The following is a 56,617-nucleotide window of genomic DNA, read 5'->3' on the forward strand; positions in this document are numbered from 1 at the left end:
TTGTAGTAATCTTCATAGGTGGACCCGTCCTCTTTCTGATGAGTTTTAGCGACTACATCGTGGCCCATTGCGAGGCCGATTAAAAGTGGATGGGTCCATTCCATTATCCCTCTGGTGCAAGGGCTTATCGACGCCGCCAAGGCCAATGATCTTGAGGCGATTGCTAAGCGTGTGGCTTACCCACTTAAACGTGAATATCCGATCCCCGCGATTCAAAATACGCAGGAAATGATCGCACGTTTCGATCAGGTTTTTGATCCTAAGCTGCTTGAGCAGATCGCCCATTCTAAGATTGAAGCCGATTGGCAGACGATGGGCTGGCGCGGCATTATGCTCGGTAGCGGTGTTGTGTGGCTGGATTTTGATGGCAAGATCATCGCCATTAACTATCAAACACCGGTAGAGGCAAAACTGAAAGCAGAGCTTATTGCTAAGCAACAAACGGCATTACATCCGAGTGTGAGTGAGTTTGTCAGCCCAGCGTTATCTTGGGAGACCGCCAAGTTTACCATTCGTGTCGATGATATGGGGAACAGCCAATACCGCTATGCCGCATGGGCAAAGGGTAAGGCATTGAGTGAAAAGCCAGATTTAGTGCTGAATAAAGGCAAACTCGTTTTTGATGGCAGTGGAGGGAATCATTCATACCAATTTCGCAGCGGCCCATACCAGGTCACCGTCTTAGGCGGCAGCGATAGTCCTCTAGGCGAGCTAGTGGTGTTTAAGAATGACCAAGAAATACTGACACAAGCCGTTATTAAAGCAGACTAGTCTCGTTTCCCTATCCCTATGAGTGAGATTTAAAGCCGCGACCCTATGGTGATGGTCGCTGCTTTAATAATCCTAACGATTTCCTTTAGCTAGAAGCTATTGCCCCAAAGTGTGTTTCGTGGTTTGAATGCTTTAATCAAAATCAAAGTCGTGGGGCTTCACCCCACACCCGACCAAGGAGGACTGCTCGTCCTATCAAAAACGTCTATGTTAAATAGCCAGCTCGATATCCATATCTCGCGCTCAAAGCGGCCGTAGGCCTTCGCCCTTGGATGCTCCAATACGCCCCCAACGGAGTTGAAAGCTCCTTGTGCTCATTGGCAAATTTGCTATCGCTTCCGAAGGATGCGCTTTACATCCATGTAAATCCCTCCAGTTCGGCAGTCCCTGCCTCTCGCTCATAAGCGCGAAAATCACCGATTTTCATTCGCCCCAGCCCCTGCGAAAGCTAGTCGGTCATCCATGACCGAACTCACGCACTCTTTATTAAATCAAGAGCTCTATTCGCCCTGCGGCAACTCCGAGTGGAGGTGTATTCCTTGGAGTTTTGAGTCGTTAGATAGCGATTGATCAGCAAAAAATAAGCGCGAAAAATGAGAAAGCTAAAACGATATCAAGTGATTATCCATCAAACTGTATAAAAAACCGCTACCGCAAAAAAGCAAATTCCTATAGCATTATTTATACCCATTTACATGGATGTGGCAGTGGCCATATTTGAGATTTAGTCAACAAGCGATTGATGCCCTGCAAACAGCGCAGCGCATAAATACTAAGACGTTAACTGCTACCTAGAATTGAGATTATGCACATAAAACTAAAAAAGATAGCCGACAATTTGAGCGATGAAGAACATTCATCTATCGCGGATGAAATACGCCAAGGAAAAATCGATGGTATATCTCTATCATACTTAGGTGGTGCTTTGGGTCCTACATGGTCTGCGGGTAACGATTACAGTTTAGATTTCCTGAAACACTATTCGGGCATTAGAGCTTTAGAGATTTTTCTTCCTGCGCTAACAAGTATTGATGCTATTGCTGAGCATGTAAACGAAATAGAGTTTTTGAGTCTGGGAGAGCTTAATAAAAAAACTGTATCTTTAAGGCCTCTATCAGATCTGAATAAGTTAAATTCTCTGAGTTTGGTCAAAAATAAGAAAGATATCGATTCTATAGCTACGCTCACTAGCCTTAGAGACCTAACCCTTTCAGGGTATCAAGAAAAACAAATAGAGCATGTTGCTAGTCTGAGTAATTTAGAAAGTTTATATTTGGGTTTCGGCACATTTGAAGACCTAAATGCTATTAAAGGATTATCTAAGTTAACAAGCCTAGAAATACTTTGGGTAAAGAAATTACACGACCTAAGTGCCCTGGAAAACCTGACATCTCTTGAGATATTGCATTTAAGTACTCTAAAGCAAGTTACATCCATTCCAGATGTTTCCAATTTAAAGCACCTTAAGAGCTTGGTCATGGATACCATGAATGGACTTTCCTCTTTGTCAGGTATTAAAGGCAGCTCAATTAACGAATTGGCTGTAATTAATTCGAAGATAGATCCTGTATTGTTTTCTGAGCTAAATAATAGTTTGCCAGTGCTGCAGCGGCTTGTACTTGGTCTCGGAACTAAAGGGAAAACAAATGAAGCATCTAGTTTCTTTGATGGTTCCGTTATATGCGACACATTTAATGATTTAAAATACAGTACAGCCAGAGGCTATAGAATTGAGTTCTGCAGTTAACAAGGCGCTGCTGTCGGACAAATTTTCCGCTGCGCGGCGTTAGTCATACACAATGAGCCGTAGATACCTTAATCTTCAAGAAGCCGAGTCGGCGCTTAAGCGAGGGAAAGTAGTTGAGTGCTTTCTTGGTGGCTGTGAACGGGATGGCCGTGCTGGTATTCAGTGGCTAAGCGTTCGAGGTCCCAAATCCGAAATAGATGTTTCAGTTTACGAAACTGCTGATTTGGGTGATGAATCATTCCTTAATATTTATGAGTTTGGTCCACTAGATCCAGACCTAGAGCTAGAGGATGCCAATGAGGTCAAATCATTCACTTCATTTGGCCAAGCGATAGAGTTTATTGAGCAACGATTCGCAGGATCATCTGAAAGGTTATTGAACGAGTTTATGATTCAAGATGAATATGCCGACTATATTTCGAGGGGCCGGAAGTAGAAATGCCTAACAATCGCAGGCACAGCGACGGCCTTTTCGTTGCAGCTCCGCCTTCACTACAAAGCCGCGCGTGCTGCGGGCGTTAACTTTATGGAAGAACTATGCACCCTCAAGCACCGCTTAAATTTTGCTATCAGGCCCTTACAAAAAAGGCGGCAAGCTATTATCGCTGGTGGGTTATCGGCACTATGTTACTTGTTCTTGCTGCATTCGTTGGTGTTACAGCTTTTGAAATGGCTGAGTGGTTATTATTTTTAACCTTTGTCCTTGCAGGGATGGTAATGACTATCACAACGCTAAGGCTTTTCTTAGTGAAACTATTTGAAGAGAATGCTGATGCGATTAATCTGTTCTCTAGTTATTTTCCGTCTCTGCTAGGCACCCGTAGATTGGAGTTAGCTTGTAAGATAACAAATTCAGTTTATTACGGAGTGTTTTATCTTTGTTGTTATTTCTTGTTGGCAGCTATTTTTTTGTTCCCGCTGTCTTTAGTTGTAGAGTATGCAAAAAGTTAACAAGGCAAGTCAGCATCGCACCTTCGGTGCTGGACTCGCTAACGCTCGCCGCTTGCGGCGTTATGTTCTCAGGGAGAGGTTGTGAATTTGGAGCACTTTTTACGAGCCGTGTTTATTGCTATAGCAATATGTTTTGTTCCAATTATGCTGTTTTACTGGAGTAATGAATCTGACTTAATAACAATGGATTTTAAATACTTCTATGGATCAATACGTTTTGTTTTAGTGTTCTATTTTATATTCTCAATTATTGGATGGATGTTAATTGGCTTTCCTGTGCATTGGGTGGCAGTAAAGTTCTTTAATCAGAATAAATGGTGTTATTTTTTAGGGATTCTAGCTTTCGGTATTCTGATTTCACTACCTTCTATGAAAATTGAATTGTTTTTGTTTTATGCAGGTATTTCGGGATTACAAGCAATCTTATTTTTGTGGTGGTTAGCAAGAGAACATAATAAGTTGCTTAAACGGACGTAAAACAGTTGGCTTGCGTTTGTAAGGTGATAACCCATAGGAATTTTAATCCGAACTCCACGAATTAGAGTAAAAAAACTAGCTCACTTTTGTACAAATGTGAGTTATAACATTCTGTGGAAATGACTATTCATGTAACATTATTCAGTCGGTTTTAATTCGCGAAATAAAAAGAGCATTAAGGATGAACTTAATGCTCTTTTTTATGGATAAATGCCTGCTCAAACTGTATTGCGGTAATGGGTTTACCGTAGAGGTAGCCTTGGCCTAAGTCGCATTCCTCGTGGCGAATAAAGGCATCTTGTTCTAGGGTTTCTACGCCTTCGGCGATCACTTCCAAGTCCAGTTTCTTACCAATGGCAATAATTGCCTTTGTTAACTCTCTATTTTGTTCGTTTTCTTCGAGTTTACTAATAAAGCAGCGATCGATTTTTAAGGTGTCGAAAGAGTATTTTTGTAGATAACTTAAGGATGAGTAGCCTGTGCCAAAATCATCTAGGGAGATGCGGATACCGAGTTCTTGTAGTTTTTGGATGGCATTGTGGGCAATATGTTCATCCTGCATCAGCATGCCTTCGGTAATTTCAAGTTCTAAGGCGGTGGGTGGCAATTGATAGAGGGTGAGTAAGTCGGCTATGTGTTCGCTAAAGCGGGGATTGCGCATTTGCAAAGGGGAAATATTGATGGCGATTTTAAACTCTTGGCCTACCTCGCGACACCATTTTGCCGCCTGAGACAGCGCGGTATGCAATACAAAATTGCCAATATCAATAATCTGGCCATTACGTTCAGCTAAGGCGATGAATCTGTCTGGGGCGACATTGCCAAGGATGGGATTATGCCAGCGCAGCAGGGCTTCGGCACCAATCACTTGCTTCGTCTTTAAGTTAATAAAGGGTTGGTAATGCAGGCTTAACTCGTTCTTGTTCAGTGCATCGACCAAGTGGGATTCCAGTTGATAGCGTAGGTTTAAAGCGGCTTGCGTATCTTGATTAAAGAAGCTGTGAGTTGAGCCATCAGCCTTGCTGATCGTCATGGCCGCTCCGGCTTTTTGCAGCAGGATGGCGGCATCGATACCATCCATAGGCGCTTGTGCTATGCCCATGCTCGAGGGAATCGTGATTACAAAATCAGCCACACCAAAGGGCGTGTTACAGCAGTTAAGCACTTTATTGATGAGTTTATTGGTTTCGTTATTCGAAGGTTTGTGGGCTTGAATAATCACAAATTCGGCGCCAGCGATGCGGGCGATAAAGGTGTTTTCATCGGTATAGTGCTGTAAACGTTGGCTGAGAATAGTGAGAATTTTATCGCCAATCAGGTAACCATAACTGTCGTTGATGGATTTGAAATTGCGCAGCCCAAGATAGAGTACTGAAATCTTTTCTTTGCGATTCACTTTTTCGAGCATGATAGACAGACTATTAATCAAATTGATGCGATTGGGTAATCCCGTCAGTGGATCATAGCTTTTATGGTATTCCAGTGAGGTTTCGGTGGAGGTGCGGTTTTCGATTTCTTTGATGAGCTTGCCGCTAAGTTCGGCGAGTTCATGGGTGCGCTGTTGTACTTTTTGCTCTAGCTGCTGATTGTGCAGTTGTAGCTTAGCCTGTTGATAAAGGGTGACTAGGTTAGCTTCGATACCATTTTGAAACCGAGCGAGTAAGCTGCGAAAAGATTGGGGGTAATTATGCTCTTGGCTATCGAGCATGCAGATAGTGCCAAAGGCACTGCTATCTGGCCAACGTAAAGGTAAACCACAGTATGCGATCATGCCGAGTTTAATGTCAGGATTTTTGTCCCAGTTTTTATCCTTTAGGGCGTTAGGAATGTGGAGTTCCTTACCTTCTTTGATCACTGTTTCGCAGTAAAGCCCGTGGCCTAAACTGTCTTTATCATGTTTTTTATAGGGATTACCTTGGGTGCGGCTCGAGGTAAAGACCTCAATATCGGTTTGATGGACACGCATGATCAAAGCGGCGGGGGTGTCGACTAATTCAGAGAGCAAATCTAAGGTTTGTTGCCAGTTATCAACCATTTCTTGGGGAACAACGATTTTGTCTGTGTCGATAGCAATGTCGGCAAATAAACGATCTTTTTGAGACTGGTTAATGGCGAGGTTGTATGGCATGAATGCTCAGTCCTAGAGGCGCGATACTATTCATAAACTATAGTCTTTTTACTCATGATGTGAGTCTTTTCGGTAAATTTAGTTACTGCAAAATCTCGGTTCTATCTTAAATGCTGCGCTGTTAGATCTCTTAAGTGTTAGGTAAGAATTCAACGGTACTCTAACACTAAATGTTCTGATTTTTGGATTTATTAGTGAGTAACTATCTGAAAGATAAAGTTATGATGACATTTATGGATTTTGCTAAGGGGCATTTAATTACGCCGCTTTTAGTGTTTGCAGTGATCATAGTGGGGCTTGAATGGACTCACGCTGATATGAAAGTCGCGACTTTGTTATTTCATTGGCAAGGGGGTATCGACTCTTGGCCATTGAGAGGATATTGGTTGACCGAAGATTTACTGCATGTCACTGGGCGTAACTTTGTCATCTTGCTGGCGGTGAGTGTCGTAGTCGGCATTGCCTTTAGTTTTCGAAGTGACAGGGTAAAACCGTACCGTAAGGGCCTGATTTACCTATTTAGTAGCGTATTGGCGAGTGTGTTGCTGGTCCGAATAGGCAAGAGCGTTACTCACATGACCTGCCCGTGGGATGTGATTGAGTTTGGCGGCCAGATGATACATTCATCCTTGTTTTCTCGTTTACCTAAAAGTGCTGAGTTTGGTCAATGTTTCCCTGGTGGCCATGCCAGCGGCGGGTTTGCTTGGGTTGCCTTGTATTACGTGCTGCATGAGTATCGCCCGCATTTAGCTAAGTTTGGATTAATCTTTGGTTTGAGTTTAGGCCTAGTATTTGGCATTGGCCAAGAGTTACGCGGCGCCCACTTCTTGAGTCATGATTTATGGAGTTTAGCCATAGCATGGACGTCCGCTAGCCTACTTTACTATGTGTTTTTTCTGCGCTCGCCTGCGTTTAGAAAGTCTAAATTGGTCGCTTTGGGTCAAATGTTCAAGGTTACAAGTAGTGGAATACCGCAAAAATAACGAGCTGCGAAGCTAACGCCCTGAGTCCTTATTGGGTTCAGTATTTTTTTATGGCTTAAAATCTAAATTCGAAGCGCATATCAGGTCTGCGTAGGCGAGATCTTTCATCTAACAGTTGGTTTTTTTCGTTGAGTAGGCTGTTTTTCTGTTTCAATAAGTCAGCCTTGTCGGTGAGATTATTGATCTTGCCATCAAGACTGCTTATTTCTCTCTCTATGGTATTTAAGCGATCGGCAATCTCAGTTAAACGTTTGTTGGTCAGGTATTGTTGATGGCCTTGGTTATAGCGCTCAACAAACTGGTTATTACTGCAAACCCCATAATAACTTTCTCCCGCTAAGCCTACGCGGTAGCCATTTTCTGGCACGCAGTAACTGGCTAACCCTTGCTGGTATCCTTGTTTCCATTGCGCTGTATCGACACTGAGATTAAATTCACGACAATCTTTTTGATATTGATTTAATTGCCCAGAACTTGTCCCACGGTTGCCATCGGCAAGCCCAAGGGCAAACCAATCACTATTGGCGCATTCTTCAATCGATAAGCTGCTGCATTGAGTCAGGGATAGGACTGAAAGTGCGAGGAAAATGCTGGGATAGTGCATGGATAAGTTCTCTATATGTTGTGGCGTTTAGGATAAAGGCTCTTATGGGGGAGATCTAGCTATATATACCGCTATTTATACTGTAATAGATGCGTTTTGTTGGGCAAAATCCATCACAGTTTAGCGGATGAATGCATGATAACCAGCTGATATTGTGTTAGTTTGCGGTTAACACTTTAAATGTCTGCTTTGGTGCTCGCTATGATTTCACTTATTTCATCTGCGTATTCAGCTTCATTACCAGCAGTTAAGTCGGCTCATCAATCCCTTGATACCGCCGAGCCAAGCGGACTTAAATCCTTTACCTATGGTGCATTAGGGCTGGCGGCTCCCAAAGCTGAGGTCAGTTTTGATGGCAATGCAAGGAGTAAAATACCTGAGCCTAGTGCGGATGATGTAGATGACGTTAAGAGTTCAAACGACACTTATTACAGTGCAGGCCAAATATTGAAAGCGGCGGCGACCGTGGGCAGTGTGATTGCCTTGTTTGTTTGAGTTAAGTTCCTGCACCAATTTAGCTATGGGTATTATTTCAACTGGCTTGGATTGGCATATTCGGCGCGGAATATGGCTTGTCGTTTTGAGTCTGGTTTTACTGGGGTGAGCATAAAAGAATATTCTTTTAGTTAAAGCGGTATTTTCAGTCTCTTTCTTTGCCAACGCGCTGAGTAAATCTGGTATTGTGTTTAACACGCAAGTGCATTAGTTTTTACTTAAAATTCGTTTAATAATCCTAAACTATATTCATCAAACTTCCGCTGGAGACCGCTTTTGTATGAAGATTTGCCCGCAGTATTCCATATCATGCCTAAGTAAGGTATAAGGGCGCTATGAAAACTCCGAAACGAATCCAACCCCTGGTTGATGAAGGACTGGTCGATGAGGTCATTAGCCAGTTAATGAGCGGTAAAGAAGCGACTGTGTACGTTGTACGCAGTGGTGATGATATCCGCTGTGCCAAAGTCTATAAAGAAGCGGACAAGCGCAGTTTTAAGCAAGCTGTGTTATATCAAGAAGGCCGAAAAGTCCGTAACAGTCGTCGTGCGCGCGCGATGGAAAAAGGGTCTAAATTTGGCCGCGATCAGCAGGAAGAAGCTTGGCAAAATGCTGAAGTTGAAGCACTTTACCGTTTAGCGAATGCAGGTGTGCGGGTGCCAACACCTTACGGCTGTTTTGATGGCGTGTTGCTGATGGAGTTAGTGACGGATGCCGAGGGCAATGTCGCGCCGAGATTAAACGATGTCAGTATGTCGGCAGAAAAAGCCTTGAAGGATCATGCGTTGGTGATGACCTATGTTAAACGTATGCTCTGTGCGGGGTTAGTGCACGGTGACTTGTCTGAGTTTAATGTGTTAGTTGATAGTGAAGGGCCAGTGATTATCGACTTACCTCAGGCCGTCGATGCCGCGGCGAATAACCATGCTAAATGGATGTTAGCGCGTGATGTGAATAACATGACTCAATACTATGGTTTGTATGCTCCTGAGCTGCTAAAAACACAATACGCCAAAGAAATTTGGGCCTTGTTTGAAGCCGGTGAATTGAAGCCTGAAACGCCATTAACGGGTGAGTTTACCGAAGTGCTGGTTGAAGCCGATGTTAGTGCGGTCTTGGAAGAAATCCAAGCAGCCTTTGAAGAGGCACAAGAGCGTAAGCAGCGGATCCAAGAGGCAAACGAAGAAGACTATTAATCGTCAGTCGTTGTTTTTCACCCATAAAAAAGACGCTCAAAGTAGCGTCTTTTTTATGCTAAAAATTAAGTGAAATTATTATTTTTGTTATTGATTTTATTATTGTTATTTAATTTTTGGCGTTAGCCAATCCTTGGCTTAATCCCCGATGGAAGCTGGGGCCATCCTTGTTGCTACAAACAAGCTAGCAATCATCGAACAGTGTGATAAAAGGACAAGAGTTGAGAGAAATATGTTCATGACTTGGGGGAGCACAATTCACATATTTAATCTTTGGGGAAGATAACTCCCTCAATTCTTGCCGAAACCTTGGTCACTCTTCAGTCAATCTATGTAATACCAATCACGGCCTTCCTTGGCGCACTACACTCATTGCAGTGCTGGATCATCATTGATCCTGTGAATAAAATGACAAGGCCAGAGAGAGAAATATGTTCATGACTTGGGGGAGCACAATTCACATATTTGATCTTGGGGGAGATAACTCCCTCCCTAGTCTTGCCGAAACTTTTGCATTGTCCCTATCCGTTTGTTGCTGTTAATACTATTTCCCAATCTTCGCTGGGTTCATCAATTTGGACGACAAGGCCGGACTAAAAAGGGCGCTGTTATTATTGTTGTTAGCACATCTTTTACATCGTTAGCGTTATCAGCAGGGCGATATGCAATCTCGTCCGGCCTTGTCTATTCGGGCACGTTTAGCTTGTTGTACAGGCTAACCTATCGTGCGTAGCTCTTGATTGAGCTGTTTAATTTTTTTCTGTAGCTGGGCAATCTCACTCATTAATGCGCATTCTCTTTGCTGGGGTTGCAGATCGCTTTCTCGCACCCATTGGTAGACTGCCTTGGCAGATAAACCGTATTGACGTGCAACATCCGACAGTAAGCGACCTTGTACTTTAACCTCGGTGATAACATGTAGCTTGAGACTATTTTCTGCGATTCCCATGAGCGTTCCCTCTTTTACTGCCTTCTAACCAAAATATGACCGTTTGCGTTGCCTTTTATTGATGATAGTGACGCTGTTCTAAATCCCACTGGCTCAGACCTAGATGGCGCAGACAAATCCATTCGTGGCGACATAGTGCGATAAAGTTCATGACCGTTTTCATACTTCCTCCTTTATGACCCTAAATACTCGAGCCCATTTTCTGTCTCGATAGGTCCATTTAATTTGGATTAATCCAGTTGAAGTCGACTCTAGTTTTTCGGCGATGTTTACCGCGTCTGACTGTCTACTCACTTAGTAGTATGTAAAATTCGTGCCAATATTCTAATTTTCATTTTAACCTTTTAAATCATTGCATTGCGCCTTCGATTAAAACGGCGTTATTTTTTAGTGCTGCCAATAAAGGTGCAAGGTGCACTATTTCGGTGCCATAGACTTGATATGAAATTGGGCGGTACAAGCCATGATTGAAGCCCGAAATCTGTATCTTTGCTGACTAAAATCTGGATTAGCATAATTGAAGATGGATAAAGGATTGTCTCCAGCGCAATTGCTTATATACTGCCTGCTTTGTGGCAATTCCTAGGTCATTCGTATTACCTAATGGACGTGATATTTCTTGCCCTTTTGAGCGGTATTCACAGTCATCAATCATATAAAGAGGTTATAAATGATGAAGTGTTTTCAGGCAGTGCAATCTAAACCATCCCTGTTAGCCATAGTGGTATTGACGACCGCGCTAGTTGCATCGGGTTGTACAACAATCAATCCCTATTCAAACGAAGAACAAACCGCTAAAGCTACCAGTGGCGCATTGATTGGTGCCGTCGCGGGTGCCGCAATTGGGGTGGTATCTTCGAGCAAGAGCGACCGCGGTAAAGGTGCCTTAATTGGTGCTGCATCGGGCGCTGCAGTCGGTGGTGGTATTGGTTATTACATGGATGTGCAAGAGACCAAATTACGCCAACAATTAGCCTCAACGGGCGTGAGTGTGACCCGTAACGGCGATAACATCATTTTGAATATGCCTAATGAAGTGACCTTCGGCGTAGATCAAACCGAGTTAAGTGACGGTGCTAAACGCGTGCTGAATTCAGTGGCGGTTGTGGCCAAGGAATACAGCAAAACGCAGCTTAACGTATTAGGTTATACCGACAGCAGTGGTTCAGACTCTTATAATTTACGTCTGTCACAGGTCCGTGCTAGCGAAGTGGGTAATTACTTGATGAGTAAAGGCGTTGCCTCTGCCCGTGTAAAATCAAAAGGTATGGGTGAAGCGAGTCCTATTGCATCAAATGCCAATGCAAATGGCCGAGCACAAAACCGCCGCGTTGAGATCGTACTAATACCAACAGGTAAATAGTCTGGTCTAAGCACAAAGTTCTCGCTGAAAAAGTCGCCAGGGGCGACTTTTTTGTTTTCAGTGGTGGGCTAATTGAGTGATTAGCTTGCCGTGCTTCAATTAGACAATTTGTCCTTTATGAAGCGCACCTTGAGTGACCTGCACCACAAACATATCACTGCTAATTACCTTGGGATGAGTTCAGCTTGATCCCTTTATCGATTTCACGTTCTGTATGGGGATAAGTCACAAGAATGACTTTTAGTGCCTAAAGGAGAATATGACTATGATAAGCAAAAATGTGTTAGTAGCCTTGAGTTTAAGTCCTGTCATCATGGTGACTGCTGTACAAGGAGTGCCGATGAAAGCCGAAGTGACCACAGGAGCCGCGCCGATAGAACTGCGCGCCGCAGGCAGTTTAAAGGCTGCGATGAGTGATATTATTGCTGCTTATCAAGCACAGTCGCAAATAAGTGTTGTAGCGCAATATGCGCCCTCAGGTTTATTGTTAAAGCGCATTCAAGAGGGCGAGAAAGTCGATATCTTTGCCTCGGCGAATATGAAACATCCACAGGCATTAGTGGATTCGGGTCAGGGCGAAGCGGTGCAAATGTTTGCCCGTAATCAACTCTGCGCTGTTGCTCAAGACACAGTTCAGGTGACGAGTGCGACCTTACTCGATACCTTGTTAGATCCTAAGGTTAAAGTCGGCACCTCAACCCCGAAAGCCGACCCCGCGGGTGATTATGCCTGGGCCGTTTTTGCTAAGGCCGAAGTGGTAAAACCTAATGCGAAAGCCGCGTTAGAGACCAAGGCATTACAACTGACGGGCGGCCCTGAGAGCGTTAAATCGCCTAAGGATCGTAACCCCTATGGCTGGGTAATGGAAAACAAGCAAGCGGATATCTTTTTAACCTATTGCACTAATGCTGTGCTGGCTAAAAAAGAAGTGCCGAGTTTACAAATCATCGACTTACCGCAGGAACTCGCCGTGGGTGCCGACTATGGTTTACTGGTTTTACAAGGCGCTAATACTGTCGCTAAGCCGTTAGCTGAGTTTATTCTATCGACCAAAGGCCAAGCGATTTTGAGCAGTTATGGTTTCCAACCTCCGGCAAAATAGCCTTCTTTAGTTTTCCTGCGGGATAAAAAACGGCACCTTTGAGGTGCCGTTTTTGTTATTAGCTCAAACTGTTAAAGCGTTAGTTCATCAGGTAGAGCGTCGCTAACCCGAGGAAGGCGAACAGGCCAACCACGTCAGTGACTGTGGTGAGCACCATACCGCCAGCGAGGGCAGGATCGATTTTAAGTCGTTTTAAAATCAATGGAATACTCGCACCTGCAAGCCCAGCTACTGTCATATTGATCAGCATAGCGCTACCAATTAATCCCGCCAGTGCCATATCATCCTTCCATAGCCACACGGCGACAAAGACTAAAATCGACCACATCAAGCCATTGAGAAAACCAATCGATAGCTCTTTACCGATAAGCCAGCGAGCGTTGCTTTGGCCGATATGGCCTAAAGCAATACCGCGGATCACGAGCGCTAAGGTCTGATTACCGGCAACACCGCCCATGCTAGGGACAATTGTCATCAAGATGGCGATAGTGGCAAATTGCTCAATAGTGCCTTCAAACATATTGCTGACCGACGAGGCAAGCAGGGCGGCGAATAAGTTTATAGTAAGCCAGAGCGAGCGACGTAGGGTACTTTTTAGCACAGGACCAAAAGTATCTTCATCTCCGTCCATCCCCGCCATACCCATCATGGAATGTTCAGCATCTTCGCGGATAACATCGACTACGTCATCGATTGTGATACGTCCGAGCAGCTTACCATCACAGTCGACGACAGGTGCCGATACCCAGTCATTGCGTTCGAATTTCTGCGCGACTTCGCTGTCGGACATGCTCACCGGAATACTTTGAATATTGGGATCCATGATATTGCGAATTGTGGTGCTTGGCGCGCAAGTCAGCAGATCTGCCAGCCTAACCCCGCCAAGGACTTTGTCCTGTTTGTCGACCACATATAAGGTATCTGTGGTGTCGGGTAGGTTGCCCCTTTGCCGAAGATAGCGCAGCACAACATCGATATTCACATCGGGTCTTAAGGTGACTGTATCCGTATTCATCAAGCTGCCGGCGGTCTCATCTGGATAAGATAGGGCTTGTTCTACCCTCAGGCGATTTTGCTCCGTCATCGACTGCAACACTTGTTTGTAAACGGCGTCGGGAAGACTTCGCAGAATATAGGCGAGATCGTCGGTGTCCATGCTTGCTGTCGCTTTCGCGACTCGCTCAGGGCTCATGCTGCGGATCAGTGGGTCTTTGAGTTCTTCACTCAACTCATCGAGTATGTCGCCTATTTGTTCCTGATCGATGAGCTGCCACAGTACTTGTCTGGCATTTGGCGGTGATGATTCTAAGATCAGCGCGATATCTGAGGCGGCCATTTTTTGCAGCATATTACGCACGTGTACAAACATGCCGCTGCTAAGCGCTTGGTTTAACTGGTCAAGACTATGTCCGGTGTGATCGTTTTCTGCATTATCTACGGGCATTTGTCCTCCATTGTGCGGCAAATTGGTTTGAGATCTTGGTGTTAGGCTAGGATTTAGCGGTGACTAAGCGTCAGTCGATGACACAGATTAAGGCGGCTAAGGTAAGGCCAGCGCAATGACCGCTAGTGTAATCGCCAGTAGCTTGTATCGTCGAGCGACAAATGTTTTGCCATGTCTGAATGACAAGTTTTTTAAACTAGACATGAAGTGAAACTAACGATGAAGTGCTTAGTGTGAAGTGAAACTAACAGGCTTCGTCAAACTTAGCGTCGATTAAGGCACAAATGGCATCGAGAGCCGGCTCTGCATCTGGGCCTTCGGCGATCAGCTTAATGGTTTTACCCATACCAGTTTCAAGCATCAGCAAGCCAAGCACACTGGCGGCCGATGCTTGTTTATCGCCTTGGATTAAGGTGATGGTCGCATCAAACTCGGAAGCCAGTACCACCAACTTAGTGGCGGCACGGGCATGTAAACCGAGCTTATTACAGATAGTTATCTGACGTTCAAGCTTTGGCATTGTTGAGCTCTCGATGACGGGCATACACTTTATGTTTACCGTTACTAAAGCGTTTGGCCAATTGCTCTGCGACGTAAACCGATCTGTGCTGTCCACCTGTGCAGCCAATGGCCACAGTTAAATAACTGCGATTGTTACGCTCAAGGTGCGGCAGCCAAGTCTCCAGTAAATTTTCGATTTGCCAGATGAACTTATTGACCAGTGGTTGGCGATTTAAGAACTCAGCTACGGGTTCATCTAAACCAGTCAATGGCCGCAGCGCCAGCTCCCAGTGGGGATTAGGTAGAAAGCGTACATCGAACATAAAGTCGGCTTCGGTGGGCATTCCGTGCTTAAAGCCAAAGGACTCGAAGTTGATCACGAGTTCTTTATCGACACTACCAAGGAGAATTTGTCGGACTTGGTCGCTTAAATCATAGATATTCAAATTCGACGTATCTATGTAGTGATCGACCAGTTTTGACATAGGCTCGAGCAGTTTCCCCTCCAGCTTTATCGCTTCTTGCAAAGAGACTCGGCTCTTCGACAAAGGATGCAAACGGCGGGTTTCGCTGTAACGCTTGAGCAGAATTTTATCGCTGGAGTTAAGGAAGAAGCTCGTTAACTCAGTATCTGGAGGTAGGCTAGCGAGTTGTTTTACTAAGACCTTATCCTGCTCAGGCATGTTACGCACGTCGACACTGATGGCGACGAGATCGTTACTGCCTTTGAGTTGCTCAAGCAAACTGCCAATCAATGGCAAGGGAAGGTTATCGACACAATAATAGCCGAGATCTTCGAGTACCCTAAGGGCGACAGATTTGCCTGAGCCTGAGCGGCCCGACACTATGACCAGTTTCATCCAGTGATTACCTGATAGAGTTCCGTTTCATCATGCGTCTTGCGTAATTGCTTTAATATTTGCTTGTCGCTCAGCTTTTCGGCCATGCAAGACAAGGTACTTAAGTGCTGCTGACATTGGTCTGCAGGCACCAGTAGTGCAAATAAAATATCAACAGGTTGCTTATCGATAGCATCAAATGCTATCGGCTCTTCACACTTAATGAGTATGGCAATGGGCTGATCTATATCGGCTAGTCGACCATGTGGAATGGCGATGCCGTTACCTATACCTGTGCTCCCCATCTTTTCGCGCGCCACTAGGCTTTCGAATATCTCTTGAGATGAGAGGGTCGGGTACTGGGCAGCGACTAAGTCGCTGATGAGTTCCAGTACCTTTTTCTTGCTGCCCGGAGTGGCGCAGGTAGTGCACTCCGGCCGCAGTATGGTACAAAGTTCCATTATTAGTGTTTTGTTAACTTCTCTTTGTGTTTAATAACCTGACGGTCAAGCTTGTCAATCAGGGCGTCTATAGCGGCATACATGTCAGCATGCTCTGAAGTAGCAAAAACTTCACCACCTATGAGGTTTATTCTCGCTTCGGCAATCTGTTGCATTTTCTCAACATTGAGCACAACGTGCACATTATTGATCTGTTCGAAATGGCGTTCAAGTTTTGAAAACTTTTCTTCTACATATGCACGTAACGATTCGGTAATTTCGATATGGTGCCCACTTAGGTTTATTTGCATAGAAACGTCCTCCGATATCCACTGTAGGTTATAAACTTTTACGCTGATTAGAAGGTGGAATAAGCATAGCCTCTCGGTACTTCGCAATGGTTCTGCGGGCTACGTTGATCCCTTGTTCTGCCAGAAGTTGAGCCATCTTACTATCGCTTAATGGTTTTTTCTGGTTTTCCGCTGCCACCAGTTTCTTTATAAAGGCTCTGATTGCTGTGGATGAGCACTCACCACCATCGTCAGTCCCGACGTGGCTAGAGAAGAAGTATTTTAGTTCAAAAAGTCCCTTAGGGGTATGCATGTATTTTTGAGTTGTGACCCGTGAGATGGTGGACTCATGCATTTCTACCGCTTCAGCAATATCGTTAAGCACCATAGGCTTCATGGCTTCTTCACCATACTCAAAGAAACCTTGCTGATATTGCACTATGCAATTAGCAACTTTAAGCAAAGTGTCGTTACGGCTTTCTAGACTCTTAATAAACCATTTAGCCTCTTGCAGATGGCCGCGAATAAATTGGCTATCGGCTTGGTTTTTTGTGCTGCGTGCCATAGAAGCATAATGTTGATTTACATTGATTTTGGGCATGCAGTCAGGATTAAGCTCAACGACCCAGCGGCCATTTTTCTTCGACACAGACACATCTGGGATAACGTATTCGTCATTATTGGGCGTGATCAACAAACCTGGGCGAGGATTGAGGGTTTGGATGAGTGCTATACCATCCCTTAATTCATCTTCTTTTAATTTAGTCTTACGCATCAACAACCTAAAATCACGGGCGGCGATCAGATCTAAATGATCTTTGATCAGCATACGGGCGTTTTCTAGGTTGGGAGTATCAGCGGCGAAATGCGACAGTTGGATCAGCAGGCATTCACTTAAATCGCGGGCGGCAACGCCTATGGGATCAAAATGCTGAATGCGCTTGAGTACGGCTTCGACTTCGTCAAGCTCAACTTCAGGATTGCCCATGGCTTCGAGAATTTCTTCAGTGCTTTGGGTGAGATAGCCCTGATCGTCGATTGCATCAATAATGGCGGTGGCAATGGCTAAATCGGTTTCAGAAAACGGTGTGAGGTTTTTTTGCCATTCTAAGTGTTCGTACAAACCTTCACTGGTCTCGCCTTGGAAGGGCATATCGTCTTCACGACTGCCGCCGGGGCCTGAGTTTGGGGAGGCGGTAAACACTTCATCCCATGTGGTGTCCATGGGGAGCTCATCGGGCATGGATTCTTTGGTTAGCGACTCTGCCGTGTCTATGGTGGAGCTGTCTTTTTCTGGTGGCAGAGTGCTAGATTCACTGAAATCCGTATCGGATAGCGTTTGGTTTACAGGGGTTTTAGTGGCGTCGAATTGATCCTCTTCCAGCTCGAGAAGGGGATTAGAATCTAATGCTTGCTGGATCTCTTGCTGCAGTTCTAATGACGACAGTTGCAACAGACGTATGGCCTGTTGTAATTGTGGCGTCATGGTTAACTGTTGACCCAGTTTGAGCTGGAGTGACGCTTTCATGTTACCGCTGATCCCTACGTTATTATTGTTGGATGAGGTCGCTTATTATTATCTTGAGTGAAGCCCAATGGCGGTATAAATTGCCTCCATTGGCTTCGCTCGATTAACTATAGCCTGAATTGTTCACCTAAGTACACAGCCCTAACTTGCTGATTGTCTAAGATCTCTGCTGGAGTTCCTTCGGCAATCAGGTTTCCGTGACTCACAATATAAGCATGTTCACATACATCTAATGTCTCGCGGACATTATGGTCTGTGATCAGTACGCCAAGGCCGCGACTTTTGAGTTGTTCGATAATCTTCTTGATGTCGATAACCGAAATAGGATCGACGCCGGCAAACGGTTCATCGAGCAAAATGAACTTAGGATTAGCGGCTAAAGCCCGCGCAATTTCGACGCGACGACGTTCGCCACCCGACAATGACATGCCTTGGCTGTCACGGATGTGGGTGATATGAAACTCTTCGAGCAGATGTTCTAGTTCTTCTTCTCGTTCTTCGTTTTTAAGTTCTTTACGAGTTTGCAGTACGGCCATGATGTTGTCATGAACAGTTAGCTTACGAAAGATACTGGCTTCTTGCGGTAAGTAACCTATGCCTTTGCGGGCACGCAGATGCATAGGATCTGCGGTTAAATCATCATCGTCGATAAAGATATGTCCCTTATCGCTCTTCACTAGCCCGACAACCATGTAAAAGGTCGTGGTTTTACCTGCACCGTTTGGACCGAGTAGGCCAACGACTTGACCGGTTTTTACCGTCAGACTGACGTCTTTAACCACTTGGCGACTCTTGTAACTTTTCGCCAGATTTTGTGCTCTTAAGGTGATTTGGGTCATTTAGAGTCCTGCTTTTTTACAGGTTTATCCGCCGGAGCGTCTGATTTAGCATCATCTTGATAGTTTTCAGGCTGAATAATAGTGATTACGCGATCGTCACCACTGCCAGTACTCTCGGCCATCAATTTCTGTTGAATCATGTTATAGCGGATTAAATTGCCTGTAACTTGGCTACCTGCTTGATCTAATGACGCCATACCTTTCAGAGTTAAGGTGCGGCTTGCCATATCGTAACGAATTTCTTTCGCGCTAGCCGATGCAGGACGGCCATCGTCTAATATCTGGCTATACGTAGCAGGGTTGCCTGTGGCGACTAAAGTTTTGCTATTTTCACCTTCAGCGGAAAATGCACGCAGTTCATTTGCTTGGATTTTTATTGAGCCTTGGGTAACTTCCACCGGACCAAAGAAGATAATCTGGTTGTTTTTGATATCCGCAGTTTGGCTCACAGCTTTAATTTTGACTTCTTGCTTTAAGTCGCCCACTTTCGCGAAAGCACTCATGCTCATAATTAGCATTAGGCTGGCAAGTAATACGTTATTTTGCTTCATATGTTCCTACTACCTGACTGGTCAATTGCACTTCTTGCGCGTTGAGGTCGGCATAAAGGCCTTGGCCTTGAATATTAAAATCTTTCCCTGTGACGTAAATGGTACGGTCAGAGGTCATTATCATAGTGTTGAGATCGAGTTCCAGATAACTGGTGGACAAGGTCTGAATCGGTTCTTCTGGGCTAATGGCATCGATAATAACATTATTTTCTAATACAACCTTGCCAGTTTCCTTGTTTAGCTTGCCCTGATCTGCCCTGAGCTGCCATTGTGCTTTACCTTGGTCTGGATAAACAAGATAAACAGGTTGAGTAAAGAAAGTTTGATTCGTTGAATCATAATGTTCCATGTGTTTCGCCGTCACACGGCTATTCACTAGTCCTTGCTCATTGAACTCAACACTGCGCAGATCTTCAACGATGAAATCTGGGGTATTTTGATCTTTTACTCTGTTATCGGAATCACCGCTGTGTTTGTTCTGGACCTGCCAGTAAAGCGCTAGTGCAGTTCCAAAAAAAGCGATAATTGCGAGTGTCACACGACTCATATACTCATTCCATGGGCCGAAGTGAATTTATTTTGACTTAGGAGTAACAGATCTGTGAGTTCACGCAGTGCACCGTGGCCACCATTGAGCGTAGTCACAAAATGGGCGTGTTGGCGTACATAGGGGTGACCGTCAGCAACACTGACCGCTAAACCGACGACATTCATCACGGGGAGATCGACAATATCATCACCGATATAAGCCACTTCTTCTGGGGTGACACCATAAAGTGCGAGCAATGCTTCATAGGGCTCGAACTTATTGTCTACGCCTTGGTAAATATGGGTAACACCAAGGGCTGTCATACGGTTTTCAACGATTTTGGATTGACGTCCTGTGATCACGGCGAGGTTGAAACCGCTGGTGAGGAGTGAGCGCACGCCATAACCGTCACGGGTATGGAAGGCTTTGAGCTCTTCGCCGCTATTGCTCAAGTAAATACGGCCGTCGGAAAACACCCCATCGACGTCACAGATTAACAGTTTAATCTTTTGCGCGCGTTGCCACACATCATCACTGATTGGGCCGTAAAATCCTTGCTGTGGCATTAAATGACTCCTGCTTTTACCATATCGAGCATGTTAAGAGCGCCAATAGGATGGCGATCTTTATCGATAACAATTAATCCGTTGATATTTTTTGAGTCCATCACTTGCAGTGCTTGGGCGGCCAACACATTATCTGTGATCGTGACGCAGTTACGGGTCATCACATCGGCAATGGGCGTCGTGCGTAAATTCACTTCGGCATCGATAACGCGGCGTAAATCACCATCGGTGAAGATACCAACCAGCTTGCGCTGATCATCGATAATCGCCGTCATGCCTAAGCCTTTCTTGGAGATTTCGTACAGGGCTTCTGTGATGCAAATATCGTGGTTGACGAGCGGTAAGTCATCACCGCTGTGCATCACATCACTGACTTTTAACAGCAACTTACGTCCTAATGCACCGCCGGGATGGGACATAGCAAAATCATCACGGGTAAAGCCTTTTGCTTGCAGCAGCGCAATGGCGATGGCATCGCCCATCACTAAGGTTGCTGTGGTACTTGAGGTGGGGGCAAGTCCAAGTGGGCAAGCCTCTTCTGGGACTTCGATACATAAATGCACTTTAGATAATCGCGCCATATTCGATTCGGGTTTACCTGTTACCGCGATAACGGGCACGCCCATACGTTGGATGACCGGCATTAAGGTGAGGATTTCGCTCGACTCACCGGAATTTGAAATCGCTAAAATCACATCGTTATCGGCTAATACACCCAGATCGCCGTGGCTGGCTTCACCCGGATGCACAAAAAATGCGGGCGTTCCTGTGCTGGCGAGGGTGGCAGAAATCTTATTGCCGATATGGCCCGATTTGCCCATTCCCATGACAATCACTTTGCCTGTGCAGTTGAGGATCAACTCGCAAGCTTCTGCAAATTCAGCCGAATCAACATATTGATAAAGATTGTCTAGGGCTGACTTTTCAATGTCGATAACTTTACAACCCCATTGGCGCAGTTGTGATTTGTCTACCATGTCTATCTCTCTTTTTGCATTGTCTTTGTCGCCCCATTGATGGGATTGGAATAGCACAATTTGGTACGCGATAAAGATGATATGTAATAGGCTTTCTGCCAAGTATTAGTTTGTTTTCAGACAATTTAGCTTATGTCTTGCTGTGGTTAATTACCGAAAACAGCAAAACAATTGCGGCAGGCTAGAGCGATTGATCCGACTCGTCAAGTTCAGCTGCGTTAGCTATTCACGCACAATAACGTGTTTAGCGGCAGAAGGTCTTGAGCAATATCATCGTCTTTGTCGTTTATTTCAATGGATTTATTCCATATCGCAGCGGGTATTACCCTATGGGATGCCTCTATTGCGCAATTGCGTATCGACTCTCCCCGATAAAAGTGGGCAAAGAGTGAGCTAAGTGCGAACGAATTAGCCAATACTGCCAATTCTGCAACCAGGTTGAAAACATTAAGTAACATTTTACCTGTGCAGAGTGAAAACTTAGGGCGCATTTTCGCTGTAAATGAGGCAAATTGAAAGTATCGCAGGGCGATAGTGTCGATTCGGTTGTAGGTTAAAGCGCAATTACGTACAATTTGCGGCTCTTCGATTGGTCAGTCTCGGAAGACTAGGATCACCTCATTTGCAAATGTCGGAATCAAGCATGACTCAAGAACAAACGCCGTTGGTTGAGATCCGTAATTTGGGGTTTAGCCGCGGTCAGCGTGTGATATATGAAGATATTAGCCTGTCCATTCCAAGGGGCAAGGTGACGGCGATCATGGGGCCGAGCGGCATAGGCAAAACGACCCTGTTGAAATTGATTGGCGGCCAATTAACGCCTGACCATGGACAAGTTTTATTCGACGGTCACGATATCCATGGCGTGAGTCGTAATGAATTATTTAGTCTGCGTAAGCGGATGAGCATGCTGTTTCAGAGTGGCGCGCTGTTTACCGACATTAATGTGTTCGATAACGTGGCGTTTGCGCTGCGTGAACATTCTGGACTGCCTGAAGACATTATTCGCACTATCGTGTTGATGAAACTTGAAGCCGTAGGTTTACGTGGTGCCGCTCAGATGATGCCGAGCGAATTGTCCGGTGGTATGCAACGCCGCGCCGCATTAGCTAGAGCCATAGCGCTTGAACCTGAAATGGTGATGTACGATGAGCCTTTTGCAGGGCAAGACCCAATATCGATGGGTGTGTTAGTAAAGCTTATTCGTGAGTTATCCGATGCGCTGAATCTGACTTCAATTGTAGTGTCCCACGATGTGGATGAAGTGCTTGGCATTGCCGATTATGTATATGTGGTGGCTGACAAAAAAGTCATCGCCCACGGTACCCCTGAAGAATTAAAGTACGCTGATAATCCGCAGCTGAAACAGTTTATTCAAGGTGCTCCGGACGGCCCTGTGCCGTTCCATTATCCGGCAAATGATTACCAGCAAGAATTAATGGCAAAAGGAGTTGGCAAGTGAAGTTAATCGACAGTATTGCCGACTTAGGCCGCAGCGCGATTGAGCTAGTGCTCGGTTTTGGCCGTGCAGGCCTTATGCTGTGGGGCGCGATTTTTCGCTGGCCACGCGTGCGTAAAGGTTTTCCATTATTAGTGCGCCAGATTTATGTGGTCGGTGTGCAATCCATGGTGATTATTTTAGTCTCAGGACTCTTTATCGGCATGGTGCTCGCACTGCAAGGCTACAACATCTTAGTTGGTTTTGGCACCGAAGAAAGCTTAGGTCCTATGGTGGCGCTCAGTTTACTGCGTGAGTTAGGGCCAGTTGTTACCGCGTTATTGTTTGCGGGACGGGCGGGTTCAGCATTAACTGCTGAAATTGGTTTAATGAAAAGTACTGAGCAGCTTTCCAGTTTAGAAATGATGGCGATTGACCCATTAAGGCAGATTATTGCACCGCGCTTTTGGGCTGGAGTGATCAGTATGCCATTGCTGGCGTTGATGTTTACCGCTGTAGGTATTTATGGCGGGCACCTTGTTGGCGTGGAATGGAAGGGAATCGACAGCGGGGCGTTTTGGTCGATTCTGCAGGCGTCGGTCGAATGGCGTCAGGACATAGTTAACTGCTTGATCAAAAGTGGTGTGTTTGCCGTAGTGGTCACTTGGATTGCGTTATATCGCGGTTATCAAGTGATCCCAAATCCGGAAGGCATCAGCCGTGCAACGACCCAGACTGTCGTTCAGTCGAGCCTCGCTGTATTGGCATTGGATTTTTTACTGACAGCCCTGATGTTTGGCCGCTAACGGAACACTGCGGATTTCGACACAGGTTAGATGGATTAACAGAGTGGTAGCTGAACATGTTGACACGAAAAATTGAATTATTAGTGGGTGTGTTTCTTTTAACAGGATTGGCCGCTTTTTTGGTCTTAGTCTTTAACGTCGCCAATATTGAAGTAAAAAGCAGCGATAGCACTTATACCATACAAGCCAATTTTACCAACATTGGTGGTTTGAAGGTGCGTTCGCCAGTCAAGGTTGGCGGTGTTGTCGTTGGCCGAGTGAGCAGCATAGATTTAGACCCAGTTAAGTTAGTGGCTGTGGTCACGTTAGTGATGGACAAGCGTTACGATAAATTCCCTGAAACCAGTAGTTTAGCCATTTTGACTTCGGGTTTGTTGGGCGAACAATTCTTAGGGTTAACACCGGGTTTTGTCGACGATGATGTCAGTATGCTGAAAGACGGCGATAAGATTGACGACACTCGCTCGGCATTAGTGTTGGAGGAGCTGATTGGTCAGTTCTTATATAGTATGGGTTCGAAGGATAAATAGGGGTTACCGCTATGTTTAAAAACTTATCTCGTTTTTTATTGCCGTTAGTGATGGTTTTAGGGGCAACGAGCGCAGTCGCCGCTGATGTGGTTGTCGATACGACAGATCCGTATGCCATGGTGAAAGCCGTTGCCAATAAAACCTTCGATCGTTTTCACAAAGATAAAGCATTAATCGACGCAAATTCAGACCATTTAAAGGTGATTGTTCGTGAAGAACTCATGCCTTATGTCGATTATAAATACGCTTCTTATAAGGTATTAGGCCAATATCTTAAGGATTCAACCGAAGAGCAACGCAATCGTTTCGTCAATGCTTTTGAAGGTTATTTAATCTCTACTTATGCTCAAGCCTTTACTGAATATACTAATCAAAAAGTGGAATTCTCACCTGGGATTGATTTCAGCAAAGAGAAAATGGTCGATGTAAACGTGCAGATCATCGAAGCCGGTCGCCCACCGATTAAACTGTTGTTTAAGGCGCGCCGTTTAAAGGATGACTCATGGAAGGCATTTGATTTAGTTGCCGAAGGTGTGAGCTTACTGTCTTCTAAGCAGTCGGAAATCTCTAATCTAATTCGCCAACAGGGTATCGATCCCGTGATTAAGATGCTCGAAGATCGCACTAAAGAGAAAGTGGTCATGAAGGCTAAGTCTGGGAAGTCACAGTCGTGATTGAATTTGTGCAACAGGGGACAGTTTGTCATCTCAAAGGGCGCATAACCCAAGCCGATGTCATTACACTTTGGCCACAGCGGCAACAACTGCTAAATGAGTCAACCCAGATATTGTCTCTGTCTGGGCTCGAATACAGTGATAGCGCTGGCATGGCATTTTTGCTGGCGTTAGTGCGTGAACATCGCAGCCAACTTGTATTGAGTTCTGCTTCACCACAACTTAAAAAACTAATTGATTTATATGATTTAGATGCCTTCTTTACCGAAGAAGCGCATTGAGAATAGGGTAATAGATTTCATGGAATGCAGCTTAATCGAACAGATTTTACGTGATGCGTTAGGGCTTGAAGAAGTTCACGCTAGCTCGGATGGTAGCCATTATAAAGTGATCGCCGTAGGTGAATGCTTCGATGGTATGAGCCGAGTCAAACAACAACAAGCCATTTATGCACCGTTGACGGCACACATTGCCAGCGGTGAATTACATGCATTAACGATCAAAACTTTCACGCCGACTCAATGGAAACGCGAAAAAGTTTTCAACATGCCTAGCTAGTGAGGAAAAGTGGATAAACTAACAATTCAGGCAAGCCCCCCGCTTGCCGGTGATGTGATTATTTCGGGTGCTAAAAATGCAGCTTTGCCTATTTTGATGGCGGGTGTATTGGCTGAAACCGATTTTGTGGTTTCTAACGTGCCGAATCTTCGCGATGTGAGTACGAGCTGTAAGTTATTACGCTGTCTCGGCGCTGAAGTGACTGAACTCGGTGACGGACAGATCCGCATTTCTACCACTAATCTGAATGAGTTTTGCGCTCCCTATGATCTAGTGAAAACCATGCGTGCTTCTATCTTGATCTTAGGGCCGTTATTGGCTCGTTATGGTACCGCAGACGTGTCATTGCCTGGCGGCTGTGCCATTGGCGCAAGACCGGTGAACTTGCACTTACATGGCCTCGAAATGATGGGCGCCAAGATTGAAGTGAAAGAAGGTTATATCAAGGCCCGTGTTGATGGTCGTCTTAAAGGCGCACATATCTTTATGGACATGGTGAGTGTTGGTGCTACCGAAAACTTACTGATGGCCGCAGCATTGGCCGATGGCGAAACCGTGATTGAAAACGCGGCCCGCGAACCTGAAGTGATCGATCTCGCTAATTGCTTAATTGCCATGGGAGCAAAAATCACTGGTGTAGGCAGTGCGACACTGCGTATTCAAGGGGTTGAGCGTTTACAGGGCTGCAATTACCGAGTTATGCCAGATCGTATCGAGACTGGTTCCTTCCTCGTTGCTGCCGCGGTGACCCGTGGTCGTATTCGTTGTTTAAAAGCCGATCCTGCTTCACTGGAGTCGGTTATTGCAAAACTTGAAGATGCAGGCGCGACGATTACTACCGGCGAAGATTGGATTGAGCTCGATATGCAGGGTAAACGTCCGAAGGCGGTGAATATCAAGACGGCACCTTATCCTGGTTTCCCAACCGATATGCAGGCGCAGTTTTGTGTACTCAATGCCTTAGCGCAAGGCACGGCAACCATAACTGAGACTATCTTCGAAAATCGTTTTATGCATGTGCCTGAACTTATCCGTATGGGCGCTACCATGGAGCTTGAAGGTAATACCTGCATCATTCAAGGGATTGAATCTTTAAGTGGTGCTCAGGTAATGGCGACGGATTTACGTGCGTCAGCGAGTCTAGTGATTGCGGGCTTAGTGGCCGATGGTAAGACGATTGTCGATCGTATCTATCACTTAGATCGTGGCTATGAGCATATTGAGAATAAGTTTCAAGGTTTAGGCGCACAGGTTGTGCGTATTCAGTGATCTGTTACTGACTTAAGCTAATTTTGAATCATTAAAAAACCAGCTAAAAGCTGGTTTTTTGTTTTCTGCATTTGAGCGCGTAATACTGAGTGACACTCTAGTTATCGATCACAATCTTCTCATCGATAATCACAGGTAACTCTTGTTGTTTACCTTGGCGTATCACAGTCATCATCACTTTCTTACCCGGTGTGGTTTCAGCGATGCGGTCCATTAGCATCTCAACGCCTGGCACATCTTCACCATCGTATTTAATAATCACATCCCTTGGCATTAGCAGGGCACGGGCCGCAGGGCCATTAGGATCGACACCCGTAACGAGCACACCTTTTAGATCGGGTAGATTAAGGATTTGTGCCACTACAGGATTAATCGGCTCGCCAGAAATCCCTAAGGCACCACGGATCACGCGGCCGTTTTTAATCAACTTACCCATAATGCTGTGGGCTAATTTAATCGGGATAGCGAAGTTAATCCCGTGGCCGCCGCCTTCTTCACCCACTTGGAATGCTGCGGTATTGATACCAATAAGGCTGCCGTTAGTGTCAATGAGTGCGCCACCCGAGTTACCCGCATTAATCGCTGCATCGGTTTGTAGGAAGTCTAAGTAACCTGAACTTAAGCCGTTACGCCCCGTGGCACTGATGATGCCTTGGGTAATGGTCTGGCCTAAATTGTAGGGATTACCAATAGCGAGTACGACATCACCGACTTGAGGCGGACTGTCGAGATTAACGGGGACAATTGGTAAGTTATCGCCTTCAATTTTAAGTACCGATAAATCGGTTTCAGGATCGAAACCAACCACTTCAGAGGTAAATTTGCGTCCATCTTGCAGGGCGACAACAATCTCATCGGCCTTCTTAATGACATGATAATTAGTGAGAATATAACCTTCTTTACTCATTATCACCCCAGAACCTAGACCTTGAAGTGAGCCTGAATTAAGCGGGCGATTCTGATCTATGCTGAGGCTATAAATATTCACAACGGCAGGAGCTGCACGGCGTACCGCCTTGGCAAAGGATAGCTCGACTGTGTTGTTGGCACGGGTTTGTAGCAGACTACTACCGAGGGATTGGTTATCGAAATAACGTGTCACCAATAAAAACATGGCCGCCATGATAAGGCCGAAAAGGGTGGCTTTACCGAGATATAACAGAGTGTCTTTTATAGTCATGGCAGGATGGATCTAGAAAAAGGTGAGTTAGATTAACATGTTTAATCGATGTAAGCATAGGGAACCTAAGCTCCCTATGCTTATCTATGGCAGAAAAAATGGCCTATTTTGTCGATTAACGTAGGACTAAATACAACATGCTCTTATCACGCATTATCTTCAGTGCAACGGCACCTTCTTGATCTTTAAGTTGTGCTTTCAGTGTCTTAAGATCTTTAATCGCAGTACGGTTAATACCGACAATCACATCTCCTTTTTGTAAGCCACTCATGGCCGCGGGTGAGCCTTGTGCGACATCGGTAATTTCAATGCCCTTAGATGAGTTTTCTAAGGACGCACCTTGCAGCATAGGATGCACGGCACCAGCCGCTGTTTCACTGGTTTGGCTCGCTTCACCTAAGGTCACTTTAACTGTTTTCTTATCACCGTCACGGATGAGTCCTAACTCAACGTTAGCACCTGCACCCATAGTGGCGACTTTAGCCCGCAGTTCTTGGAATGACTTAATACCACGGCCATCAACGCTGATGATAATATCACCTGCTTTTATACCGGCCTTCTCTGCGGCACTGCCCTTGGCTACTTCATTCACGAAGCCACCGTGTTGAGTGTCTAAACCGAAACCTTGGGCGAGTTGGCTATCGAGATCACGTCCCGAAATACCTAATACACCGCGGCGTACTTCTCCGTGTTCGGCAATTTGTGCCACGAGGTTTTTCACCATATTAGCAGGGATGGCAAAGCCAATACCGACGTTACCGCCGCCCGGTGCTACGATTGCGGTGTTAATCCCAATTAACTCGCCGTTAAGATTGACGAGTGCGCCACCCGAGTTACCACTGTTAATCGCGGCATCGGTTTGAATAAAGTTTTCCAGCATTTCAATGCCTAAGCCGCTACGGCCTAAAGCACTAACAATGCCCGAGGTGACGGTTTGACCTAAACCGAAGGGGTTACCAATGGCAACGGCAAAGTCACCTACGCGTAAATCATCGGAATCAGAGGCTTTGATTGCGATGAGATTTTTCGCTTCAATTTGCAATAATGCGATATCTGACTCTGAGTCAGTACCAATCAGTTTTGCTTTTACTTCACGGCCGTCGTGAAGACCAACTTGAATATCATCAGCACCGTCAATCACATGGTTGTTCGTGACGATATAGCCTTTTTCTGCGTCAATAATGACGCCTGAGCCTAAGCCTCTAAAAGGACGTTCTTGCACTTGCTCTTGTGGCGCATTAGGGCCGAAAAAGTAACGGAAAACATCAGGTACTCTTTGCTTAGAAACATGAGTCCCCGTTACCGCTACTGATACGACTGCGGGCGTCGTACGCTCAAGCATAGGCGCAAGACTTGGAATGGATTGTCCCTCAACCGTCTGTGGAATGGCGGCCTGTGAGACGACAGGCATTATAGTCAGGGTCGCGGCTAACATTGCGGCTGAAAGTACAGATAATTTTGTTTTCATCTATTCATAACTCCAAATAAGGGTTGAAAGATCTGGATGTAATGCATCAGCAATCGTGCGAGTGCCAGATCAAATCTGTATCGGTACCGGCTATTTGCCTAGGTAATCACTCTGACTCGCACCTTATTGAAAAAGTTCATTATATTAATAAATGTTAATTTTTTTAGCCTATTTTATCGGCTGTTTTATACTTGTTGCCGAACAGAAATCTGTGGGTGAGATTAGGATTTTTCAAGCCCTAATATCAGCAGATTTTGCCGATTAAAATGACCTACAGCATAGATGCTTATTAGACGTTTGTATGCAGTTTAGCGTTAAGGTAAAAGTCGTATTCTGCATTAATATATCCTGCGTCATATTGGCCGTGCTAATATCGTCACAGTTTTAATAAAGGACATAAGAGAATTTAAACGTGCCTCAGTTAAGCCCTTGGCAGCATTATCAAAAAGATCTTACTCGTGATGGTTTTTCCCATGATCCGGCTCAAGAAATTGCCGTTAAGGCGTTACAACGCGTCTATGAAGACTTAACTACGGCAGAAGAACCGAGTTCTATTGTGGGGAAATTGTTTAGCGCATTAGGCTTAAAATCGGCACCAGCATCACCTAAAGGTCTGTATCTTTGGGGCGGAGTTGGGCGCGGTAAAACCTACCTGATGGATACCTTTTTTGATGCCTTGCCTGGTGAACAAAAATTGCGGGCTCACTTCCATCGCTTTATGCATCAATTGCATTTAGATTTGGATGAGTTAAAAGGCGTTCGCGATCCTTTGTTGGTGATTGCGAAAAAGATGGCTGCGAAATATCGCGTTATCTGTTTCGATGAATTCTTTGTCTCTGATATTACCGATGCCATGCTATTAGGTACGCTGTTTCAAGCGTTATTTAAAGAAGGCGTTGTGCTGGTTGCAACTTCGAATATTATCCCCGACGACTTATATAAAAATGGCTTACAGCGCGCACGTTTCTTACCTGCGATAGCCCTAATTAATCAACATTGTGAAGTGCTCAATGTGGATTCTGGCATTGACTATCGATTGCGTACCCTTGAGCAAGCAGAGATTTATCATCATCCATTAGATGCACAAGCTGATGCCAATCTGATACGTTATTTTAGCCAGTTAGCGCCTGAGTCTGAGGTGCTTACTGCTGACATCGAAATAGAAGGCCGCAGTATTAGTATTCGGCAGCAGGCGCAGGGCGTATTGTTGGCCGATTTTAGAGCGCTCTGTGATGGTCCACGAAGCCAGCGTGATTACATGGAACTTGCGCGGATTTATCACACTGTCCTCGTGAGTGGCATAGAACAAATGGGCGCCTTTTTGACTGGCGATGACATCGCCAGACGTTTTTTAGCTATGGTCGACGAATTTTACGAGCGCAATGTAAAGCTGATTGTATCGGCTCAAGTGCCACTCGAAGATATTTATGCCGATGGTTTGCTTAACTTCGAATTTAGGCGTTGCCGTTCACGCTTAATTGAGATGCAATCCCACGATTATTTAAAAACCGAACACCTGCCGTAACCCAGTAGTGTAAGAGTTTTGCATTAGCTGCGGCCTTAAATCACCAGAGGCTTGTTAATCCTTAGGATGACAAGTCCAATTGGTCGATATTTTATAATTTTTATCAAAATATCAGGTGATTTTTAACTCAGCTTTGTCTATACTCCGCCACCTGCCCACGTTACTCCGCCAATTGGGCGGAAGTTGTAAGCCGAAGTCGGTGCTCGAAGGGGTACTAAAAAGGCAATTTTGTGTTGTTTGCAAATGCAGACAGCATGTGAGACAGAAAATTAACTTTGGGTTTTTGTAATAATGAAGACTTTTACTGCTACACCAGAAACTGTAACTCGTGACTGGTTCGTCGTCGACGCAGACGGCAAAACTTTAGGTCGTATCGCTACTGAAATCGCTGTCCGTTTACGCGGTAAGCATAAGCCAGAATACACTCCACACGTTGATACCGGTGATTACATCATCGTTGTTAATGCTGAAAAAGTGACTGTTACTGGTAACAAAGCGAAAGGCAAAACGTACTACTCGCATTCAGGCTTCCCTGGTGGCATTAAGCAAATCAGCTTTGAAAAGCTGCAAGCGCAAAAGCCAGAAATGATCATCGAGAAAGCAGTTAAGGGTATGTTACCAAAAGGTCCTCTGGGCCGTGCCATGTTCCGTAAACTGAAAGTTTACGCTGGCGCAGAACATAACCACACTGCACAACAACCTCAAGTTCTTGATATCTAAACGGGATTAAGCAAATGGCTGCAACTCAGTACTACGGCACTGGCCGTCGCAAAACCTCTACAGCTCGCGTTTTCGCTAAAGCAGGTAGTGGCAACATCGTTGTAAATCAACGTCCTTTGGATCAGTATTTTGGTCGTGAAACTGCTCGTATGGTTGTTCGTCAACCTTTAGAGTTAGTTGAAATGACTGACAAGCTGGACATCTATGTAACTGTTAAAGGCGGTGGTATCACTGGCCAAGCAGGCGCAATCCGTCACGGTATTACCCGTGCTCTGATGCAATTAGATGAAGCACTGCGTCCATCACTTCGTTCTGCTGGTTTCGTTACCCGTGACGCTCGTAAAGTTGAGCGTAAGAAAGTGGGTCTACGTAAAGCACGTCGTAAGCCACAATTCTCTAAGCGTTAATTCGTTTTTGGAATATCAAAAAACCCAGCCTATGCTGGGTTTTTTATTGGCTAAAAATTGACGGTATAAGAAAACTCTTTGGTTGGAGTATGCTGATATACAATAAATTTATATTAAGCGAGTGAGTTTGAGGTAAGCATGACTTTTCAAATTTTTATGCTAGCAGTGGCACTTGTGTTGGTTTTGGAAGGCCTTGGGCCATTATTATTCCCAAATAAATGGCGTCGTTATTTAAATGAACTCTCCCATCAAAATCAGCAAGTTATCCAGCGACTTGGTGGGGCATTAGTCACTGCTGGAGTCGTGATTTGGGTTATTTTTGCGTAAAAAATAGCCTGCTTGCCCTTATTAACTAAGATCTGTTAAAATTCTTTTTTAACCGCAACCTTGCAGCAAATAATGGGCAAAAACGTAGTTGTTCTCGGCACCCAATGGGGTGACGAAGGAAAAGGTAAGATTGTCGACCTTCTAACAGAACAGGCAAAATATGTAGTGCGCTATCAAGGCGGCCACAATGCTGGTCATACCTTGGTTATCGACGGTGAAAAAACCGTTCTTCATCTGATCCCATCGGGTATCCTGCGCGATAATGTGAAATGCATTATTGGCAACGGTGTGGTGCTTGCACCTGACGCCCTGATGAAAGAGATCAACATGCTGAAAGATCGTGGAGTTCCTGTTGAGGAACGTCTGTTGATCTCTGAAGCGTGTCCGCTGATCCTTCCCTTCCATTGTGCCCTTGATATTGCCCGTGAAAAAGCGCGCGGTAATAAAGCTATTGGTACAACTGGCCGTGGTATTGGACCTGCGTATGAAGACAAGATCTCTCGTCGCGGTCTGCGAGTAGGCGACCTGTTCAATGCTGAACTGTTTGCTGAAAAGCTGAAAGAAGTTATGAAATATCATAACTTTATGCTGACAGAGTACTATCAAGTCGAAGCGGTTGATTACGAGCAAACGCTAGCAGATGCTTTGGCTATGGCCGATTATCTGAAGAGCATGTGTGTTGATGTGACTGAACTATTGGATACTGCACGTAAAGCCGGTGAGCCAATTCTGTTCGAAGGCGCTCAAGGTACATTACTCGACATTGACCACGGAACATACCCATTTGTAACCTCTTCAAATACCACTGCCGGTGGTGTTGCGACGGGTTCAGGTTTTGGTCCGCGTCACTTAGACTATGTCTTAGGTATCATGAAGGCTTACACCACTCGCGTAGGTGCAGGTCCATTCCCAACTGAACTATTATGTGAAGTCGGTGATCATTTAGGTACTAAAGGTCATGAGTTTGGTGCAACAACGGGTCGTAAGCGTCGTCCAGGTTGGTTGGATGCTGTAGCAATGCGCCGCGCAGTTCAAATCAACAGTGTTAGCGGCTTCTGCTTGACTAAGTTAGATGTACTTGATGGTCTGAAAGAAGTGAAGATTTGTGTCGGTTATCAGAATCCTGATGGCACTATCTCTAAAGTCACTCCGCTGGCCGCTGAAGGTTATGAACTGGTTACGCCGGTTTATGAAACTATGCCGGGTTGGAGCGAGTCGACTTTTGGCGCGACATCAATTGAGCAACTGCCTCAAGCAGCGATCAATTATATCAAGCGTCTTGAAGAGTTATTAGAAACACCAATCGACATTATCTCTACGGGTCCTGATCGTAACGAAACCATGATTTTGGTTAATCCGTTCAATTAAGATCTGTTAAGGCCGTGTTTCACGGCCTTTTTCTCTGCTTCTTTATGCCTTTCTCTGTTTTATTCTGCGGTTAGAAATTCAGCTCAAGCTCAAGAAATAGGTTATACTGCCGATGCAAGTATTCATCCTACTGTCATTGAGAGTCGTTATGCTACGTACAGCACTCGTTGCGCTACTGCCTTTAGTATCTTCAATGTGCTTTGCTGAAACGCAGGCGGTGGATATTTATAGTCAAGATCAATTGCTTGATTTGATCCGTAGCAATCAATACTTAGCGAAAGTGAAACGTGATGATTGCCAGTTAGTCCAAGACATTGAGGCGCGAGCCCAAGTCTTAAAACAGCCTTTATATCAATTCCTTTGGGGCGAAATGCTCAATCATGGAACGTGTGTGAAGGCTAACCCTGTGAAGGGTATTGCTTTGTTACGTGACTCGGCCGAACAAGGTAGCTCAGAAGCGATGTTAAAGCTTGCCGAGTATTATCAGAGTGGGAAATTTGTCATCCGCAATAAAGACAGAGCAGTGCATTATTTACTGCCTGCGGCTGCAAGTGGCAGTTTATCCGCTCGTATGATGTTAGTTCGTTTATTCGGTGAAGGTTATGGTAGTCCTAGGGATTACGAGATGGCCTATCACTGGTTATATAACGATGTATTTGCGGACGAGGCGACTAAGAATAAAGCCTTGTCTTTACTGCAGGTGTTAGCAGCTAAAATGCCCCCCAGTGCAGTGGCGCGGGCCCAGCAAGAACAGTTGCGAACCCGTTAAGTGGTCTCTTAATCTAGAGACACATTATTTGGATATTGAATGATCAAAGACCCTCATTTTGAGCGTGAACAGGATAAGTACGAAAACCCTATCCCAAGCCGTGAGTATATTCTCGATTACTTACGTTCTCAAAAATCACCTATCACTCGTGACAGCATTGCCGCGGCGTTAAACATCCAAGAGGAAGAACAACTTGAGGCCCTGCGCCGTCGCCTACGTGCGATGGAACGCGATGGCGAACTTGTGTTCACCCGTGGGCAGAGCTATGGCTTACCCGAGAAAATGGATCTGATCCCCGGCACAGTGCTCGGACACAGAGAAGGCTTCGGCTTTTTCAAACCCGATGAAGGCGGTGATGACTTATTTATTTCGAACCGCGACATGCTGATGTATTTCCACGGTGATAAAGTGCTGGCGCAAAAAGCAGGCACAGATCGTCGTGGTCGTCGCGAAGCACGTTTGGTGCGTTTGATCCAGCCGCGCAGTGCTGCAATTGTTGGCCGTTATCATGTTGATAGCGGTATGGCATTTGTCATTGCCGATGATAAGCGTATAACCCAAGAAATCTTAGTCGCGAATGAAGATCGCAACGGCGCCCGTCAAGGCGATGTGGTTGTGGTTGAATTAACGCGTCGCCCAGGTCGTTTTGTTAAGGCTGCGGGTAAAGTGACTGAAGTGCTTGGTAAGCAAATGGCGCCGGGGATGGAAATCGAAATCGCCCTGCGTAACTATGACTTACCCCATACTTGGTCACCTGTGATCGAGAAGAAACTGCGCCGTATTCCCGATGAAGTAACCGACGCCGATAAAGTCGGTCGTGTGGATTTACGTCATCTGCCATTAGTGACTATCGACGGTGAAGACGCCCGCGATTTTGACGATGCCGTGTATGCGGAGAAAAAAGCCGGTGGCGGCTGGCGTTTATGGGTTGCGATTGCCGACGTCAGTTATTATGTGCGTACCGATTCTGCCTTGGATACCGAAGCGCGTGCCCGTGGTAACTCTGTGTATTTCCCATCGCAAGTGATCCCTATGCTGCCGGAGAAAATCTCTAACGGCCTATGTTCGCTTAATCCCCACGTCGACCGTTTATGTATGGTCGCCGAGATGACCGTATCTGCTAAAGGTAAGTTATCAGGTTATAAGTTTTATCCGGCTGTGATGTATTCCCATGCCCGTTTCACTTATACCCAAGTGGCAGCAATGTTAGAAGGCGGCCCCATTGCGCCTGAGCATGAGGCTTTGTTCCCGCATTTGCAGTGTTTACAGTCATTGTATTTAGCGCTCGATGAGCAAAGAGCCGAGCGTGGTGCGATTGCGTTTGAAACCATGGAAACGCAGTTCATTTTCAATGAGCAGCGCAAGATTGATAAAATCGTGCCGCGTGGCCGTAATCAAGCCCATAAAATCATTGAAGAATGTATGATTTTAGCCAACGTTTCTGCAGCTAAGTTTGTGAAGAAACACAAAGGCGAAGTCTTGTATCGTGTGCATGAAGCGCCATCCGAGCAAAAATTGGCAAACTTTAAAGAGTTCCTTGCTGAGCGTGGTTTAAGCATGCCCGGCGGACTTGAGCCAACGCCGTCAGATTACCAGAATGTGATGTTGCAAATTGCCGACCGCCCTGATGCTGAACTTATCCAAGTGATGTTACTGCGCTCTATGCGTCAGGCAATTTACACTCCGGATAACGAAGGTCACTTCGGTCTGGCTTTAGAAGAATATGCGCATTTTACCTCGCCCATTCGCCGTTATCCGGATTTAGTGTTACATCGTGTGATCCGTTATTTACTGGCGAAGGAAAGGGGCGAAGCCACTGAGAAGTGGACGCAGGATGGTGGCTATCATTATCAGCTCGATGAGCTCGACAAATTAGGCGAAGAGTGTTCAACCACAGAACGTCGTGCCGATGAAGCGACTCGCGATGTTAGCGATTGGCTGAAGTGCGAGTTTATGCAAGATCACGTCGGCGATACCTTTGAAGCTGTGATTGCCTCAGTGACCAGTTTTGGTTTGTTTGTGCGCTTAAATGAACTGTTTATCGATGGCTTAGTGCATATCTCAAGTCTAGGTAGCGATTACTACCAATTCGACCCTATGCGTCAACGTCTTATCGGTGAGCACACAGGTCAAGTTTATCAAGTCGGCGATCCTGCGACGGTTAAGGTTGCTGCAGTCAACTTAGATGACAGACAGATTGATTTGGTTATGCTGGGTGATGACGGCAAAGGTGGTAAACGTAAAGCATCTGTCAGCCGTGATAAGCCGATGACAGCCCGTGAGCGCGTTAATCGTGAAGGCGCTAAGCAAGGTAAAGCAGGCAAAACCGCGGTATCTAGCGCCAAGGCTGAAACAGGCAAAACCAAACCTAAGGCCAAAGCTGGCACTAAAGCTAAAAAAGCAGCAGTAAAAGATCCGGCTAAAAAGCCAAAAGCCGCTAAGCGGAGCACGAGAAAGAAATAAATGAAAAAACAAGATATTATTTTTGGGATCCACGCAGTTGAAGCCCTGTTAAAACACAGCCCTGAGCGCATTATTGAGTTGTGGCTGTTACAAGGTCGTGACGATGAGCGCTTAACTGTGCTGGCCGATCAGGCCAAAGCCTTTGGCACGACGATTCAAGTCGCTTCTCGTAAAGCCTTAGATGACAAAGCGGAAAGCAGCCAACATCAAGGCATAGTCGCGCGCGTTAAAGCGGCGAAAGTATTGAATGAGCAAGATTTAGATGTGCTGCTTGCTAACACTGAGCAAGCATTCCTGTTGATCTTGGATGGTGTGACGGATCCCCATAACTTAGGCGCTTGCCTACGTAATGCCGATGCGGCTGGCGTACAAGGTATTATCGTGCCTAAAGACAATTCAGTTGGCTTAACTGCGACTGTGAGTAAAGTGGCATGTGGCGCTGCGGAAACAGTACCTTTATTCCAAGTGACTAATCTTGCGCGCACTATGCGTCACCTGCAGGATAAAGGTGTGTGGATTGTGGGCACTGCGGGCGAGGCAGATTGCGAGCTTTATCAAGCGGATCTCAAGGGATCATTGGCGATTGCTATGGGAGCTGAAGACAAAGGCTTACGCCGATTAAGCCGTGAGTCTTGCGATTCACTGATCTCTATCCCTATGGCCGGTAGTGTGTCCAGCTTGAACGTATCGGTTGCAACGGGTATTTGCCTATTTGAAGCAGTGCGTCAGCGTCGTAGCTAATATGCTCACGTTTGCCTGATCTCACATATGCAGTATCAGGCTTGAAGTAACAACTGGTCGTAATAAAAAGGCGGATTAACGATATAAAGTTAATCCGTTTTTTATTGGCCTTTTTTACGTCATCGCTTTGTCTAGGTTAACCTGATTGCTATCAGTTTCATCTATTTGAGCGGCTTCAGGCTCTGCTTGCTCAATATCGAAACTAAAGGCGAGTTGTTCCTCATCACTGTCATTATCATCGATAATATCGTCATCGACGCCATCGGCCCCTAAATCATGCTCCGATTCATCTAAGTTAGCGCTTGGCGTCATATGCTCTTGAATTGATTCAACATCAACCCGTGGGTCCAACGCTGCCGCCAGTGGTGACGAGACTAAGTCGCCCGTCGCCATTATGTAGTCTTGGGTGACATTGGTTTCGACTTTTTGCTGTGAATGTACATAACGTAAACGCACAAAGAGTATTAAGGTACAGGCTGACATAAAGCCATATAACATGTTATTGCCAAACCATTGCATTAATGTCGATGCGATAAGCGGACCGATACTGGCGCCTAAGCCGAAGGTTAATAATATTGTTGCTGATAAGCCGACCCGCTCATTTTGCTCTACTCGAGAGTTGGCAAGCGCTGTGGCAAGCGGATAAAAAGTGAAACCTAAAATACCAAATAGGAAGGTCATCACCAGCGAAATCACCGGGTGATAGGGAGTTAAAGCGATAGCTAAGGCTAAGATACCGAGCAATATACAGTTGATACGGATAAGGCGACTGCGGGACATAATGTCGGACAATTTTCCCATTGGCCATTGTGCCAGTAATCCCGCTAAAATCGTTGCCGTCATATACGTGGCGACTTTTTCAGGTGGTAAACCTAAGTTACTGGCGTAGGCGGGAGCGAGACCATAAAACGAACCCACTATCATGCTACCAATCGCGATTGTCGTGAGTGCTTGTGGCGCTTTTTTCCAGTAATAGGCAATTTTGAGTGGGGCAGGAACTAAGGGCGCAGGGTGAAGACGACGCGTGAGTGAAATCGGTACGATACAGAGTGAAAAACAAATTGCGATAAGCAGTAGTGGCTCTAGTCCTAATTCGGGGAAAATACTGATCGCACCTTGGCCCAAGATTAAACCGAAGTAAGATACGATCATATAACTCGCAAACACTGTGCCCCTTTGATTACTTTCAGCTTGTTCGTTAAGCCAACTTTCTAACACCATGTATTGGCACATCATCCCCATGCCGACCACGAGTCTGAGGAGCAGCCAAACCGCTAGCTCATCCACGAGTGCATGGCCTAATGCCGATGCAGCGACTATGCCAGCACTGGCGACAAAGGCGCGGATATGGCCCACTTGAGCGATAAGTCGATGACCAATCTTAGAGCCTGCCACTAGGCCAACATAGTAGGCCGACATCATGCCGCCAATCCATATTTGTGGCACATTCATCACTGAGAGCCTGAGCCCAAGATAGGTGGTAAGCAAGCCGCCGGCTAATACCATTAATAATGTGGTGCTATATAAAGAGGCGAAAGTGCGCAGCGGATTAGTCATATACAACTCCGAAAACACAAACTAGATTGATAATGAGGAGTGAGTATATCAGGGGTTAGTGTTTATGTTGTGTTGCAAATTGTTGGTAAATCTTGATTAATTGCGCATTTCTGCTCAAAAAATCACTGAATTATGTCGGAACAACTCAAGGGGATGCTTGTAAAGCATTCACATAGACGCCAGCCGAGTAGGCTATTAGCGTCATCTTACTCTATGTATTTCGTCGTATTTTTTAAAAAGAGTTATCTAAAAGTGTAAAGCAAGTTGAAGGTGGTGATGGTATCCATGGGTTGGCTTCCTTCTGGTACCACTTCAGTGTATTTGATGTTCATACCGATCTTAAATGCCCAATCTTGGAACACCAGATTTTTATAGTTCATATCTAAGGTGAGGGTGTTGTTGTTCTCGCCCACTTCCGCGGTGAGATCGGCATTGAGACTGCTGTATTCCTGTAGTTTTTGAGAGAATTTGGCAGCGGTACGAAGAATGACATCTTTTTCGGCATCAGGGCTGGGGATGGTTACCGATTCTGCAGGTAAGTTATATCGATAACCTGGGCCGAACTCGAGACTGAGTTTTGTTTTATAACTACTGATAGCATTGAAACCGTAACCACTCGAAAGCGTTGATATTTGCGTGTAACTACCGAATTGATCCCAAGTAAAATCACCACGTCCGAAGACATAACCCTTAGTCAGTTTATAGCTCGATTGTAACTGTAGCTCATATTTTTCGGAGGTTGTTTGACTTTTTTCTGAGGCAAAATAGGCTTTTAGTGTGGCTTCTTGCTTGGTTTGCTTTGTATCGTAAATCAGTTGGGTTCGACCATTAAAACTGCTGGATTCGGTATTGCCTGTGTTCAGTTGCAAGCCAGCTTCGATTTCCGCGGTAAAATCGCTGGGCGGTTCCTGATAATCAGGTGGAACAAGCGCAAGCGCAGGAAATGAAAGGAAAAACAAACTGATTGGCGTAATAACTTTTAGCATTATGTTTTATTCTTGGTTAGCTGATTTCAGACGTCCGAATGTAGGCGAACCGCCATCATACCTGTATTGATTGGCGAGGCAAAGTTATTGCTTGAGTTTCTGGCTTGCTTTCTGTACTATCTCGCGCTCAAATCAGTCACTATTTTTCGTTCCTTGCCTCCATTTGGTTTGACTGAGCCAATACCGAGGCTACATAACCGTAAGGAGCAATAAATGCGTCATTACGAAATCGTATTTATGGTTCACCCAGATCAAAGTGAACAAGTACCAGGTATGATTGAGCGTTACACAGGTGTTATCACCGAAGCTAACGGCACAATCCACCGTTTAGAAGATTGGGGCCGTCGTCAACTGGCTTACCCAATCCTTGACCTGCATAAAGCTCACTACGTTCTGATGAACGTTGAAGCTAAAGCAGAGACGATCGAAGAGCTAGAAACAGCTTTCCGTTTCAACGACGCAGTTCTGCGTAACATGGTAATGCGTACTAAAGTTGCCGTTACTGAAGCATCTCCAATGGCTAGAGCTAGAGATGAGCGCGATTCACGTCGTGGCCCAGCTGGCGAACGCTCATATGATGAAGCTCACGCTGAAGAAATCGCTGAGTAAGGTAATCTGTGACCACCAATAACTTGGTGTTGTCAGGAACGATAACTCGTTCAAGACGCTTTAAAAGCCCAGCAGGTATTGCACATAGTGTAATTATGTTGGAACACAAATCGCAGCGTTATGAAGCCGAAATGCTCCGCAACGTCTACGTACAAATTCAAGTGATATTGAGTGGCCCACGCTTTGAAAGCGTCGCAGAAGATCTGAAAGCAGGTGTGGAAGTACAAGTGCAAGGCTTTATGACGCTTCAACAGGGGCGTAATGGTCAGAACCGCTTAGTCATCCATGCCGAAAATGTCGAATTGAAAACTTAGGAGACTGTCAACATGGCACGTTATTTCCGTCGTCGCAAGTTCTGCCGTTTCACCGCTGAAGGTGTTGCAGAAATTGATTACAAAGATATCGTTACTTTAAAGAACTACATCACTGAAAGCGGCAAGATTGTTCCTAGCCGTATCACTGGTACTAGTGCTAAATATCAGCGCCAACTAGCTCGCGCTATCAAGCGTGCTCGTTATCTTTCTCTACTGCCATACACTGATTTACATCAGTAATTGCAGTATTCCTAATCGAATATAGAGGATTTGATAATGAACGTTATTCTGCTTGATAAAATCGCTAACCTAGGCAACTTGGGTGACCAAGTTACTGTTAAAGCTGGTTACGCTCGTAACTACCTTTTGCCACAAGGTAAAGCTGTTGTTGCTAACGAAAGCAACGTTAAAGTATTTGAAGCTCGTCGCGCTGAATTAGAAGCTAAATTAGCTGCTGAATTAGCTGCTGCTAACCTACGTGCTGAGAAAATCACTGCACTGGAAGCTGTTGTTATTGCTTCTAAAGCGGGTGATGAAGGCAAACTGTTTGGTTCAGTTGGCAACCGTGACATCGCTGATGCAGTGACTGCTGCTGGTGTTGAGCTGGCTAAATCAGAAGTTCGTTTACCATTAGGCGCTCTGCGTACTACTGGCGACTTTGAAGTTGAAGTTCAGTTACACACTGAAGTTAAAGCTGTTGTTAAAGTTTCTATCGTTGCAGAAGCTTAATTACTCCTTGCTTTAATCTTAAGAGAAACACCGCTTCGGCGGTGTTTTTTTATAGCTGAAATTTAGGTTTTGATATCGGCTCTGCGATGGATTTAAGCGATAGGTGATACGCGCCTACTCATTCAATCTCATCATCCCAAAGTGTATTCGCTGCTAAAATACGAGCCCAAATAAAAGCCGCTTACTGCATAACAGTGAGCGGCTTTTTGTTTAGAGCAACGGATTTAGCTCAAGGTATTAATTTCTCACTAAATCCAATTCTTGGATTAAGTTATCGGCATGGTCGACTTCATCCATCATCCACAGGATATAGCGAATATCCACGTGCACTGCACGGGTGATGGTTGGGTTGAAGAACCAATCTTTAGTGATAGCTTCATAGGTTGAGTCGAAGTTAAGGCCCACTAACTCACCTTTTCCGTTGAATACTGGTGAGCCGGAGTTACCACCTGTGGTATCCACACTCGATAAGAAGTTAACAGGTACTGAGTTAAATTCTTCTGGTTTATCTAAACAAGAGAAGAGTCTGCAAATCCAGCCGCGGGGATCTTGATAAACCGACTTCACCAGATGATCGCCAAAACGTTGTTCGCTAATCGCATCGAGGAGTTTTTTCGGCGCATTATAGGGCTCAACGCCTGTGTGTTTTGCGACTATGCCATCAAGACGAGTAAACGGCTGTTTATAGAGCGCATCACGTGATTGATAACCATCAACCATGCCATAGCTGATCCGTAGCGTACCGTTGGCGTCAGGATAGACTGGCCAGTTGTTTGCTTTGTAGTATTCGATCACGGCCGCCATATAATCAGGGCGAGCACTAGACAGCTTGCCGTCTAAGATTTTTTCTGACTTTTCCTGTGCCATATTCGTGTCATAAAGTGCTACGGCTAAACGAATAAAGGGATCTGCACTGGTTTCGAAAGCGCTAGCATCGGCATTCATCCACGCAAGGCGCTTAGCTTGGTCTGTGAGCGTAGTGAGTGAGTACAAACCATCGAGTTTAGCTGCGAGATCGGCATCTTTCGTGTTCACATTTAGCATCTCATCGAGTGCTGCTACGCGATTTGATTGGCTAAGGTAAGCATTTAAATCCTGTAGCCACAAAGTCTTATCAACAGTGACATCAAAACTTGAATCGATACGTTTAAGACGTGAGCTTAACATAGCAATATCACGTTCTTGGTAGCCTTGCTCACGCTCGGCATCGGGCTTTTGTTTTTCTTTAGCAAGACGGTAGAGGCTGTTTGCTGCGGTTAACAATGTGCTAGATTGGGCATTGGTAAAGTAGTAATTACTTTGGAATGCTTGTTGTTGCTCGGCGAGTAACACTTCTAACTCAGCAATGAGATTTTGATTTAGCTTAGGGTTTTGTTTAAGCCAAGCTAAAAAATTATCTTCACGGCTTTGCTTAATGCCAATGATATCCGTTGCTTTAAAACCCGCTAATAGGCCGTTGAGTTTCTTCATCCGGTTGGCCATTGAGGCCATATTACCTGCGTACTTAATGGCGATATCGGCATCTTTTTGTCCCATAGCCTCGATAGTATCAATCTGTAATTGATAACGCTTAGCTTGGGTTGGGTACAACCAATCACTGGCAAATTTAAGTTCACTGCTCAGGTTGTAACGGCTAGTCGTGCCTGGGTAACCCGCCACAAACACGCCATCACCGGCTTTTACGCCATCGGCATTGACCTTAAGGTAGCTCTTTGGCTGGTAAGGAATATTATCGTCGCTATAAGCAGCAGGTTTGCCATCTTTACCCACATAAGCTCGTAGGAAGGCAAAATCACCCGAATGGCGTGGATATTCATAGTTATCAATATCGCCACCATAGCCCCCAACACTTTCAGGTGGTGCGTAGACTAAGCGCACATCGCGGATCATCAATTGCTTGATTAAGTAGTATTCTAAGCCGTTATGGAAACTGCGCACATTACAACGATAGTTAGCATCGGCTTCACAGCTTTTGATGAGCGCTTTACTGTGATTTTGAATGTCTTCGTAACGACTTAGCGGGTCTTGGCTGAGGTCTTTATTGATTTGCGCGGTGACATTGGTCACTGCTTCTGTGATGTATAAACGTTCGTTAGGACCGGCAGAGGGTTCCTTGTCCATCGATGTTGCTAAAAAGCCTTGTTCTAGGTAGTTATGCTCTTGCTTAGTGTTATATTGTATCGCCTTGTAGGCACAATGGTGGTTTGTCACAACTAGCCCTTGGGGGGAGACAAAACTGGCGGTACAATAGCCCAGCCCAACCACAGCGTTCATTGGATAACTTGTCAGATCGGCCAGTTTTTCTGCCGGAATATCAATTCCGCGTTCACTGAGTTTGTCTGCAATTGAAGGCATTTGATAAGGTTGCCATTGTCCTTCGTCGGCAGTTGCTATGCCGGATGTCAGTACTAAGGCCGCAACCAATGCAATACGCATGTTCTTTCCTTATTGATTGTTAGAGTGTCCGTTGGAATGAAATAACAGGCGAGTGTAAACATCCTGTTTGCTTGACGCGGGTTTTATATCATATTTTGTTAAGTTGTTGGAAATCGGGAGCGTTAATGTCACAACAAGGTGCTTTTAAGCCTAAAAGTAAGCCAAGAGATTTGCAGCTTGATGGACTCAAGCTGCCACCGCATTCAATTGAGGCTGAACAATCGGTATTAGGCGGCTTGATGTTAGATGCCGAAGCGTGGGACAGGGTAGCTGAGGCTGTCGTAAAAGAGGATTTTTACTCTCGCTCACATAAGATGATCTTTTCTGCCATGCACAGATTGGTCGATTTAGGGCAACCGATCGATTTGATCACTGTTTCTGAACAGCTCGAAGTTGAGAACCAATTAGAAGATGCCGGTGGTTTTGCCTATTTAGGTGAGATTGCGAAAAATACCCCAAGTGCGGGTAATATTTTATCTTACGCTGAAATCGTCCGTGAACGTGCTGTCGTTCGTGACATGATCCGCGTCGCGCATGAGATTGCCGATGCGGGCTATAACCCAGAAGGTCGGGACTCGGGTGAATTACTCGACCTGGCTGAGAGTAAAGTATTTAAGATCGCCGAGATGCGAACCAATGCTAATGAAGGTCCCGAAGGCATTAAAACCATTCTGGAAAAAACCGTCGATAAGATTGAGCAGCTTTATAACAACCCCCATAACGGTGTGACTGGAGTTTCGAGCGGCTTTAACGATTTGGATAAGATGACCGCTGGTTTCCAGTCTGGCGACTTGATTATCGTTGCTGCGCGTCCTTCTATGGGTAAAACCACCTTTGCGATGAACTTGTGCGAACAGGCCGCAATGAATGAAGATAAACCCGTACTTATTTTCAGTCTCGAGATGCCGTCAGAACAGATTATGATGCGTATGCTGGCCTCCTTGGGCCGCGTTGATCAAACCAAAATCCGTACTGGTCAACTCGATGATGAAGATTGGGCGCGGGTTTCATCGACCATGGGTATCATGCTCGAACAAGGTAAAATGTATATTGATGATGGTTCGGGATTAACCCCGACAGAAGTTCGCAGCCGCGCGCGTCGTATCGCCCGTGAGTACGGTGGTTTATCTATGATCATGATAGATTACCTGCAGTTAATGCAGGTGCCCGCCTTAAAAGATAACCGTACCTTAGAAATTTCTGAAATTTCACGCTCGCTGAAAGCATTAGCCAAAGAGTTGGAAATCCCGATTATTGCCCTGTCGCAGCTTAACCGCTCGCTCGAACAAAGGGCCGATAAACGTCCTGTTAACTCGGATTTACGTGAATCAGGCGCTATCGAGCAAGATGCGGATCTCATCATGTTTATTTATCGCGATGAAGTGTATAACAACGATTCTCAAGATAAAGGCACGGCAGAAATCATCATTGGTAAGCAACGTAACGGCCCCATTGGTCGGGTGCGGCTCACTTTCCAAGGGCAATTTTCGCGTTTCGATAATTATGCTGGGCCGCAGTTTGAAGAAGATTAATTGACGTTTAAAAACAGTCAGTTTGCGTTTGCAGAAGATGAGCTGTATTGATGTATTTTTTATTTCCTGAGTAAACAAGGTAAATTTTGAACCCTTTTCCCCGTGCAGAAATTAGCAGTAGTGCACTGCAAACCAATCTCGCTGCGTTGCGTCAACAGGCACCAGCGAGTCGTGTGATGGCCGTCGTTAAAGCGAACGGTTATGGTCATGGATTATTGAATGTCGCTAATTGTTTAGTTAGTGCCGATGGCTTTGGCCTAGCACGATTGGATGAGGCCTTAGAATTACGAGCGGGCGGCGTGATAGCGCGTTTATTGTTACTAGAAGGTTTTTTCCGTGCCACCGATCTTCCGTTACTCGTCGGGCATGATATTGACACTGTAGTGCACCACTGTTCTCAGCTTGAGATGTTAGAGCAAACTGTGTTGTCAAAACCTGTCACTGTCTGGCTTAAAGTGGATTCAGGCATGCATCGTTTAGGTTTTACGCCCGAACAATTTTCAACGGTTTACGCAAGGTTAATGGCCTGTCCCAATGTGGCAAAACCGATCCATTTGATGACACATTTTGCCTGTGCGGACGAGCCTGAAAACACCTATACCTCAGTACAGATGGCGGCTTTTAATACGTTAACGGCAGGCTTGCCCGGATTTAGAACCTTAGCAAACTCTGCTGGTGCCTTGTATTGGCCTCAGAGCCAAGGCGATTGGATCCGTCCTGGTATCGCACTCTATGGTGTATCTCCTGTTACTGGTGATTGCGGTGCGAATCACGGGCTAGTTCCTGCGATGGAATTGGTATCACAGTTGATTGCGGTACGGGATCATAAAGCCAATCAGCCAGTGGGCTATGGTTGTTTCTGGACCGCGAAGCAAGATACTCGTTTAGGCGTAGTGGCGATTGGTTATGGTGATGGTTATCCTCGCAATGCACCGGAAGGCACACCCGTGTGGGTCAATGGTCGCCGCGTACCCATAGTCGGCCGTGTTTCTATGGACATGTTGACTGTTGACTTAGGCCAAGGGGCACAAGATAAAGTTGGGGATAGTGCATTGCTGTGGGGTAAGGCATTACCCGTGGAGGAAGTCGCTGAACATATTGGCACTATCGCTTACGAATTAGTCACTAAGCTTACGCCAAGGGTTGCTGTTTGCTTAGCTTAACCCTGACAGATGGAATTATTCTGGGACACTTTTTAGTAAGAAAAGGGTGATTAAACACCGTTTTCTTTTATGTAAAGTGTCAGGATGAATAATTGCCACTACACGAATGGTTACTGCAAATAACACTATGAATTATAGTTATTTGTTAGCGGGAGAAGTGTCGAACCTGTAGGGCTGAGATAGACAAAATAGTGGTTTGCAGTTCACAGTTGGCGACGCAATATGTTTTGGACCTGAGGATGAAGCTGTGCTGAACTGGTGTTAGGCGGCAAAATAGACGATAAAAATACCTCAATTCAGGTTACGGTAAACCAGCCGTTCTGATCTTTGTTATCTGGCTTTAAATAAGCGAATGAAACATAAGATCCAGAGCGACAGGATATTTAATGTATTTTGAGCTGACTGGCTTGATGCATTTTAGCTATTAGTTTTCAAAACATATTTCAATATAAGCAGTACCATGCGGGCTTGTAAATGGCATGATAATCTTAGTGCCATTAGCTTTATGGGAAATAGTATGGCCTTTTCCTGATACGACCATAGGAGTGGCCATTTCAAATTCATAACCTTTTTGACCCAAAAGATTTTTTGCGCCACCAGTCACCATATTCGTAATTTCGCCTACTAAGTCAGTCACTTCCTCGTTAATTTTACCCGGGTTTTCGCCCAGCATATTCTGCATTATCTGCAAAACAAGCTTTTGTTCGAAGGTAATCGACAGTGATCCTTTTGTTTGGGGTCCTACAAGACCGATTAGGCCGGATACATCACCCTTTGCTAAGTTATCTACTTTGATTTGGGGTTTGCCCGGCGTCAAATCCATGCTCGCCATCGTAGATATGACATTGAGCAAAGATTGGAGGAAAGGATTAATAAAATTAACGTTCATGCCTAAGTTTGTCCTCTTTTGAGCCTAAACCATGGAGTAATGGCATTGCTTAAGGCTATTAGAAAAGTTGCTTATCGACAGCAATCTTGATCACACTCTATCAGCTTAGATGAGACAGCTATAAATGTGAGGCTAATTTAAAGATATTCTTATCATTTATCTGAGTTATAGGCCGCTAAAGCTCCATATAACCGTGCCCTTTATTGTTTAGACCGTTTTGTATGATGGTTTATAAGTTTGCTTGGAAGACACTTATCGTCAAATAGCGTTGTTTTACGTCTTATACATACAAAAATGGGCTGCATTAGCCCCATTCATAGTGGCTCATGAGTGCCGATGCTGCAAAGTTTTTTAGCCTTTTTATGGAGTAACTCGACTTTTATTTGCACTTGAACTTGTGAGAAGGCGTTGCTACTCAACTCTCTATCCCATCGCGTCTTACGTAATCCCATTTTATATGGCTATTTTCGGCATTGTGGAGTGCTATCAAAAAGGCGTCTTGGCCTTGAGTGTCTTAGCTGACTTTGTAAAAGTACGATGTTCGCTGTAAACTGTCTCACTTTTTTGCTTCACCCTAACGACGCATTTGTAGTGTGTTGTTCAGTACGTGTTTTCAGGTCAATTACTGGGAACACCATCTTGAGCGCTCAATCTTATAATTTGGGATACCTCACAGGATGCCCGGCAATTAGACAAATGCACAAATGTGTAAAAACAGCTTAAAATGTGAGCGTGATGATTCAATCTAAAATGAGTAAAAACCCTGTTATATCAGCTATTCCAATCGTTAGGACCTTTTCCATTGCGCCCATGTTGGATTGGACTGATTTTATTGTTTTCAGAGGGCTGTAAGCTAGTGTGGGAGCCATATGGGGGATTAGTGATTTGTTTTGTTATCAATGGGGCACCGTTAAATGATTGGGGCCCCGTTAGGTTTAGGTCGGTATGCAGTTAAACAAATTTAGATTATAGGCTGAGCCAAGCACCTTCCCATTCATAAATACTCAGCAACTCGCCAGTGTCCCGCAAGGGTGATAAGTCCACAAATATTTTCAAGCTTAAATGTCCGTGTCACTTCGTCCGTCCCCATTGTTTCTTGGTGACGCTTGTGGTGAAAATTAATGAATACCTTGCTCCAAACAGGTAAGATTTTTCCGTTCTGATACTGTAACTACGCATACGCATTTCTTCTTGAACACCCCTTAAAAAATGGGCTTTCATACTCATGATTTCCACCTCTAAAATGCTGTTTTTATATACAGTATTATTTGGGAGTCGCTGAGATCAAGGAAGGCCGTAAAAATATTTTGCGCGTTTACACTTATGTCCTCTTATATATTGCATTAATTATCAGAAAGTTAGCTCTTAATGGTTTGAGTTAATAGGTTTGGAAAACGCGCATGCGCGTTTTCCAAGATAGTGTATTTGGCAGAAAGCTGATAAGTTCTTTGCAATACAGCTAGTTAACGGTGCGCGTTTACACTGGTCCAACGAGGTAAACGCGCATGCGCACTAATAAAATGTTAGGGCTCTGAATGAACAGAGAGTATTCGATCTACAAAACTCTTAAGCTGCTTGCTAGACAGCGAGTCGGAATGGTACTTCAGCCTGGTAACGTCTGGGTTATAGAGAACTCCATGCCGATGACAGAAACGAACGAAGAGAACATTCAAACGTGCCTTATGCGTGGCTGGATAGAAGTGTTGCGTGAGTCAGTGCCAACACAACAATTGCCACCCGATGGTAACTTAAGAAACTTATCAGCAGTAACAAGTCAGCATATTTATCGCTTAACTGAGGGTGGCTGGAATGCAATCCATAGAACACGCTCAATAAATTTATTAGGTTTGATCGTAGGTCTCATAGGTATTGGCATTGCAGTTCTATCGCTACAGCCCTAACAATGCGCTCAAATCGTTCGCTTCGCTCACTGGGACGGGCTAAAGCCCGCCCCTTAGCTTAATCGTTATGAAATATTGAGAGGAATCGATTGAAGTGGAAAGTGTTGAGCATTCTTTTTTAAAAAATATCGCTATAGAAATTTTGAACAATTTTTCAAATTCTCGTCTTTATGGATTTACTGAGACTGAGCGAAAAAAATTTGATTTATCTTGTATGTTAGAGCGCGACTGGAGTCGCCCTCTGGTCGGGCAAGTTCTGTGGCGTCATTCAGATGGCATAGAGAAAGATATTAGAACACTTCTTTCTGATCAAGAATCAGAGATACAACTCTACGTTGCAAGTGACAAGGTAAAGCATCATGCTCTTTTTGAAGAGGTTATATCTGATTACAAAAAGACAAGTTTGGCTGAAAATTTGTGGAAATTAAAAACAATTTGGGTGCCTAGTGATTTCGATGCAGATAAGGATGATCATAGAGGTACAGTTAAAGAAATCATTCAACGACAAATTGTAAATGACTTACTTTTTAATGTTATTTTTGGCAATTTAACTCGGAGTGATTTTACAAATTTTTGTTACTCTTCAGGTACTCCAGGGTTAAATATTGCTATATTGCATGAAATAGCAACAAAAGGTTTTTTAAATATTAGCTCACTATCAAAGTCATTGCGCGTAAGTACAGGCCCAATCCGAGAAAGGCTTTCTCTCCTTTTAGGAATTGGTGTTCTAACAACACCAAAAGGAGGCTCCGCCTATGCGGATACTGTTAAAGGAAGGGTGTTATTAGAATTAATATCGGCCACTTTAATAGACATTGAGAGTCAGCATGAAAATCATGAGCTGCACTATGTTCTTGGTTTGCTGGGTGCCACAGTCGATAAAGAAGCTGTATATCAAGAATCTGACGATGTGTTTCCATCGAACTCTTATCTTATGCTATTTGATCAAATCAAGCATGCGCTCAGTGGTTGGGAATTGCCGTTGAGAGAAATTGACTACTCCCAAAAAATTGAACTGGAAATACCCAGTTAAGCATGTTCATAACAAGTCGTTGCAGCTCGTGCGCTTCGCACACTGGACAGTTTTTAAGTCGCGGTTTTGTGGTTTTGCTGCGCAAAATTGTTCCACAAAACCACAACTTAAAAACTGCCGCTGAACTCGGCGTTATATTTCATTTTCTACTACAGGTGGCTTCTATGGATGATGATTTAGATTTTGACTTCGAAGAGTTTGAACGAGAGTTTGAACGAGAGTGTGAGCAACATGAAAAAGAAATGGACACTTTAAATGCTCAACTCGACAATGCTTTCGAATGGATGGATCTTTTATTTGATCTTCAGTCTTCAATTGAAAGGTTCAATGAAAATATGAACTCATTAAATCTAGGCATTGAAAGCCAAAAAAAAGAATCTGAACCTAACTGTTTTTTATATGGAACTTTACTTATAGGTATAATTTCTGCTTATGAAGGTTTTATCCATGAATTATTTAATGCTTGTTGTAATAAAACAGACTATATAAAAGATGCATTACTAAACATTAAAAAGCTCACTAGTGAAGATGCCAGGCACTTAAAAATAAGCACAAAAAAAACACTATCAGAAGGTGAACTCAAACAAAAGTTGCTCAGTGCAACACTCCATGATCCTATTCAAATCTCTAGGCTTTCGGAACGGTTGTTTGGATTGAAAATGCCAACTATTAAAAATGATTTCTCTAAGAAATTATTAGAGCTTAGAAATGCCTTTACTCACAATAACGGTTATTTAGGTGGTGAGTATGTTAAACCAAGTTATCACGACGCAAAAACAGTTCACCACCTTTTTGTCGCTTTAGTTAATGGTTACGTTAACAGTATAACAAAAAACGCTGATGTGGATTTAGAGTCTATGAAATAGTTGGTATTGAAATATAACAATCGGCTGCACCGGACAAATTTCCGCTGTCCTTTTTGTGCAAAAGGCGCATAAAATCCGCCATCAAAAATTTGCTCGGTGAGCCGGGCGTTAAACGTCAACATATGGAATCGCGCATGAGCAAATACTATCCGCCACAATTTAAAGAGGAACAGTTCCACTGTTTGCTTTGTTCAGTATTTGCCAAGCAAACTTGGGGTACTCTTTTTATTCCAACTATAGGCCCTAGCGCATTTACCTTTTCACGATGCAATCACTGCTGGGAGCGTTGCTTTTGGTACGACGGAAGGATGGTTGTTCCATCAGAGGCTCCAGTTCCTCCACCTCACCTAGATCTCCCTCAAAGCTGCCTAGATGAATACAATGAAGCACGAGATATCGTCGCTAGATCACCTAGAGCCGCAGCAGCATTACTACGGCTCTGCCTGCAAAAACTTATGCCGGAGCTTGGGGAGAAAGGCAAAAATATAAATGATGATATTGGGTCTTTAGTGAAAAAAGGCTTACCAATAGAAATTCAGCAAGCGCTAGATTACTGTCGTGTCGTTGGCAATAACGGCGTCCATCCAGGCGAAATTGAACTAACTGATAACCCAGAAATAGCCCACAGCTTATTTGAAATGCTCAATTTCATTGTAGAAGATCGAATATCACGCCCTAAAAAAATTGCAGCCCTCTACAACGTTCTTCCAGAAGGAGCATTAAAAGCTGTAGCTAAACGTGACAGTGCCGACAATTACGCTTAACAATGCGCTCACTTCGTTCGCTGGGACGGCGTTTCGTCCCCCCCTTAGCTTAATCGTTATGCATTAAATTCAGAATATGGAGATTTTCGTGGACAGAAAAATATTTAAATTGCCTTTTACAAGAGCTGCTCTACAAGACTGGCAATGTCCGACCTGTCAAAAAGGACTTTTGAAAATAAAAGAAGGTACTTTTTTTAGTGAAGAAACATCTTCATCAAGAAAAGCACATGATCATGAAGATTGGGATCCCGATTGGATCTCATATGTATATTCATGTTTATTAGAATGTTCAAATAATACATGTAAAGAGATTGTCTCAAATACAGGCATGGGTTTTGTTGATTGGGATATAGAACACGACGAACATGGCTATCCTGAGCAAGTTTACGGTGATTTTTTCAAGCCATTATTTTTTCATCCTCATTTAAAATTAATATCCGTACCTGAAAGCACTCCTGATGAAGTTAAGAAAAAATTAAATGATTCGTTCCAGTTATTTTTTAGCTCGCCACCTGCCGCTTCGAACCATGTAAGAGCTGCTATTGAGTCAGTGCTTAATAATTTAAATGTTATTCGATATCGTGTTTCTAATGGTAAACGACGTTTAATAAATTTACATCAAAGAATAGATCTCTTACCTACCAAATATGATGAGCTTAAAGAGTTACTAATTGCGGTCAAATGGTTAGGTAATGCAGGCAGTCACTCAGGCAAAGAGTTGACTACTGATGATGTTATGGATGCATATGAAATAATGGAACACATACTCTCTGAAATATACGACAGTAAATCTGCAAAATTAAAAGCCCTAGCTAAAAAAGTTAACAAGGCAAAGGGTCCTAAGAGTTAATGTATAAAAAGCTGTTAAACAAGGGCAAAAAACTGTTGTTTTTTGCTCCTTCGTCGCTCATTTTAACCAACTATTTTATTGCCTGTTAACTGGGCGCTGGGGGATCCCCTCATAATTGGGTCTTCCAGCGTCATGAACTAAGTTTATATATTCGATTAATGCCCTGCGAAAAATTGCCTCTTTTACCGGATATTTGTCTCGTTTACGGACTTCCTTTCCAAGTCTAATAATTGATAGCACTGACGCTTTCTCACTGTATTGGCTTGAAAATATCGCTGCTATTCAAGGTGTTGTGCCGCTAACCTAAGACGCCACAACACGATTTCAGCCAGCATAGCGATAAGCAGCAATACATCATATCGCTTTGGACAACGGCTGCGGCATTGTCTGAGGCCCATGCCATATTGCGGACTTTTTAAATCGCGTAAGGTCATCATCCGCAGTTGTTCGCGTACAGCAGACCAATCCACAAGAATAATGTGCATCACTCTTAATTCATAGAAAATACGTCGCGGATACTGTGTATATTATTGATAAATATAGGATTTATGTTTAACGGTATGTGGATTTTCGAGCAGTCGGTTAATGCGCTTAATATTGTGTTTTGGTGCAACGTTACCTGTTATGTTCCGTCCTAACTGAGTTAACGAGAGTTGATTGCCATCGAGTAAAGACTCAGTATCAACCATCTGAGAATTAAGGTGTATTTGAGGGCATTGTTTTTTGAGTAAATTGTGTAATATGTTGATATCAAGCATGATGTTGGATCTATTAGGTTTTTGGCGAAATGGATTAGATCAAACTGCATCATGCGTGTCTACTTATTTGAATCTCATCGAGTTTATCTGGGGATTCGCTAGAACGCGGCGTTATAGTGCTAGCTAGCACCAGTTTACAATTAAGGGTTGTATGAATAAGTTACCATTACTAAATGTGTTCGAAAAGCCATATGAATTGTGGGAAGTGAGAAACCAAACACCCGAAGAAATGATGCAATCTGGTTGCATGTTCAAAAGAATCAAAGTAAAGCTTAAAGCCAGATTACATGATCATGTAGATGCGGCAAAACATATGATTCTTGAAGGGACAGACAATCAGTTAGAACGTTTCATTAAGGATTACCTGAAAAAATCTGCTAGTTTCAAAGAGATTCGGAGTCAGATGCCATCTAAAACTCCAAAGTCTTTATCTGATTACCAGCGAAGATTTCAACGCGCTACTTTCGAGCAAGTTTCTATCGATATTAATAATTGTGGCAAAATTCTTAGCGACGACCAGTATTTATTCCATGGAGGACTGCTCCCTATTAATATCGGTGAGTCTTTCATCACGGAAAGACCATTTTCTACTAGTTTTTGCCCACAAATTGCTCTAAGAAACGCAGAATGGGGTGGTAAAGCTTATGATGCTGGTGAGGTTAATTTATGTGTTTTACGTACCGTTAGTTCTCAAACTAAAACTTTTATTTTTAGGCTTAACGGAACTGATAAAGGACATGAAGTAGAGGTGTTATTTGCAGCTGGTGCTAAAATCACACTTCGTAATAAAGTTGAAATAAGAAATTGTAATGTATATAAAGCTTGTCGTCTGCATCCCGGTAGACTTCTTAAAAAAGAAATACCTTTCTATTTAGTTGAAGTGGATATTTCTTAAATCTCCCCTATAACAAACAATTCAACGCGGACGACTAAAGCTAGGCTTGGTTCGCTGCGCTCACAATCTTAGCCAAGCTTCAGTAGCCGATTATTTGGACGTTAATCCATAGAAATTTTAACCCGTTCTCTACCTGCGCCTCAGGAACCGCATAAATCAAATCGCTTGGTTTAAAATCGGGCGGCATGCTCTCGCATTCCCCCCTCACAATAAACGAGCGCTTACTGCATCTGATCGGGCAGGGTAAAGCTCTACATCGAGGGGAGAGGGTTATTTACTTTTTAGGTAAGCGTCCGCCGCTGGCTAAGCACTCTTTGATTGTTTCGTATGAGGTATAGTTTTTAGTGCGTTTATAAGAGCGACTGGATTTGTCGTGGCAAATATCATTTTTGCTCTTTTTTACATTGGGTTCACTGGCATCTTCATTGGCGAAGCTGGCAGGGGTAAATAAACATAACATTAAGCAAGCTGATATCCATCTCATCCATTAACTCCTTTTAATTACTACTCACTATTTAAAAAATCATTACAGTGCTTTGCCTGTAAACACCACTTTGCCGACGATGGTGCAGTTACCATTGATTTCGACAAATTTATTCGGCCAGTCGGGGTTTAGGGCTTTGAGGTATTTCTTATTGCCATCGATGATCAGCTGCTTGAAGGTGGCTTGGTTTTCATCATCCAGGCGCGCCACTACGTAACTGCCGTTCTCCACCTGTGCGTCGGGGTCGACATAAATCAAATCGCCTTCTTCGAACTTCGGCAGCATGCTCTCGCCTTCCACCCTCACAATAAACGATCGTTTGCTGCATTTGATCGGGCAGGGGTAAAGCTCAACATCGAGAGGGGCCACTTCGTGAATATCTGTCCACACACCTGCTTGTACCATGCTTATCAGTGGTAAATAGTTGCCCGCACTGGCGACCACGGTCGCGTTATCCATTTCACCCACGCCAAAACGCAAAAACTCTGGAGAGGTCTTTAAGACTTCAGCTAGCCGTTCAAGATTTCTTGGGTTTTTAGTTATTCCCGCTTCTATTTTTTGCAATGCGGTTTGGCTTGTCGACGCGAGCTCAGCAACTTGGAGCTGAGTCATTCCTAAAGCTGTGCGAAGTTTTTTTATTCTTTCTGCAATATCCATAAATACCTATAAATCAGTTAGTTGTTAATTTGAGATGACATCATAAACAACTTTTATTCATTATTAAAACTTTTAGGGGTATTTACAAAGGATTTAAATTCATGTCAAATACGCTTTAATGTAATTGACAGGAATTAAAGTGATGAGCGCTATCGAGTCGGCAGTAAAAATAATCGGCGGCCAAACCAAGACAGCGAGGCAATTTAACATTAGACAGACGCATGTTTGGAAATGGATCCATGTCAACAAGCAAGCCCCTGCCAAGTACATCAAGCGCATTGCTGCGCTGACCAATCACGAGGTCACAGTTGAGCAGTTGCTGGCTGACCATGAACAAAACCATCAAGCCAAGGGCATACAGCAATGAATATGGCCTTTGCATTACTGGCGCGTTTTGAGTCACCAGTGGTGGCACTTAAGGATATTAGTGACGAGTTTTTAGGGTTAACCCCTAAAACCGCAGAGCAAAAGGCAAAGGCGCAAGATTTGCCGTTCCCGACCTTTAAGCTGCGCGACTCGGAGCGCTCACCTTCGCTGGTTAATGTGCAGGATTTGGCGGCGTACATGGACAGCCAGTATGCGTTATCGCGTAAAGACTGGGACACGATTCAGCAAGCCAAGCGCTAATGCAGCAGCTAATACAACAGCTTATAGGCACGGCAACGCAGGAGGATTTATGAG

Annotated in this window: 61 protein-coding genes and 3 pseudogenes (1 of these 64 cut by a window edge); 40 read left to right on the plus strand and 24 right to left on the minus strand. The window is 44.5% G+C overall.

Going from position 1 to position 56,617, the window contains the following annotated elements:
- Nucleotides 1-105: 105 nt before the first annotated feature.
- The 5 genes and pseudogenes from KO537_RS19005 to KO537_RS19025 form a co-directional block, all read left to right on the plus strand.
- Nucleotides 106-771, plus strand: a pseudogene (locus KO537_RS19005) (hypothetical protein); the annotation flags it as partial.
- Between the two features lie 838 nt (nt 772-1,609).
- The gene (locus KO537_RS19010; RefSeq protein WP_219235352.1) at nt 1,610-2,518 is read left to right on the plus strand and encodes a hypothetical protein; all 909 of its coding nucleotides are present in this window, start codon (nt 1,610-1,612) and stop codon (nt 2,516-2,518) included.
- Nucleotides 2,519-2,570: 52 nt separating this feature from the next.
- Nucleotides 2,571-2,954, plus strand: a complete 384-nt coding sequence (locus tag KO537_RS19015; protein WP_219235354.1) for a hypothetical protein — start codon at nt 2,571-2,573, stop codon at nt 2,952-2,954.
- A gap of 101 nt (nt 2,955-3,055) precedes the next feature.
- Nucleotides 3,056-3,469 carry a hypothetical protein gene (locus KO537_RS19020; RefSeq protein WP_168825515.1) on the plus strand — a complete coding sequence of 138 codons (414 nt, stop codon included), beginning with the start codon at nt 3,056-3,058 and terminating at the stop codon, nt 3,467-3,469.
- 81 nt (nt 3,470-3,550) lie between these two features.
- Nucleotides 3,551-3,946, plus strand: coding sequence for a hypothetical protein (locus KO537_RS19025; protein WP_168825513.1), 396 nt, complete (start codon nt 3,551-3,553; stop codon nt 3,944-3,946).
- Nucleotides 3,947-4,133: 187 nt separating this feature from the next.
- Here KO537_RS19025 and KO537_RS19030 read toward each other — a convergent pair whose 3' ends face one another.
- Nucleotides 4,134-6,074 carry a GGDEF domain-containing protein gene (locus KO537_RS19030; RefSeq protein ID WP_168825511.1) on the minus strand — a complete coding sequence of 647 codons (1,941 nt, stop codon included), beginning with the start codon at nt 6,072-6,074 and terminating at the stop codon, nt 4,134-4,136.
- Between the two features lie 224 nt (nt 6,075-6,298).
- Here KO537_RS19030 and KO537_RS19035 point away from each other — a divergent pair, with 224 nt between their 5' ends.
- Nucleotides 6,299-7,057, plus strand: a complete 759-nt coding sequence (locus tag KO537_RS19035) for a phosphatase PAP2 family protein (protein ID WP_173248693.1) — start codon at nt 6,299-6,301, stop codon at nt 7,055-7,057.
- A 55-nt stretch (nt 7,058-7,112) separates the two neighbouring features.
- Here the strand turns inward: KO537_RS19035 and KO537_RS19040 are convergent, their stop codons facing one another.
- Nucleotides 7,113-7,661: a DUF2799 domain-containing protein gene (locus tag KO537_RS19040; protein ID WP_113939984.1), complete on the minus strand. Its 549-nt coding sequence runs from the start codon at nt 7,659-7,661 to the stop codon at nt 7,113-7,115.
- A gap of 180 nt (nt 7,662-7,841) precedes the next feature.
- On the opposite strand from KO537_RS19040, the gene KO537_RS19045 reads away from it, so the two are divergent.
- Both KO537_RS19045 and KO537_RS19050 read left to right on the plus strand, forming a co-directional pair.
- Nucleotides 7,842-8,156: a hypothetical protein gene (locus KO537_RS19045; RefSeq protein WP_173246900.1), complete on the plus strand. Its 315-nt coding sequence runs from the start codon at nt 7,842-7,844 to the stop codon at nt 8,154-8,156.
- A gap of 335 nt (nt 8,157-8,491) precedes the next feature.
- Nucleotides 8,492-9,352: a PA4780 family RIO1-like protein kinase gene (locus KO537_RS19050; protein ID WP_028759534.1), complete on the plus strand. Its 861-nt coding sequence runs from the start codon at nt 8,492-8,494 to the stop codon at nt 9,350-9,352.
- Between the two features lie 715 nt (nt 9,353-10,067).
- Here the strand turns inward: KO537_RS19050 and KO537_RS19055 are convergent.
- On the minus strand, nt 10,068-10,301 hold the full coding sequence (locus KO537_RS19055) for a transposase (protein WP_106649408.1): 234 nt from the start codon (nt 10,299-10,301) through the stop codon (nt 10,068-10,070).
- A 673-nt stretch (nt 10,302-10,974) separates the two neighbouring features.
- On the opposite strand from KO537_RS19055, the gene KO537_RS19060 reads away from it, so the two are divergent.
- A complete protein-coding gene (locus KO537_RS19060) occupies nt 10,975-11,664 on the plus strand; it encodes an OmpA family protein (protein ID WP_168825788.1) in 690 nt (229 codons plus the stop codon).
- Between the two features lie 265 nt (nt 11,665-11,929).
- A complete protein-coding gene (locus tag KO537_RS19065; RefSeq protein WP_173246897.1) occupies nt 11,930-12,766 on the plus strand; it encodes a molybdate ABC transporter substrate-binding protein in 837 nt (278 codons plus the stop codon).
- Between the two features lie 79 nt (nt 12,767-12,845).
- Here the strand turns inward: KO537_RS19065 and mgtE are convergent, their stop codons facing one another.
- The 11 genes from mgtE to KO537_RS19120 form a co-directional block, all read right to left on the minus strand.
- A complete protein-coding gene (mgtE, locus tag KO537_RS19070) occupies nt 12,846-14,210 on the minus strand; it encodes a magnesium transporter (protein ID WP_219235357.1) in 1,365 nt (454 codons plus the stop codon).
- A gap of 244 nt (nt 14,211-14,454) precedes the next feature.
- Nucleotides 14,455-14,730 carry an HPr family phosphocarrier protein gene (locus tag KO537_RS19075; protein ID WP_006083073.1) on the minus strand — a complete coding sequence of 92 codons (276 nt, stop codon included), beginning with the start codon at nt 14,728-14,730 and terminating at the stop codon, nt 14,455-14,457.
- Nucleotides 14,717-15,571, minus strand: coding sequence for an RNase adapter RapZ (gene rapZ, locus KO537_RS19080; RefSeq protein ID WP_105251390.1), 855 nt, complete (start codon nt 15,569-15,571; stop codon nt 14,717-14,719). The genes KO537_RS19075 and rapZ overlap by 14 nt, the downstream gene beginning before the upstream one ends.
- Nucleotides 15,568-16,011, minus strand: coding sequence for a PTS IIA-like nitrogen regulatory protein PtsN (gene ptsN, locus KO537_RS19085; RefSeq protein WP_006083071.1), 444 nt, complete (start codon nt 16,009-16,011; stop codon nt 15,568-15,570). The genes rapZ and ptsN overlap by 4 nt, the downstream gene beginning before the upstream one ends.
- 2 nt (nt 16,012-16,013) lie before the next feature.
- A complete protein-coding gene (hpf, locus tag KO537_RS19090) occupies nt 16,014-16,301 on the minus strand; it encodes a ribosome hibernation promoting factor (protein WP_028759468.1) in 288 nt (95 codons plus the stop codon).
- A 28-nt stretch (nt 16,302-16,329) separates the two neighbouring features.
- The gene (locus tag KO537_RS19095) at nt 16,330-17,808 is read right to left on the minus strand and encodes an RNA polymerase factor sigma-54 (RefSeq protein ID WP_105251391.1); all 1,479 of its coding nucleotides are present in this window, start codon (nt 17,806-17,808) and stop codon (nt 16,330-16,332) included.
- A gap of 107 nt (nt 17,809-17,915) precedes the next feature.
- Nucleotides 17,916-18,647 carry an LPS export ABC transporter ATP-binding protein gene (gene lptB / locus KO537_RS19100; RefSeq protein WP_105251392.1) on the minus strand — a complete coding sequence of 244 codons (732 nt, stop codon included), beginning with the start codon at nt 18,645-18,647 and terminating at the stop codon, nt 17,916-17,918.
- Nucleotides 18,644-19,198: a lipopolysaccharide transport periplasmic protein LptA gene (lptA, locus tag KO537_RS19105; protein ID WP_105251393.1), complete on the minus strand. Its 555-nt coding sequence runs from the start codon at nt 19,196-19,198 to the stop codon at nt 18,644-18,646. The genes lptB and lptA overlap by 4 nt, the downstream gene beginning before the upstream one ends.
- Entirely contained in the window at nt 19,185-19,745 is a 561-nt protein-coding gene (lptC, locus tag KO537_RS19110) for an LPS export ABC transporter periplasmic protein LptC (protein WP_105251394.1), read from the minus strand. The genes lptA and lptC overlap by 14 nt, the downstream gene beginning before the upstream one ends.
- Entirely contained in the window at nt 19,742-20,293 is a 552-nt protein-coding gene (kdsC, locus tag KO537_RS19115) for a 3-deoxy-manno-octulosonate-8-phosphatase KdsC (protein WP_028759542.1), read from the minus strand. The genes lptC and kdsC overlap by 4 nt, the downstream gene beginning before the upstream one ends.
- Entirely contained in the window at nt 20,293-21,270 is a 978-nt protein-coding gene (locus KO537_RS19120; protein ID WP_105251395.1) for a KpsF/GutQ family sugar-phosphate isomerase, read from the minus strand. Before KO537_RS19120 ends, kdsC begins: the two co-directional genes overlap by 1 nt.
- Nucleotides 21,271-21,913: 643 nt before the next feature.
- Between KO537_RS19120 and mlaF the strand changes: the two genes are divergently transcribed.
- From mlaF to murA, 7 genes are read left to right on the plus strand one after another with little or no spacing between them, the layout of a single operon-like run.
- Nucleotides 21,914-22,732, plus strand: coding sequence for a phospholipid ABC transporter ATP-binding protein MlaF (gene mlaF / locus KO537_RS19125; RefSeq protein WP_063882287.1), 819 nt, complete (start codon nt 21,914-21,916; stop codon nt 22,730-22,732).
- Complete coding sequence (gene mlaE / locus KO537_RS19130) at nt 22,729-23,514, plus strand: lipid asymmetry maintenance ABC transporter permease subunit MlaE (protein ID WP_105251396.1); 786 nt, start codon at nt 22,729-22,731, stop codon at nt 23,512-23,514. Before mlaF ends, mlaE begins: the two co-directional genes overlap by 4 nt.
- Nucleotides 23,515-23,570: 56 nt before the next feature.
- A complete protein-coding gene (gene mlaD / locus KO537_RS19135) occupies nt 23,571-24,044 on the plus strand; it encodes an outer membrane lipid asymmetry maintenance protein MlaD (protein ID WP_028759401.1) in 474 nt (157 codons plus the stop codon).
- Between the two features lie 11 nt (nt 24,045-24,055).
- Nucleotides 24,056-24,718, plus strand: a complete 663-nt coding sequence (locus tag KO537_RS19140; RefSeq protein WP_105251397.1) for an ABC transporter substrate-binding protein — start codon at nt 24,056-24,058, stop codon at nt 24,716-24,718.
- Nucleotides 24,715-24,999 carry an STAS domain-containing protein gene (locus KO537_RS19145; RefSeq protein WP_105251398.1) on the plus strand — a complete coding sequence of 95 codons (285 nt, stop codon included), beginning with the start codon at nt 24,715-24,717 and terminating at the stop codon, nt 24,997-24,999. Before KO537_RS19140 ends, KO537_RS19145 begins: the two co-directional genes overlap by 4 nt.
- Nucleotides 25,000-25,018: 19 nt before the next feature.
- Nucleotides 25,019-25,276, plus strand: a complete 258-nt coding sequence (locus KO537_RS19150) for a BolA family protein (RefSeq protein ID WP_006086065.1) — start codon at nt 25,019-25,021, stop codon at nt 25,274-25,276.
- 9 nt (nt 25,277-25,285) lie between these two features.
- Complete coding sequence (murA, locus tag KO537_RS19155) at nt 25,286-26,545, plus strand: UDP-N-acetylglucosamine 1-carboxyvinyltransferase (protein ID WP_105251399.1); 1,260 nt, start codon at nt 25,286-25,288, stop codon at nt 26,543-26,545.
- Between the two features lie 97 nt (nt 26,546-26,642).
- Here murA and degS read toward each other — a convergent pair whose 3' ends face one another.
- Together degS and degQ are read right to left on the minus strand one after the other, a co-directional pair.
- A complete protein-coding gene (degS, locus tag KO537_RS19160) occupies nt 26,643-27,725 on the minus strand; it encodes an outer membrane-stress sensor serine endopeptidase DegS (protein ID WP_198573775.1) in 1,083 nt (360 codons plus the stop codon).
- A gap of 115 nt (nt 27,726-27,840) precedes the next feature.
- A complete protein-coding gene (gene degQ, locus KO537_RS19165) occupies nt 27,841-29,193 on the minus strand; it encodes a Do family serine endopeptidase DegQ (protein ID WP_105251401.1) in 1,353 nt (450 codons plus the stop codon).
- Nucleotides 29,194-29,605: 412 nt separating this feature from the next.
- Here degQ and zapE point away from each other — a divergent pair, with 412 nt between their 5' ends.
- The 8 genes from zapE to rlmB all read left to right on the plus strand — a co-directional run bounded on the left by zapE (nt 29,606) and on the right by rlmB (nt 37,513).
- Entirely contained in the window at nt 29,606-30,718 is a 1,113-nt protein-coding gene (gene zapE / locus KO537_RS19170) for a cell division protein ZapE (RefSeq protein ID WP_105251402.1), read from the plus strand.
- A gap of 291 nt (nt 30,719-31,009) precedes the next feature.
- Complete coding sequence (gene rplM / locus KO537_RS19175; RefSeq protein ID WP_105251403.1) at nt 31,010-31,438, plus strand: 50S ribosomal protein L13; 429 nt, start codon at nt 31,010-31,012, stop codon at nt 31,436-31,438.
- Between the two features lie 14 nt (nt 31,439-31,452).
- Nucleotides 31,453-31,845 (plus strand): 30S ribosomal protein S9, encoded by a 393-nt coding sequence (gene rpsI / locus KO537_RS19180; protein ID WP_006083052.1) that lies wholly within the window; start codon nt 31,453-31,455, stop codon nt 31,843-31,845.
- Between the two features lie 138 nt (nt 31,846-31,983).
- Nucleotides 31,984-32,172: a DUF2065 domain-containing protein gene (locus KO537_RS19185; protein WP_105251404.1), complete on the plus strand. Its 189-nt coding sequence runs from the start codon at nt 31,984-31,986 to the stop codon at nt 32,170-32,172.
- Nucleotides 32,173-32,244: 72 nt separating this feature from the next.
- Nucleotides 32,245-33,540, plus strand: a complete 1,296-nt coding sequence (locus KO537_RS19190) for an adenylosuccinate synthase (RefSeq protein ID WP_028759421.1) — start codon at nt 32,245-32,247, stop codon at nt 33,538-33,540.
- 112 nt (nt 33,541-33,652) lie between these two features.
- Nucleotides 33,653-34,309, plus strand: a complete 657-nt coding sequence (motX, locus tag KO537_RS19195; RefSeq protein WP_113939975.1) for a flagellar protein MotX — start codon at nt 33,653-33,655, stop codon at nt 34,307-34,309.
- A gap of 39 nt (nt 34,310-34,348) precedes the next feature.
- Nucleotides 34,349-36,772, plus strand: a complete 2,424-nt coding sequence (gene rnr / locus KO537_RS19200) for a ribonuclease R (protein ID WP_173246889.1) — start codon at nt 34,349-34,351, stop codon at nt 36,770-36,772.
- Nucleotides 36,773-37,513 carry a 23S rRNA (guanosine(2251)-2'-O)-methyltransferase RlmB gene (rlmB, locus tag KO537_RS19205; RefSeq protein ID WP_028759536.1) on the plus strand — a complete coding sequence of 247 codons (741 nt, stop codon included), beginning with the start codon at nt 36,773-36,775 and terminating at the stop codon, nt 37,511-37,513.
- A 114-nt stretch (nt 37,514-37,627) separates the two neighbouring features.
- Here rlmB and KO537_RS19210 read toward each other — a convergent pair whose 3' ends face one another.
- Nucleotides 37,628-39,070, minus strand: coding sequence for an MFS transporter (locus KO537_RS19210; RefSeq protein WP_173246886.1), 1,443 nt, complete (start codon nt 39,068-39,070; stop codon nt 37,628-37,630).
- Nucleotides 39,071-39,312: 242 nt separating this feature from the next.
- Nucleotides 39,313-40,056 carry a DUF481 domain-containing protein gene (locus KO537_RS19215; protein WP_173246883.1) on the minus strand — a complete coding sequence of 248 codons (744 nt, stop codon included), beginning with the start codon at nt 40,054-40,056 and terminating at the stop codon, nt 39,313-39,315.
- 213 nt (nt 40,057-40,269) lie between these two features.
- Here KO537_RS19215 and rpsF point away from each other — a divergent pair, with 213 nt between their 5' ends.
- Genes rpsF through rplI form a run of 4 tightly spaced genes read left to right on the plus strand, consistent with a single transcriptional unit; the run spans nt 40,270 to nt 41,708 of the window.
- A complete protein-coding gene (gene rpsF, locus KO537_RS19220) occupies nt 40,270-40,665 on the plus strand; it encodes a 30S ribosomal protein S6 (protein ID WP_105251410.1) in 396 nt (131 codons plus the stop codon).
- An 8-nt stretch (nt 40,666-40,673) separates the two neighbouring features.
- On the plus strand, nt 40,674-40,979 hold the full coding sequence (priB, locus tag KO537_RS19225; RefSeq protein ID WP_105251411.1) for a primosomal replication protein N: 306 nt from the start codon (nt 40,674-40,676) through the stop codon (nt 40,977-40,979).
- Between the two features lie 12 nt (nt 40,980-40,991).
- Nucleotides 40,992-41,219 carry a 30S ribosomal protein S18 gene (gene rpsR, locus KO537_RS19230; protein ID WP_006083042.1) on the plus strand — a complete coding sequence of 76 codons (228 nt, stop codon included), beginning with the start codon at nt 40,992-40,994 and terminating at the stop codon, nt 41,217-41,219.
- A 36-nt stretch (nt 41,220-41,255) separates the two neighbouring features.
- Nucleotides 41,256-41,708, plus strand: a complete 453-nt coding sequence (gene rplI / locus KO537_RS19235; protein ID WP_113939970.1) for a 50S ribosomal protein L9 — start codon at nt 41,256-41,258, stop codon at nt 41,706-41,708.
- Between the two features lie 237 nt (nt 41,709-41,945).
- Here rplI and KO537_RS19240 read toward each other — a convergent pair whose 3' ends face one another.
- Nucleotides 41,946-44,144: a S46 family peptidase gene (locus KO537_RS19240; RefSeq protein WP_219235359.1), complete on the minus strand. Its 2,199-nt coding sequence runs from the start codon at nt 44,142-44,144 to the stop codon at nt 41,946-41,948.
- 125 nt (nt 44,145-44,269) lie between these two features.
- On the opposite strand from KO537_RS19240, the gene dnaB reads away from it, so the two are divergent.
- Entirely contained in the window at nt 44,270-45,676 is a 1,407-nt protein-coding gene (gene dnaB, locus KO537_RS19245) for a replicative DNA helicase (protein WP_105251415.1), read from the plus strand.
- Nucleotides 45,677-45,762: 86 nt separating this feature from the next.
- Nucleotides 45,763-46,839 (plus strand): alanine racemase, encoded by a 1,077-nt coding sequence (gene alr / locus KO537_RS19250; RefSeq protein WP_173497178.1) that lies wholly within the window; start codon nt 45,763-45,765, stop codon nt 46,837-46,839.
- A 424-nt stretch (nt 46,840-47,263) separates the two neighbouring features.
- On the opposite strand, the gene KO537_RS19255 is transcribed toward alr, so the two are convergent.
- Nucleotides 47,264-47,728 (minus strand): chemotaxis protein CheX, encoded by a 465-nt coding sequence (locus tag KO537_RS19255; protein ID WP_105251417.1) that lies wholly within the window; start codon nt 47,726-47,728, stop codon nt 47,264-47,266.
- 1,066 nt (nt 47,729-48,794) lie between these two features.
- Nucleotides 48,795-48,955 (minus strand): annotated as a pseudogene (locus KO537_RS23310) (phage integrase N-terminal SAM-like domain-containing protein); the annotation flags it as partial.
- A gap of 410 nt (nt 48,956-49,365) precedes the next feature.
- On the opposite strand from KO537_RS23310, the gene KO537_RS19260 reads away from it, so the two are divergent.
- From KO537_RS19260 to KO537_RS19280, 5 genes are all read left to right on the plus strand, one after another.
- The gene (locus KO537_RS19260; RefSeq protein ID WP_219235361.1) at nt 49,366-49,629 is read left to right on the plus strand and encodes a hypothetical protein; all 264 of its coding nucleotides are present in this window, start codon (nt 49,366-49,368) and stop codon (nt 49,627-49,629) included.
- A 94-nt stretch (nt 49,630-49,723) separates the two neighbouring features.
- On the plus strand, nt 49,724-50,662 hold the full coding sequence (locus tag KO537_RS19265; RefSeq protein WP_219235363.1) for a hypothetical protein: 939 nt from the start codon (nt 49,724-49,726) through the stop codon (nt 50,660-50,662).
- 164 nt (nt 50,663-50,826) lie between these two features.
- On the plus strand, nt 50,827-51,528 hold the full coding sequence (locus tag KO537_RS19270) for a hypothetical protein (protein ID WP_219235365.1): 702 nt from the start codon (nt 50,827-50,829) through the stop codon (nt 51,526-51,528).
- A 134-nt stretch (nt 51,529-51,662) separates the two neighbouring features.
- A complete protein-coding gene (locus KO537_RS19275) occupies nt 51,663-52,292 on the plus strand; it encodes a DUF4145 domain-containing protein (protein WP_251071160.1) in 630 nt (209 codons plus the stop codon).
- 88 nt (nt 52,293-52,380) lie between these two features.
- Nucleotides 52,381-53,142 carry a DUF4145 domain-containing protein gene (locus KO537_RS19280; protein ID WP_219235368.1) on the plus strand — a complete coding sequence of 254 codons (762 nt, stop codon included), beginning with the start codon at nt 52,381-52,383 and terminating at the stop codon, nt 53,140-53,142.
- A gap of 75 nt (nt 53,143-53,217) precedes the next feature.
- Here KO537_RS19280 and KO537_RS19285 read toward each other — a convergent pair.
- A pseudogene (locus KO537_RS19285) lies at nt 53,218-53,900 on the minus strand (hypothetical protein).
- A gap of 151 nt (nt 53,901-54,051) precedes the next feature.
- Here KO537_RS19285 and KO537_RS19290 point away from each other — a divergent pair.
- Nucleotides 54,052-54,795 carry a hypothetical protein gene (locus tag KO537_RS19290; protein WP_219235370.1) on the plus strand — a complete coding sequence of 248 codons (744 nt, stop codon included), beginning with the start codon at nt 54,052-54,054 and terminating at the stop codon, nt 54,793-54,795.
- Nucleotides 54,796-55,069: 274 nt separating this feature from the next.
- On the opposite strand, the gene KO537_RS19295 is transcribed toward KO537_RS19290, so the two are convergent.
- Nucleotides 55,070-55,279, minus strand: coding sequence for a hypothetical protein (locus KO537_RS19295; protein WP_219235372.1), 210 nt, complete (start codon nt 55,277-55,279; stop codon nt 55,070-55,072).
- 42 nt (nt 55,280-55,321) lie between these two features.
- Nucleotides 55,322-55,936 carry an XRE family transcriptional regulator gene (locus KO537_RS19300; protein ID WP_219235374.1) on the minus strand — a complete coding sequence of 205 codons (615 nt, stop codon included), beginning with the start codon at nt 55,934-55,936 and terminating at the stop codon, nt 55,322-55,324.
- A gap of 142 nt (nt 55,937-56,078) precedes the next feature.
- Here KO537_RS19300 and KO537_RS19305 point away from each other — a divergent pair, with 142 nt between their 5' ends.
- The 3 genes in view from KO537_RS19305 to KO537_RS19315 are tightly spaced (at most 49 nt apart) and all read left to right on the plus strand, a layout consistent with a single transcriptional unit that may run on beyond the window.
- A complete protein-coding gene (locus KO537_RS19305) occupies nt 56,079-56,303 on the plus strand; it encodes a YdaS family helix-turn-helix protein (protein WP_219235376.1) in 225 nt (74 codons plus the stop codon).
- Nucleotides 56,300-56,563: a pyocin activator PrtN family protein gene (locus KO537_RS19310; RefSeq protein WP_113939957.1), complete on the plus strand. Its 264-nt coding sequence runs from the start codon at nt 56,300-56,302 to the stop codon at nt 56,561-56,563. Before KO537_RS19305 ends, KO537_RS19310 begins: the two co-directional genes overlap by 4 nt.
- Nucleotides 56,564-56,612: 49 nt before the next feature.
- Nucleotides 56,613-56,617, plus strand: the start of a protein-coding gene (locus KO537_RS19315) for a hypothetical protein (RefSeq protein ID WP_014358053.1). 193 nt of this gene lie beyond the right edge of the window; 5 of the gene's 198 nt are visible here — the first part of the coding sequence; its start codon is at nt 56,613-56,615; its stop codon lies beyond the right edge, outside the window.

Source organism: Shewanella sp. NKUCC01_JLK, from assembly GCF_019345615.1.
Lineage (GTDB): Bacteria > Pseudomonadota > Gammaproteobacteria > Enterobacterales > Shewanellaceae > Shewanella > Shewanella oncorhynchi.

Coding starts and splice junctions, on each gene's coding strand:
- KO537_RS19140 (WP_105251397.1), top strand. CDS start 24,056: ATGTTTAAAAACTTATCTCGTTTTTTATTGCCGTTAGTGATGGTTTTA.
- ptsN (WP_006083071.1), bottom strand. CDS start 16,011: ATGGAACTTTGTACCATACTGCGGCCGGAGTGCACTACCTGCGCCACT.
- rnr (WP_173246889.1), top strand. CDS start 34,349: ATGATCAAAGACCCTCATTTTGAGCGTGAACAGGATAAGTACGAAAAC.
- lptB (WP_105251392.1), bottom strand. CDS start 18,647: ATGACCCAAATCACCTTAAGAGCACAAAATCTGGCGAAAAGTTACAAG.
- kdsC (WP_028759542.1), bottom strand. CDS start 20,293: ATGCCACAGCAAGGATTTTACGGCCCAATCAGTGATGATGTGTGGCAA.
- KO537_RS19190 (WP_028759421.1), top strand. CDS start 32,245: ATGGGCAAAAACGTAGTTGTTCTCGGCACCCAATGGGGTGACGAAGGA.
- KO537_RS19120 (WP_105251395.1), bottom strand. CDS start 21,270: ATGGTAGACAAATCACAACTGCGCCAATGGGGTTGTAAAGTTATCGAC.
- KO537_RS19305 (WP_219235376.1), top strand. CDS start 56,079: ATGAGCGCTATCGAGTCGGCAGTAAAAATAATCGGCGGCCAAACCAAG.
- KO537_RS19185 (WP_105251404.1), top strand. CDS start 31,984: ATGACTTTTCAAATTTTTATGCTAGCAGTGGCACTTGTGTTGGTTTTG.
- hpf (WP_028759468.1), bottom strand. CDS start 16,301: ATGCAAATAAACCTAAGTGGGCACCATATCGAAATTACCGAATCGTTA.
- mgtE (WP_219235357.1), bottom strand. CDS start 14,210: ATGCCCGTAGATAATGCAGAAAACGATCACACCGGACATAGTCTTGAC.
- KO537_RS19210 (WP_173246886.1), bottom strand. CDS start 39,070: ATGACTAATCCGCTGCGCACTTTCGCCTCTTTATATAGCACCACATTA.
- degS (WP_198573775.1), bottom strand. CDS start 27,725: ATGACTATAAAAGACACTCTGTTATATCTCGGTAAAGCCACCCTTTTC.
- KO537_RS19270 (WP_219235365.1), top strand. CDS start 50,827: ATGGATGATGATTTAGATTTTGACTTCGAAGAGTTTGAACGAGAGTTT.
- rlmB (WP_028759536.1), top strand. CDS start 36,773: ATGAAAAAACAAGATATTATTTTTGGGATCCACGCAGTTGAAGCCCTG.
- KO537_RS19020 (WP_168825515.1), top strand. CDS start 3,056: ATGCACCCTCAAGCACCGCTTAAATTTTGCTATCAGGCCCTTACAAAA.
- KO537_RS19050 (WP_028759534.1), top strand. CDS start 8,492: ATGAAAACTCCGAAACGAATCCAACCCCTGGTTGATGAAGGACTGGTC.
- rapZ (WP_105251390.1), bottom strand. CDS start 15,571: ATGAAACTGGTCATAGTGTCGGGCCGCTCAGGCTCAGGCAAATCTGTC.
- KO537_RS19290 (WP_219235370.1), top strand. CDS start 54,052: ATGAATAAGTTACCATTACTAAATGTGTTCGAAAAGCCATATGAATTG.
- KO537_RS19150 (WP_006086065.1), top strand. CDS start 25,019: ATGGAATGCAGCTTAATCGAACAGATTTTACGTGATGCGTTAGGGCTT.
- KO537_RS19035 (WP_173248693.1), top strand. CDS start 6,299: ATGACATTTATGGATTTTGCTAAGGGGCATTTAATTACGCCGCTTTTA.
- KO537_RS19015 (WP_219235354.1), top strand. CDS start 2,571: ATGAGCCGTAGATACCTTAATCTTCAAGAAGCCGAGTCGGCGCTTAAG.
- lptC (WP_105251394.1), bottom strand. CDS start 19,745: ATGAGTCGTGTGACACTCGCAATTATCGCTTTTTTTGGAACTGCACTA.
- KO537_RS19060 (WP_168825788.1), top strand. CDS start 10,975: ATGAAGTGTTTTCAGGCAGTGCAATCTAAACCATCCCTGTTAGCCATA.
- KO537_RS19095 (WP_105251391.1), bottom strand. CDS start 17,808: ATGAAAGCGTCACTCCAGCTCAAACTGGGTCAACAGTTAACCATGACG.
- KO537_RS19215 (WP_173246883.1), bottom strand. CDS start 40,056: ATGCTAAAAGTTATTACGCCAATCAGTTTGTTTTTCCTTTCATTTCCT.
- KO537_RS19295 (WP_219235372.1), bottom strand. CDS start 55,279: ATGAGATGGATATCAGCTTGCTTAATGTTATGTTTATTTACCCCTGCC.
- KO537_RS19275 (WP_251071160.1), top strand. CDS start 51,663: ATGAGCAAATACTATCCGCCACAATTTAAAGAGGAACAGTTCCACTGT.
- KO537_RS19055 (WP_106649408.1), bottom strand. CDS start 10,301: ATGGGAATCGCAGAAAATAGTCTCAAGCTACATGTTATCACCGAGGTT.
- rplI (WP_113939970.1), top strand. CDS start 41,256: ATGAACGTTATTCTGCTTGATAAAATCGCTAACCTAGGCAACTTGGGT.
- KO537_RS19030 (WP_168825511.1), bottom strand. CDS start 6,074: ATGCCATACAACCTCGCCATTAACCAGTCTCAAAAAGATCGTTTATTT.
- degQ (WP_105251401.1), bottom strand. CDS start 29,193: ATGAAAACAAAATTATCTGTACTTTCAGCCGCAATGTTAGCCGCGACC.
- dnaB (WP_105251415.1), top strand. CDS start 44,270: ATGTCACAACAAGGTGCTTTTAAGCCTAAAAGTAAGCCAAGAGATTTG.
- mlaF (WP_063882287.1), top strand. CDS start 21,914: ATGACTCAAGAACAAACGCCGTTGGTTGAGATCCGTAATTTGGGGTTT.
- rpsF (WP_105251410.1), top strand. CDS start 40,270: ATGCGTCATTACGAAATCGTATTTATGGTTCACCCAGATCAAAGTGAA.
- rplM (WP_105251403.1), top strand. CDS start 31,010: ATGAAGACTTTTACTGCTACACCAGAAACTGTAACTCGTGACTGGTTC.
- KO537_RS19310 (WP_113939957.1), top strand. CDS start 56,300: ATGAATATGGCCTTTGCATTACTGGCGCGTTTTGAGTCACCAGTGGTG.
- KO537_RS19260 (WP_219235361.1), top strand. CDS start 49,366: ATGCCGATGACAGAAACGAACGAAGAGAACATTCAAACGTGCCTTATG.
- lptA (WP_105251393.1), bottom strand. CDS start 19,198: ATGAAGCAAAATAACGTATTACTTGCCAGCCTAATGCTAATTATGAGC.
- rpsR (WP_006083042.1), top strand. CDS start 40,992: ATGGCACGTTATTTCCGTCGTCGCAAGTTCTGCCGTTTCACCGCTGAA.
- KO537_RS19065 (WP_173246897.1), top strand. CDS start 11,930: ATGATAAGCAAAAATGTGTTAGTAGCCTTGAGTTTAAGTCCTGTCATC.
- KO537_RS19255 (WP_105251417.1), bottom strand. CDS start 47,728: ATGAACGTTAATTTTATTAATCCTTTCCTCCAATCTTTGCTCAATGTC.
- rpsI (WP_006083052.1), top strand. CDS start 31,453: ATGGCTGCAACTCAGTACTACGGCACTGGCCGTCGCAAAACCTCTACA.
- KO537_RS19300 (WP_219235374.1), bottom strand. CDS start 55,936: ATGGATATTGCAGAAAGAATAAAAAAACTTCGCACAGCTTTAGGAATG.
- mlaD (WP_028759401.1), top strand. CDS start 23,571: ATGTTGACACGAAAAATTGAATTATTAGTGGGTGTGTTTCTTTTAACA.
- KO537_RS19045 (WP_173246900.1), top strand. CDS start 7,842: ATGTCTGCTTTGGTGCTCGCTATGATTTCACTTATTTCATCTGCGTAT.
- KO537_RS19240 (WP_219235359.1), bottom strand. CDS start 44,144: ATGCGTATTGCATTGGTTGCGGCCTTAGTACTGACATCCGGCATAGCA.
- KO537_RS19075 (WP_006083073.1), bottom strand. CDS start 14,730: ATGCCAAAGCTTGAACGTCAGATAACTATCTGTAATAAGCTCGGTTTA.
- KO537_RS19040 (WP_113939984.1), bottom strand. CDS start 7,661: ATGCACTATCCCAGCATTTTCCTCGCACTTTCAGTCCTATCCCTGACT.
- motX (WP_113939975.1), top strand. CDS start 33,653: ATGCAAGTATTCATCCTACTGTCATTGAGAGTCGTTATGCTACGTACA.